General features: G+C 64.7%; 57 protein-coding genes (2 of these 57 only partly in view). 28 read left to right on the top strand and 29 right to left on the bottom strand.

What is annotated here, in order from left to right; all coding sequences use genetic code 11:
* Together R2676_RS15200 and R2676_RS15195 are read left to right on the top strand one after the other, a co-directional pair.
* Nucleotides 1–94: the 3' portion of a PA3715 family protein gene (locus tag R2676_RS15200; protein WP_206273390.1), read on the top strand. 728 nt of this gene lie to the left of the window's left edge; 94 of the gene's 822 nt are visible here — the last part of the coding sequence; its start codon lies beyond the left edge, outside the window; the stop codon is at nt 92–94.
* Between the two features lie 193 nt (nt 95–287).
* The gene (locus R2676_RS15195) at nt 288–593 is read left to right on the top strand and encodes a panthothenate synthetase (RefSeq protein WP_206273389.1); all 306 of its coding nucleotides are present in this window, start codon (nt 288–290) and stop codon (nt 591–593) included.
* 22 nt (nt 594–615) lie between these two features.
* Here R2676_RS15195 and R2676_RS15190 read toward each other — a convergent pair whose 3' ends face one another.
* The 6 genes from R2676_RS15190 to R2676_RS15165 all read right to left on the bottom strand — a co-directional run bounded on the left by R2676_RS15190 (nt 616) and on the right by R2676_RS15165 (nt 9,684).
* On the bottom strand, nt 616–1,788 hold the full coding sequence (locus tag R2676_RS15190; RefSeq protein WP_206273388.1) for a chromate transporter: 1,173 nt from the start codon (nt 1,786–1,788) through the stop codon (nt 616–618).
* 39 nt (nt 1,789–1,827) lie between these two features.
* Nucleotides 1,828–2,790, bottom strand: a complete 963-nt coding sequence (locus tag R2676_RS15185; protein WP_206273483.1) for a chromate resistance protein ChrB domain-containing protein — start codon at nt 2,788–2,790, stop codon at nt 1,828–1,830.
* Between the two features lie 163 nt (nt 2,791–2,953).
* Entirely contained in the window at nt 2,954–5,035 is a 2,082-nt protein-coding gene (locus tag R2676_RS15180) for a TonB-dependent receptor (RefSeq protein ID WP_316857357.1), read from the bottom strand.
* Between the two features lie 186 nt (nt 5,036–5,221).
* On the bottom strand, nt 5,222–6,184 hold the full coding sequence (locus R2676_RS15175) for a mannuronate-specific alginate lyase (protein ID WP_206273386.1): 963 nt from the start codon (nt 6,182–6,184) through the stop codon (nt 5,222–5,224).
* A gap of 191 nt (nt 6,185–6,375) precedes the next feature.
* Complete coding sequence (locus tag R2676_RS15170; protein ID WP_027678797.1) at nt 6,376–7,749, bottom strand: ABC transporter ATP-binding protein; 1,374 nt, start codon at nt 7,747–7,749, stop codon at nt 6,376–6,378.
* A 150-nt stretch (nt 7,750–7,899) separates the two neighbouring features.
* Nucleotides 7,900–9,684: an ABC transporter permease gene (locus R2676_RS15165; RefSeq protein WP_027678798.1), complete on the bottom strand. Its 1,785-nt coding sequence runs from the start codon at nt 9,682–9,684 to the stop codon at nt 7,900–7,902.
* 288 nt (nt 9,685–9,972) lie between these two features.
* Here R2676_RS15165 and R2676_RS15160 point away from each other — a divergent pair, with 288 nt between their 5' ends.
* Together R2676_RS15160 and R2676_RS15155 are read left to right on the top strand one after the other, a co-directional pair.
* Nucleotides 9,973–10,260, top strand: a complete 288-nt coding sequence (locus R2676_RS15160; protein WP_206273385.1) for an acylphosphatase — start codon at nt 9,973–9,975, stop codon at nt 10,258–10,260.
* A 102-nt stretch (nt 10,261–10,362) separates the two neighbouring features.
* A complete protein-coding gene (locus R2676_RS15155; RefSeq protein ID WP_206273384.1) occupies nt 10,363–11,949 on the top strand; it encodes an inorganic phosphate transporter in 1,587 nt (528 codons plus the stop codon).
* Nucleotides 11,950–12,030: 81 nt separating this feature from the next.
* Here the strand turns inward: R2676_RS15155 and ppk2 are convergent, their stop codons facing one another.
* The 6 genes from ppk2 to R2676_RS15125 form a co-directional block, all read right to left on the bottom strand.
* Nucleotides 12,031–12,933 (bottom strand): polyphosphate kinase 2, encoded by a 903-nt coding sequence (ppk2, locus tag R2676_RS15150; protein WP_027678801.1) that lies wholly within the window; start codon nt 12,931–12,933, stop codon nt 12,031–12,033.
* 124 nt (nt 12,934–13,057) lie between these two features.
* Complete coding sequence (locus tag R2676_RS15145; RefSeq protein ID WP_316857313.1) at nt 13,058–13,771, bottom strand: Imm52 family immunity protein; 714 nt, start codon at nt 13,769–13,771, stop codon at nt 13,058–13,060.
* A 109-nt stretch (nt 13,772–13,880) separates the two neighbouring features.
* Nucleotides 13,881–14,438 carry a Tox-REase-5 domain-containing protein gene (locus tag R2676_RS15140; protein WP_206273382.1) on the bottom strand — a complete coding sequence of 186 codons (558 nt, stop codon included), beginning with the start codon at nt 14,436–14,438 and terminating at the stop codon, nt 13,881–13,883.
* 15 nt (nt 14,439–14,453) lie between these two features.
* Nucleotides 14,454–15,851, bottom strand: coding sequence for a phospholipase D-like domain-containing protein (locus R2676_RS15135; protein WP_206273381.1), 1,398 nt, complete (start codon nt 15,849–15,851; stop codon nt 14,454–14,456).
* A 569-nt stretch (nt 15,852–16,420) separates the two neighbouring features.
* Nucleotides 16,421–17,278, bottom strand: coding sequence for a 23S rRNA (adenine(2030)-N(6))-methyltransferase RlmJ (locus R2676_RS15130; RefSeq protein WP_027678802.1), 858 nt, complete (start codon nt 17,276–17,278; stop codon nt 16,421–16,423).
* Between the two features lie 60 nt (nt 17,279–17,338).
* The gene (locus R2676_RS15125; protein ID WP_206273380.1) at nt 17,339–18,772 is read right to left on the bottom strand and encodes a CoA transferase; all 1,434 of its coding nucleotides are present in this window, start codon (nt 18,770–18,772) and stop codon (nt 17,339–17,341) included.
* A 107-nt stretch (nt 18,773–18,879) separates the two neighbouring features.
* Here R2676_RS15125 and R2676_RS15120 point away from each other — a divergent pair, with 107 nt between their 5' ends.
* Complete coding sequence (locus R2676_RS15120) at nt 18,880–20,112, top strand: citrate synthase family protein (RefSeq protein ID WP_206273379.1); 1,233 nt, start codon at nt 18,880–18,882, stop codon at nt 20,110–20,112.
* 15 nt (nt 20,113–20,127) lie between these two features.
* Here the strand turns inward: R2676_RS15120 and minE are convergent, their stop codons facing one another.
* Genes minE through minC form a run of 3 tightly spaced genes read right to left on the bottom strand, consistent with a single transcriptional unit; the run spans nt 20,128 to nt 22,054 of the window.
* Nucleotides 20,128–20,382: a cell division topological specificity factor MinE gene (gene minE, locus R2676_RS15115; protein WP_004628536.1), complete on the bottom strand. Its 255-nt coding sequence runs from the start codon at nt 20,380–20,382 to the stop codon at nt 20,128–20,130.
* A 14-nt stretch (nt 20,383–20,396) separates the two neighbouring features.
* On the bottom strand, nt 20,397–21,215 hold the full coding sequence (gene minD / locus R2676_RS15110; RefSeq protein WP_009239512.1) for a septum site-determining protein MinD: 819 nt from the start codon (nt 21,213–21,215) through the stop codon (nt 20,397–20,399).
* 44 nt (nt 21,216–21,259) lie between these two features.
* Nucleotides 21,260–22,054 carry a septum site-determining protein MinC gene (gene minC / locus R2676_RS15105; protein WP_206273378.1) on the bottom strand — a complete coding sequence of 265 codons (795 nt, stop codon included), beginning with the start codon at nt 22,052–22,054 and terminating at the stop codon, nt 21,260–21,262.
* 359 nt (nt 22,055–22,413) lie between these two features.
* Between minC and R2676_RS15100 the strand changes: the two genes are divergently transcribed.
* The 4 genes from R2676_RS15100 to R2676_RS15085 all read left to right on the top strand — a co-directional run bounded on the left by R2676_RS15100 (nt 22,414) and on the right by R2676_RS15085 (nt 26,896).
* Nucleotides 22,414–24,480 carry a bifunctional 2',3'-cyclic-nucleotide 2'-phosphodiesterase/3'-nucleotidase gene (locus R2676_RS15100; RefSeq protein WP_206273377.1) on the top strand — a complete coding sequence of 689 codons (2,067 nt, stop codon included), beginning with the start codon at nt 22,414–22,416 and terminating at the stop codon, nt 24,478–24,480.
* Between the two features lie 12 nt (nt 24,481–24,492).
* Complete coding sequence (locus R2676_RS15095; RefSeq protein WP_206273376.1) at nt 24,493–25,296, top strand: tetratricopeptide repeat protein; 804 nt, start codon at nt 24,493–24,495, stop codon at nt 25,294–25,296.
* 306 nt (nt 25,297–25,602) lie between these two features.
* The gene (locus R2676_RS15090; protein ID WP_206273375.1) at nt 25,603–25,776 is read left to right on the top strand and encodes a hypothetical protein; all 174 of its coding nucleotides are present in this window, start codon (nt 25,603–25,605) and stop codon (nt 25,774–25,776) included.
* Between the two features lie 139 nt (nt 25,777–25,915).
* Nucleotides 25,916–26,896 (top strand): fimbrial protein, encoded by a 981-nt coding sequence (locus tag R2676_RS15085; protein WP_206273374.1) that lies wholly within the window; start codon nt 25,916–25,918, stop codon nt 26,894–26,896.
* 14 nt (nt 26,897–26,910) lie between these two features.
* On the opposite strand, the gene R2676_RS15080 is transcribed toward R2676_RS15085, so the two are convergent.
* The 4 genes from R2676_RS15080 to R2676_RS15065 form a co-directional block, all read right to left on the bottom strand.
* A complete protein-coding gene (locus R2676_RS15080; RefSeq protein WP_206273373.1) occupies nt 26,911–27,888 on the bottom strand; it encodes a 2-dehydropantoate 2-reductase in 978 nt (325 codons plus the stop codon).
* A 4-nt stretch (nt 27,889–27,892) separates the two neighbouring features.
* Nucleotides 27,893–28,717, bottom strand: coding sequence for a class II aldolase/adducin family protein (locus tag R2676_RS15075; RefSeq protein WP_206273372.1), 825 nt, complete (start codon nt 28,715–28,717; stop codon nt 27,893–27,895).
* A gap of 111 nt (nt 28,718–28,828) precedes the next feature.
* Nucleotides 28,829–29,776: a DUF2272 domain-containing protein gene (locus R2676_RS15070; RefSeq protein WP_206273371.1), complete on the bottom strand. Its 948-nt coding sequence runs from the start codon at nt 29,774–29,776 to the stop codon at nt 28,829–28,831.
* A 145-nt stretch (nt 29,777–29,921) separates the two neighbouring features.
* Nucleotides 29,922–30,200, bottom strand: coding sequence for an HU family DNA-binding protein (locus R2676_RS15065; RefSeq protein WP_004628548.1), 279 nt, complete (start codon nt 30,198–30,200; stop codon nt 29,922–29,924).
* 633 nt (nt 30,201–30,833) lie between these two features.
* Here R2676_RS15065 and R2676_RS15060 point away from each other — a divergent pair.
* On the top strand, nt 30,834–31,373 hold the full coding sequence (locus R2676_RS15060; RefSeq protein ID WP_147214327.1) for an SET domain-containing protein: 540 nt from the start codon (nt 30,834–30,836) through the stop codon (nt 31,371–31,373).
* Between the two features lie 16 nt (nt 31,374–31,389).
* On the opposite strand, the gene R2676_RS15055 is transcribed toward R2676_RS15060, so the two are convergent.
* Both R2676_RS15055 and R2676_RS15050 read right to left on the bottom strand, forming a co-directional pair.
* Nucleotides 31,390–33,066, bottom strand: a complete 1,677-nt coding sequence (locus tag R2676_RS15055) for a sensor histidine kinase (RefSeq protein WP_206273370.1) — start codon at nt 33,064–33,066, stop codon at nt 31,390–31,392.
* Between the two features lie 8 nt (nt 33,067–33,074).
* On the bottom strand, nt 33,075–33,785 hold the full coding sequence (locus tag R2676_RS15050; protein ID WP_206273369.1) for a response regulator transcription factor: 711 nt from the start codon (nt 33,783–33,785) through the stop codon (nt 33,075–33,077).
* 76 nt (nt 33,786–33,861) lie between these two features.
* On the opposite strand from R2676_RS15050, the gene R2676_RS15045 reads away from it, so the two are divergent.
* Nucleotides 33,862–34,089, top strand: coding sequence for a DUF3717 domain-containing protein (locus R2676_RS15045; RefSeq protein WP_024973951.1), 228 nt, complete (start codon nt 33,862–33,864; stop codon nt 34,087–34,089).
* An 18-nt stretch (nt 34,090–34,107) separates the two neighbouring features.
* Here R2676_RS15045 and R2676_RS15040 read toward each other — a convergent pair whose 3' ends face one another.
* Together R2676_RS15040 and phhA are read right to left on the bottom strand one after the other, a co-directional pair.
* The gene (locus tag R2676_RS15040) at nt 34,108–34,422 is read right to left on the bottom strand and encodes a 4a-hydroxytetrahydrobiopterin dehydratase (protein WP_027678815.1); all 315 of its coding nucleotides are present in this window, start codon (nt 34,420–34,422) and stop codon (nt 34,108–34,110) included.
* Between the two features lie 60 nt (nt 34,423–34,482).
* Nucleotides 34,483–35,427, bottom strand: a complete 945-nt coding sequence (phhA, locus tag R2676_RS15035; protein ID WP_027678816.1) for a phenylalanine 4-monooxygenase — start codon at nt 35,425–35,427, stop codon at nt 34,483–34,485.
* A gap of 138 nt (nt 35,428–35,565) precedes the next feature.
* Here phhA and R2676_RS15030 point away from each other — a divergent pair, with 138 nt between their 5' ends.
* From R2676_RS15030 to R2676_RS15015, 4 genes are all read left to right on the top strand, one after another.
* Nucleotides 35,566–36,042, top strand: coding sequence for an Lrp/AsnC family transcriptional regulator (locus tag R2676_RS15030; protein WP_124382480.1), 477 nt, complete (start codon nt 35,566–35,568; stop codon nt 36,040–36,042).
* Between the two features lie 93 nt (nt 36,043–36,135).
* Nucleotides 36,136–36,900: a lysoplasmalogenase gene (locus R2676_RS15025; RefSeq protein WP_206273368.1), complete on the top strand. Its 765-nt coding sequence runs from the start codon at nt 36,136–36,138 to the stop codon at nt 36,898–36,900.
* Between the two features lie 34 nt (nt 36,901–36,934).
* The gene (locus R2676_RS15020; protein ID WP_316857310.1) at nt 36,935–37,936 is read left to right on the top strand and encodes a delta(1)-pyrroline-2-carboxylate reductase family protein; all 1,002 of its coding nucleotides are present in this window, start codon (nt 36,935–36,937) and stop codon (nt 37,934–37,936) included.
* 203 nt (nt 37,937–38,139) lie between these two features.
* A complete protein-coding gene (locus R2676_RS15015; RefSeq protein WP_024977203.1) occupies nt 38,140–38,859 on the top strand; it encodes an OmpW/AlkL family protein in 720 nt (239 codons plus the stop codon).
* A 65-nt stretch (nt 38,860–38,924) separates the two neighbouring features.
* Here R2676_RS15015 and R2676_RS15010 read toward each other — a convergent pair whose 3' ends face one another.
* Nucleotides 38,925–39,137 carry a heavy-metal-associated domain-containing protein gene (locus R2676_RS15010; protein WP_206273366.1) on the bottom strand — a complete coding sequence of 71 codons (213 nt, stop codon included), beginning with the start codon at nt 39,135–39,137 and terminating at the stop codon, nt 38,925–38,927.
* 145 nt (nt 39,138–39,282) lie between these two features.
* On the opposite strand from R2676_RS15010, the gene R2676_RS15005 reads away from it, so the two are divergent.
* From R2676_RS15005 to R2676_RS14965, 9 genes are all read left to right on the top strand, one after another.
* Complete coding sequence (locus R2676_RS15005; protein WP_206273365.1) at nt 39,283–41,505, top strand: heavy metal translocating P-type ATPase; 2,223 nt, start codon at nt 39,283–39,285, stop codon at nt 41,503–41,505.
* Nucleotides 41,502–41,969 carry a Cu(I)-responsive transcriptional regulator gene (gene cueR / locus R2676_RS15000; RefSeq protein ID WP_206273364.1) on the top strand — a complete coding sequence of 156 codons (468 nt, stop codon included), beginning with the start codon at nt 41,502–41,504 and terminating at the stop codon, nt 41,967–41,969. The genes R2676_RS15005 and cueR overlap by 4 nt, the downstream gene beginning before the upstream one ends.
* Before the next feature lie 75 nt (nt 41,970–42,044).
* Nucleotides 42,045–42,914 carry an alpha/beta hydrolase gene (locus R2676_RS14995; RefSeq protein ID WP_206273363.1) on the top strand — a complete coding sequence of 290 codons (870 nt, stop codon included), beginning with the start codon at nt 42,045–42,047 and terminating at the stop codon, nt 42,912–42,914.
* 67 nt (nt 42,915–42,981) lie between these two features.
* Nucleotides 42,982–44,616 carry a GMC family oxidoreductase gene (locus tag R2676_RS14990; protein WP_206273362.1) on the top strand — a complete coding sequence of 545 codons (1,635 nt, stop codon included), beginning with the start codon at nt 42,982–42,984 and terminating at the stop codon, nt 44,614–44,616.
* A gap of 245 nt (nt 44,617–44,861) precedes the next feature.
* A complete protein-coding gene (locus R2676_RS14985; protein ID WP_206273361.1) occupies nt 44,862–45,632 on the top strand; it encodes an ABC transporter ATP-binding protein in 771 nt (256 codons plus the stop codon).
* A gap of 112 nt (nt 45,633–45,744) precedes the next feature.
* Nucleotides 45,745–46,485, top strand: coding sequence for an ABC transporter ATP-binding protein (locus R2676_RS14980; RefSeq protein WP_027678827.1), 741 nt, complete (start codon nt 45,745–45,747; stop codon nt 46,483–46,485).
* Nucleotides 46,486–46,560: 75 nt separating this feature from the next.
* Nucleotides 46,561–47,769 (top strand): ABC transporter substrate-binding protein, encoded by a 1,209-nt coding sequence (locus R2676_RS14975; protein WP_027678828.1) that lies wholly within the window; start codon nt 46,561–46,563, stop codon nt 47,767–47,769.
* Between the two features lie 80 nt (nt 47,770–47,849).
* On the top strand, nt 47,850–48,734 hold the full coding sequence (locus R2676_RS14970) for a branched-chain amino acid ABC transporter permease (RefSeq protein ID WP_009239536.1): 885 nt from the start codon (nt 47,850–47,852) through the stop codon (nt 48,732–48,734).
* A gap of 14 nt (nt 48,735–48,748) precedes the next feature.
* Complete coding sequence (locus R2676_RS14965; RefSeq protein WP_206273360.1) at nt 48,749–49,735, top strand: branched-chain amino acid ABC transporter permease; 987 nt, start codon at nt 48,749–48,751, stop codon at nt 49,733–49,735.
* Nucleotides 49,736–49,968: 233 nt separating this feature from the next.
* Here the strand turns inward: R2676_RS14965 and R2676_RS14960 are convergent, their stop codons facing one another.
* A complete protein-coding gene (locus R2676_RS14960) occupies nt 49,969–50,220 on the bottom strand; it encodes a hypothetical protein (protein ID WP_102064020.1) in 252 nt (83 codons plus the stop codon).
* A 119-nt stretch (nt 50,221–50,339) separates the two neighbouring features.
* Between R2676_RS14960 and R2676_RS14955 the strand changes: the two genes are divergently transcribed.
* Complete coding sequence (locus tag R2676_RS14955; RefSeq protein WP_206273359.1) at nt 50,340–50,777, top strand: hypothetical protein; 438 nt, start codon at nt 50,340–50,342, stop codon at nt 50,775–50,777.
* A gap of 23 nt (nt 50,778–50,800) precedes the next feature.
* Nucleotides 50,801–51,559, top strand: coding sequence for a sulfite exporter TauE/SafE family protein (locus tag R2676_RS14950; RefSeq protein WP_206273358.1), 759 nt, complete (start codon nt 50,801–50,803; stop codon nt 51,557–51,559).
* On the opposite strand, the gene R2676_RS14945 is transcribed toward R2676_RS14950, so the two are convergent.
* Complete coding sequence (locus tag R2676_RS14945) at nt 51,549–51,926, bottom strand: cupin domain-containing protein (RefSeq protein ID WP_027678833.1); 378 nt, start codon at nt 51,924–51,926, stop codon at nt 51,549–51,551. The genes R2676_RS14950 and R2676_RS14945 overlap by 11 nt on opposite strands.
* A 169-nt stretch (nt 51,927–52,095) precedes the next feature.
* On the opposite strand from R2676_RS14945, the gene R2676_RS14940 reads away from it, so the two are divergent.
* Nucleotides 52,096–52,647 carry a phosphonate degradation HD-domain oxygenase gene (locus tag R2676_RS14940; RefSeq protein ID WP_206273357.1) on the top strand — a complete coding sequence of 184 codons (552 nt, stop codon included), beginning with the start codon at nt 52,096–52,098 and terminating at the stop codon, nt 52,645–52,647.
* Here the strand turns inward: R2676_RS14940 and R2676_RS14935 are convergent.
* Nucleotides 52,633–53,601 (bottom strand): SDR family oxidoreductase, encoded by a 969-nt coding sequence (locus R2676_RS14935; RefSeq protein ID WP_206273356.1) that lies wholly within the window; start codon nt 53,599–53,601, stop codon nt 52,633–52,635. The genes R2676_RS14940 and R2676_RS14935 overlap by 15 nt on opposite strands.
* Nucleotides 53,602–53,706: 105 nt before the next feature.
* Here R2676_RS14935 and R2676_RS14930 point away from each other — a divergent pair, with 105 nt between their 5' ends.
* Nucleotides 53,707–54,603: a LysR family transcriptional regulator gene (locus R2676_RS14930; RefSeq protein ID WP_206273355.1), complete on the top strand. Its 897-nt coding sequence runs from the start codon at nt 53,707–53,709 to the stop codon at nt 54,601–54,603.
* A 12-nt stretch (nt 54,604–54,615) separates the two neighbouring features.
* Here the strand turns inward: R2676_RS14930 and R2676_RS14925 are convergent, their stop codons facing one another.
* Both R2676_RS14925 and crgA read right to left on the bottom strand, forming a co-directional pair.
* A complete protein-coding gene (locus tag R2676_RS14925; RefSeq protein WP_027678837.1) occupies nt 54,616–54,831 on the bottom strand; it encodes a DUF3820 family protein in 216 nt (71 codons plus the stop codon).
* A gap of 5 nt (nt 54,832–54,836) precedes the next feature.
* Nucleotides 54,837–54,904: the end of a LysR family transcriptional regulator CrgA gene (crgA, locus tag R2676_RS14920; RefSeq protein ID WP_206273354.1), read on the bottom strand. Its footprint extends 841 nt past the window's final position; 68 of the gene's 909 nt are visible here — the last part of the coding sequence; its start codon lies beyond the right edge, outside the window; it ends in the stop codon at nt 54,837–54,839.

The following is a 54,904-nucleotide window of genomic DNA, read 5'->3' as shown; positions in this document are numbered from 1 at the left end:
AACGCGCGACGCCAAGCCGCAACGCACCACCTACCGCCTTGCCTACGACGGCAAGCAATACGTCGTGCCGAAGGCGCTGGCCCCGCTGGACTGAGCGGCAGGCGCGGCCGGGCGCGCGACGCCCTCATCCTCGCCTCTACGCCATCTCGCCTAACCGACGGCTGATAACGCAAACAGGGCGGCCGTCCTATACCTGTGGTGTTCGGCCATGCGTGGGCGTGGCGGCCGTGGTGGCCGTGGTGACCTTGTCGCGGCGCTTGCCCTGGCCATCATCCAGGAGGCAGATCATGCGCATGCTCGTCAACGTGCGGATTCCGCACGAACCCTTCAACACCTATGTGCGCGACGGCTCCATCGCCGAGCGGATTCCGCGCGTGCTGGCCGAAAGCAAGCCGGAGGCGGTCTACTTCACCGAGCAGAGCGGCCATCGCGGCGCGGTGCTCATCGTGAATGTGGAATCGGCCTCGCACATTCCCGCGTTGGCCGAGCCGTGGTTCCTGCAGTTCAACGCAGACTGCGAGTTCCGCATCGTGATGAGCTCGGAAGATTTGCAGAAGGCGGGGTTGGCGGAAATCGGCGCCCAGTGGAAGTGAAGTCGCCGCTGCTGCCGCGGTGTTACCGATGCAGCAACGGATACAGCGCCAGGCCAAGCAATGCGGCCCCCGCCACGATCACCGGTTCGGGCAGCTTCTTGAACTTCACGAGCAGCAGCACCGTCGCCACGGCCAGCAGCGCCGTCGGGACATCGACGATGGAGCGCTTGGCCAGCACGATCACCGCGCCGGTAATGGCGCCCACGGCGGCCGCCGTCACGCCATCCACAAACGCGAGGATGGAGGGCAGCTTGCCGTATTTCTTGAAGTACGGCGCCGGCAGGATGGTGAACAGGTAGCACGGCAGGAACGTGCCGAGCGCGGCCACGCACGCACCGGGCAGGCCAGCCACCAGGTAGCCGATAAAGCCGACGGTGATGACCACCGGGCCGGGCGTGATCATTGCCACGGCCACCGCGTCGACGAACTGTTTTTCATTGAGCCAGTGGTGCTCCGTGACCACGCCGCCGTAGAGAAACGGCACGATGGCCAGCCCCGAGCCGAAGACGAATGCGCCGGCCTTGGCGAAGAACGCGCCCAGCTGCGAGAGCAGCGGCCAGTCGAACGTGCCCAGCAGGCTGCTGGCCGCCGCGACCGGGGCAGCTGCGATGGCGTTCGTGCGGCCCTGGCGCAGCCACCGGGGCGGCGCGCGCCAGAACCACACCAGCACGCCCGCCGCCAGGAACAGCCACGCGACCTCCGATTCGGTGATGACCGTCACGGCGGCCAGCAGCAGGTAGATGGCCCACAACAGCTTGTCTTTGCCGACGCTCTTGGTGGTGAGCTTGTGCGCACTGATGGCGATGATGCCGATCACCGCCGCGCCCACGCCGTAGAACACGGATTGCATCCACGTCAGGCCGCCAAAGCGCGTATAGGCCCACCCCAGCGCCACCACCATCAGGAACGACGGCAGCACGAATGCAATGCCGACCAGCGTGGCGCCGACGATGCGGTAGTGCACGTAGCCAAGGTAGATGGCCAGTTGCGCGGCCAGCGGCCCCGGTGCGAGCTGGGCCAGCGCGAGGCCTTCCTTGTAGTCGGCTTCGGTAATCCACTGGCGGGCATCGACCAGATCGCGGCGCATGTAGCCGGCCAGCGCTACGGGGCCGCCAAAGCCCAATGCGCCAAGCCGGAGGAAATACAGCAGCAGTTGCCGCAGCGTATAGGTGGGGCGTTCAAGCGCAATGTTCATGGGTGACCTACAAGGGGTCGCTGCAAGGGGTGACAGCCGTCACGGCTTGCGGCTGCCGGAAAAATGCACGTACAACGAATCGAGCACGGAGCCGATCTCTGCGAGGAGGGCATCGTCGTCCGCCACGCGCTTGCGGGCGCCTGCCAGGATGGCTTCGAACCCGCCGGCTTCCGGCGTGGCCGCGCCGCCCACATCGAGCGCATGCACCATGGCGCCCAGGCGCGCGAGGCCGGCATCGTCGTCGAGCCCAAAGCTGGCGACGAGCACCTCGAACGAAACGCGTTCGCCAACATGCGTGAAGGCGGCACCGTCAAAGTCGAAGCCAAGCGCATCGGCGGGGCAATCGGCCGGGCTGTCGAGCCACAGGAAGCGCGCGTGCGGATCGATGAAGCGGTGGATGAGCCAGGCGCTGGCAACACGGTCCACCCACAGGTGCCGGCGGGTGGCCCACAGGCGGCCCTGGTATTGGGTGCGGTCGCGGCGGGGGATGTTGCCCTCGGCGGCGCGCGGTTCGCCCGGCGAGTGTGTGGCTTCGACCGCCGCGGCAAAGTCGCGCCATTGCGCATCGGCACGCACGGTCGCTTCATTGGAGAAGAAGTCGATCTTGCGGACGGCCTCGTAGGCGCGGGCATGGCGGCGCAGCAGCCGGTTGCGCTCGGCGGCGGGCAGGTCGGGGAGCGTCTTGCGCGCTTCGGACAGCTCGGCCAGCCACTCGGCGTAGTCGGGTGACCGATCGAACAGGGCGCGGTAGGCCGCATCTTCCGCCGCGTCGCCGGGCTGCACGCGCAGCACCCAGGCCTGGCCGTCTTCCTGCAATGTCTCGTCTGCTAGGTCGTTGAGCTGGGCGGCATGCTCGGCGCGCGCAGGCAGCAGGTAGACGCCATCGCGCAGCGCCGCACAGCCGATCGCCTTGATGGCGCGCCAGATGCGCATGCGCGCGGTGGCGCGGGCGGTGGGCAGGCTGACGATCAGCAGCAGCCAGGAATCGGCGGAGGCGGTCATGACGGCAGCATAGGTGCACGTCATAACCGCTGCAATCTTGTAGAGGTTCCTACATCAGCGCTCGGGCCTCGGTACGCATCGGCGCGGTGTTGCCGAAGTCGTTGATACGCCGAGGCGGCGACGAGCATTCTTGGCAACGGCAGGCGCAGCCATCTTTGTCGATCTAGAAATTCCACACCACACCGGCGCGCACGGTGCGTGGCTCGGCGGGATGAATGTGGCGGTCATTGATGCCCGTTGCGACGCCATTGGCATCCAGCGGTGACGCCTCGCCCTTGAGCAGGGATGCGTAGTAGTAGTCGATGTCGTTCACTTGCTTGTTGAGCACATTGAGCACCTCGACGAACACGCGCACGTTCTTCTGCAGCCGGTAACCCAGCTTGAGGTTGACCAGGAACGACGATGCCGATCGCACGCTGTTGTCTTCAACGAGCGGGCGCGGGCCGAAGTAGCGCAGCCGTGCGCCAAGCATCCAGCGGTCGTGCACCCACGACACGCCGGCCGATGCGGTGGTCTGGATGGCCTCTGGGATGGTGTCGCCTGCCGGGCTGCTGTCGCGAAAGCGCGCGCGCGAGAAGGCCGCATCCGCATCGAGGATCAGTTCGGGCAGCGGCGTGTAGTAGGCCGCGAGTTCCACGCCCGTGCGGCGGCTCGGGCGGCTGGGCTCGGTGGTGCCGGTGTCGCCCGAGAAGACGAGTTCAGAGCCGATGTCCAATCGCCACAACGATGCGGAAAGCTGCAGGTTGGGGGCAAGCGCCCGCGTGCGCAGGCCGACCTCGTAGCCGGTGGCGGGGACGAGCACCGACACCTTCTGCACCGGGTCTGCGCTCACCGGGTCAACGGTGGTCGTCGCGCCGCGCACGTCATTGCTGTGATAGCCCCGGCCCCAGTTCATGAACACATCGGTACGCGCCGTGGGCGACAGCACGACGCTCAGCTTGGGGCTCACGATGTGGTCCGTTCCATTGCCCGAATTGAGCGGGTTGCTGCTGGCAACGCTGTACCAAAACTGATCGGCCCGCACACCGGCGATGGTGCGCAGCCACGGCAGCCACTGCGTGCTGTTGCGCACGTAGAGCGCGGTGCTGGTTTCGTTCACGGTGTCGCTGCGTACCAGCGCGTACGGTTGCCGCGCCTGCGTGTTGGTGAGGCGGATCGGGTCCAGCCGGTCGAAGCGGGTCTGCGAGCCGACTTCCGTTTCGCTCTCACGCCCGGCAACGCTGCCGAGCCACGTGCGCGATGCATTCACGCCGGTGGTGACGCGGTTCTCGAACTGCTCGAACTGGTCGCCTTGCTCGGGGTTGTTGAGCGCATACGTAAAGTTGGAGAACAGCTGCAGCCGGCTCTTGATGACGTAGGCGTTGGCCTTGAACACGCCATCGGCAAGCGGCCGCAGCCAGTCGGCCGAGAGGCTGTAGCGGGACGCCGCGCCGCCATCGCTCGGGTCGATTGCGCCAAAGCGCGGGATCAGCCCTTCGTTGATGGCGCGCAACGGCACTTGGTCGGTGGATTGCCACGCGTTCTTGTAGGCCATGCCCGTCACGCTGATGCGCTCGCCGCCGCCCAGCGGCACGGTGTAGCGCAGCACGCCATTGAGCTTGTGCACGCCTTCGGGCACGGTCCACGGGCCGTTCTCGCCCAGCCATTCGAAGCCATAGAGCAGCGTGCCGGGGCCGACCGTGCTGGAGTTGGCCAGCAGGGCGCGCCGGTAGTTGTGCTCTCCCAGCTCCAGCTGCGCGATGCCCTGCGGCAGATGGCTCACGTAGTCCATGCGCACCGCACCGGCGGCGGAGAAGTCGCCCTCTTCCGCAAAGCTGGTGCCTTTCTTGTAGGCAATGCCGTCTACCAGTTCGGGGATGACGAAGTTCAGATCGGTGTAGCCCTGGCCGTGCGCGTGCGTACGCATGTTGACCGGCATGCCGGCCACCGTGGTCGCGAGATCCGTTCCGTGGTCGAGGTTGAAGCCGCGCAGGAAGTATTGGTTGGCCTTGCCGTCGCCGCTGTGCTGCGTGACGATCAGGCCGGGCACGCTCTCCAGCAATTCGCCCGGCCGCAGCAGGGGGCGATTCTCCAACTGGGCGCGCGGCACATAGCCTTGGTTGGCGGCCTCGCCCGTGGCGGACGCGGCGCCTGCAGAACCACTGGCCGTGACGGCCTCAAGCTGAAATTCAGGCTGCTGAAGACCGCCTGCATGAGCGATGCCTGAATGGCCCCACGTCCAGCACAGGCCCCACAGTGCCCCCATCGACCACGCGTAACGCGCCTGCATACCACGGCCCCCTTTGCCCCGGATGTTGTTTGCGAAGTGTTATGCAAGCCTCATACCACATGTCGATGGGCACGGGGCTTAAGGGGTGAGGGATGGCCGGTACGGGACAACCGCTGAGCTGTGGCAAAGAACAGCGCGCCCCGCGACCGCGTCGGCCACGGGTCAATGGCCGGGCAGCTCCGCGCCCCACGCCGCCGTCACGTTGCCGCCAAGCCGCCATTCCGAAAACGGGCGGCGCGGCGCAATCAGCGCAGGCAGGCGCGGGTCTCGCACGTGGGCGTAGTAGGGCTCCATCCAGCACAGCTCATCCTGGAAAGTCCACGGAAACAGCTGCTGCTTGATCGGCGTGATTTTTTCGAAGCTCGCCGGGTCGATCACCGCGTTGATCACGAGATTCGCCAGGCGGCCGATCGCGTGGTCGTTCTCGCGGTACAGATCGATATGGCGCCGCTGCACCAGCTCGGCGGCAAACACCAGCGGAATGAGCGCGAACGTGTGGTAGTGCAGCGCACGATCACCGCGCTTGACCTCGCGTGCGAGCGCGCCGTCCGGGCCGATATCGCGGATGCCCTCGCGAACGCGCAGGAGTCCGGAGTTGATCAGGTCGCTGTTGTCGGTTGCGGTGCCGATGGCAATCAGGTTGAGGCCGGCCCAATACACCAGGTTGTTATGCAGATGATTGATCGCCTCGGCGTTGCGTGTGGCGATGGCGATGCGTTCGAGCCATGGTGCGATGGCATCGAGCTGCGCCTGGTTTCGCCTGCGGATGTCGCTCGGCATGCGCAGCAGCACCATGGCGAAATCCGTTCCGGCCCACGATCGCTCGTAGTGGCCCTGATAGCCGGAAATCTTGCCCATCAGCGCGTCGGCATCGGCCCAGCTCCGAAGCTGGCTCAGGGCGCAGGTCCAATCGCCCTTGTCGGCTGAGGCGTTGAGGTGCGCGATGAAATTGCGCATGGGTTTCACGTCGCGCGCATAGCCGGCCGCGTCGTCGTAAAAGCCGGGTGGATCGATCGTCTGGACAGGTGCAGGAATCTCACAGGCGCGGGCTGCATGCACCAGGCCGAAGCCTGCGCCGACGGCCAGCGAAACGGCTAACAACGTTCGAATGTACGCACGACGCATTTCGACCTCCGGGACGGGGCGGCAAAGGACGGCTGGCGGGGGAAGGCTGGAGCGAGCGGGCCTGCGAGAATCGATGCCCGCACACGCAAAACGGCGTGGTTCGCGGCAGCGTTGACGGGCGTTACAAACGGTAGCGACTATGAAAAAGAGCCGCTTCATGCGGCTCTTTTTTCATGATCGACCTCGCGCGCTTACGCCGCGTGATCCCCACCTTCCTGCGCCTCACGCTCTTCGCGTTCCTCGCGCTCTTCACGGGGCAGGGTCAGCATGCCGGTGTTGTAGACGTACTCATACACCTCGCCGTAACGGCCCCATTCGATGCCGATCTTGAGCACGCGCTCGGCTTCTTCGGGCTTGAGGTACGCCTCCAGCTCGCGCAGCACGTGCTCTTCCCGGATCTCGCCGTCTTCGTTGGCTTCCAGCTCGGCGCGGATGTGCGCGGCCAGGGCCACGCGCTCCAGCAGCTTCTGGCCGAACAGCACCTTGCGCTCGGGCGGTTCGGTTTCCATGTAGGTCTTGCCGAACGGCGTGACGATGATGTCACCGCGCTCGATGGTGGCCAGTTGCAGCAGGGACAGCGCTTCACACGCGGGCAGCAGGTCGTCGTCGGTCACGCCGGCTTCTTCTGCCAGGTGCGGGAGGTCGGCGCGGCCGTTGAACGGCGCTTCGACCAGCAAGTCCAGAATGGCCTCCATCTGGCCGATCTCGGCGTCGGGCAGGCGGTAGGCAAGCTGCTCGGCGGCGGGCTCCACGCCCAGATGCACGCCCACGCGCTGAGGCGAGGTCATCAGCCCATAGACCTCGTCGATGAGGTTGCGCACGGCGGCGGAATCACGGTTGCGCGGGCGCGGGAACGGCACGCGCACCTCGGCGCGGATGCGCCCCGGATCGCTCGACAGGATCACGATGCGGTCTGCCATCATCACCGCCTCTTCGATGTTGTGCGAAACGATGAGGATGCTCTTGATGTTGGTGCGGCGGTCTTCCCACAGGTCGAGCATTTCGTCGCGCAGGTTCTCGCCGGTCAGCACGTCGAGCGCGGAGAACGCTTCGTCCATCAGCAGGAGGTCAGGCTCGGTGACGAGCGCGCGCGCAATGCCCACGCGCTGGCGCATGCCGCCCGACAGTTCGCGCGGCAGGGCGCTGTTGAAGCCCGACAGGCCGATCAGGTCGATGGCCTGTTCGGCGCGCTCTTCGCGCTCGGCCTTGGGCACGCCCTGCGCTTCCAGGCCCAGCTCCACGTTCTGCTGCACCGTCAGCCACGGAAACAGCGCGAACGACTGGAACACCATCGCAATGCCCTGCACGGGGCCGGTGTACTCGCGCCCGCGAAACAGGACCTGGCCGCGATCGGCGCGCACGAGGCCGGCCATGATGCGCAGCAACGTCGACTTGCCCGAGCCTGATTTGCCCAGCATGGCGACGATCTCGCCCTGGCGCAGGTTGAGGTCCACGCCTTCGAGCACGGCACGGTCGGTGTGGTCTGCGGTGCGGAAGATCTTCGAGACGCCGCGCAGCTCCATGACGCTTTCAGCGTTCTGGCTATGGGTGCTGGTGGTAACCATGTGTGTTCTCAGCTAAATAAGTCGTCTTAGAACATGCTCAAGATCCGTAGCGAGCGCCCCGAGGTTGGCCCGAGACGCGCAGCCGTACATGAGTACGGCGAGCATCGCAGGGTCAAGATCGGGGTGCGCAGTAGGATCATGAGCATGTTCTTACAGGCGGGTGCGCTCTTGCGCTATGTCGTACAGGCGGTTCCACAGCAGCCGGTTGAAGCCGACCACGAACAGGCTCATCACGGCAATCCCGAGTGCAATGCGCGGGAAGTCGCCCTTGGCCGTCATCTCGGCGATGTAGCTGCCCAGGCCCGTCGCCACGAGCGTGCGGTCGCCCCAGGACACGTATTCGGAAACGATGCTGGCGTTCCACGAGCCGCCGGCGGCCGTCACCAGGCCGGTCAGCAAGTTGGGGAACACGGCGGGGATGAGGAAGCGCTTCCACAGCAGCCAGCCGCGCAGGCCGAAGTTGCGGGCGGCCAGTTTGAGTTCGGTCGGGATGGCCGACGCGCCGGCAATCACGTTGAAGAGGATGTACCACTGCGTGCCGAAAATCATCAGCGGGCTCAACCAGATTTCGGGGTTGAGTGCGAAGCGCGCGATGAGCATCACCGCCAGCGGGAACATCAGGTTGGCCGGGAACGCCGCGAGGAACTGCGCCACTGGCTGCGCGATGCGCGCCACGTTCGGGTTCAGGCCGATGCGGATGCCGATCGGCACCCACACGAGGGCCGCCAGCGCAATCAGCAGGATCACGCGCACCATGGTCAGGAAGCCGAGCCAGAAGACGTGGCCGACCTCGGCCCAGCCCACCTCGGAGCGCACGAACTGCAGCACGTGCGCCACCGCCATCAGCGCGGCCAGGATGATGACGACATCGGCAATGCGGTGCGACCACGGGAAGCGCGGCAGGAATCCGTTGCCGGGGGCCGCGGTGGGCCGCGTACGCTCGGCACCCCAAGACAGCGTGCGTTCGGCCAGGGCGGCGGTGCGCTCCAGCAGCGCCTTGACCCACTCGGAGCGGCGCAGCAAGTCCAGCAGCCACGATTGCGGCTCGCGCTCCGACGACATCGAGTCGAAGCGGAAGCGGTCTGCCCAGGCAATCAGCGGGCGGAACAGCAGTTGGTCGTACAGGATGATGCCGATCAGCATGGCCAGGATGGCCCAGCCGATGGCCGGTAGGTTCTGCTGCTGGATCGCCAGCGAGATGTACGAGCCGATGCCCGGCAGCTTGATGTCGTGGCCCGAGACCGAGATGGCTTCCGACGCCACCACGAAGAACCAGCCGCCCGACATCGACATCATCATGTTCCACAGCAGGCCCGGCATGGCGAACGGCACTTCCAGGCGCCAGAAGCGCTGCCACTTCGACAGGCGGAACACCGTGGCCGCCTCTTCCAGGTCGGTCGGGATGGTGCGGAACGATTGGTACAACGAGAACGCCATGTTCCACGCCTGTGACGTGAAGATGGCGAAGATGGCCGCGCATTCGACGCCAACGAGGTTGCCCGGGAACAGCGCGATGAAGCCCGTCACCGTGATCGACAGGAAACCCAGCACCGGAATCGATTGCAGGATGTCGAGCGCCGGCACCATCACCTTTTCGGCCGTGCGGTTCTTGGACGCAATGGCGGCAAACGCAAACGAGAACGCCAGCGACGCGCCCAGCGCCAGCAGCATGCGGATGCTGGTCCGCAACAGGTAATAGGGCAGTTCAATGACGTCGAGGCTGACGTCCAGATGTTCGCCCGGCGTGTAGGGCACGTTCATCTGCTTGGCGGCGTAGGCCACGAGCACGATGGCGGCCAGGATGATCGGCAGCAGGGCCAGGTCGAACCGGTTGGGCGGCGCCGTCAGCAGGTTGCCGAAGTTGACGCCAAGGTTGGTACCGAAGGTGGTACCCAAGCGGCCCCGGATGGTGGTTTCGTTGTCGTTCTGCTGCATCTTGGATAACCGGGACGGAAACCGCGGACGAAATTCGGGCGCCTCAAGGCCTGGGGCCGAGGCGCAATACATGGCATGGCGTATTACGAGGCTGGGCGCGGTGCTTTGCGCAAGCGTTGCTTGGCACCCGGCGGCAAGCCGCCTAGTTTACCTTGCGTAACGTCAGAGCCCGCCGCGCGGTTGTCAGTCTGACGACGTCACATTCCAGAAATGTGACAGAGATGCGACAGCGCCGGTTTGTCACGTTTTACCCAACACCTCACCTGCCGTTGGCTTCGGAGGCCCGCCATGTCCGCCATTGCACAAGTGATCGTCACCGTACAGGGCCGCGTGCAGGGCGTCGGCTACCGCGCCGCGTGTGCCGACCGCGCCCGCCTGCTCGGCCTGCGCGGCTGGGTGCGCAACCGCCGCGACGGGGCAGTCGAAGCGTTCCTGACCGGCCCCGAGGCCCATGTGCTCCGCATGCGTGAATGGATGTGGGAAGGGCCGGACAGCGCACACGTTACGCAGCTGGACGTCGCCACGGGCGACCATGAGGCGCCGGGGCCCGGCTTCGAGATCCGCCCCACCGTGTAATGTCCGGCAATCAACGGACACGGATTCGACACGAAACCGTCACCTAGCGCACAAGCTCGGCTCCTAGAATCGGTCACCCAGCCCCCTTCCTGGTGACCCGTCATGTCGCATCCCCTCTCCGTCCAGCCCGGGGCCGTGCCCGGGCGCTTCCGCAACCTTGGTATTGCAGCCTTCCTGCTGATGCTGGCGGGTGGCGGCGCCTACGTGGTGAGCCATCTGGTGACCGATCTGGAGGGCGTGTCCACCAGCTCGGCGTTGCCGTTCGTGCTGCTGGGCATTGCGCTGCTGATCGCGCTCGGCTTCGAGTTCGTCAACGGGTTTCATGACACCGCCAATGCGGTGGCCACGGTCATCTACACGCATTCGCTGTCGCCGCACCTGGCGGTGGTGTGGTCGGGCGTGTGGAATTTTGCGGGCGTGATGGTGTCCAGCGGGGCCGTAGCCTTCGGCATCCTGCAACTGCTGCCGGTGGAGCTGATCCTGCAAGTGGGCAGCCACTCGGGCTTTGCGATGGTGTTTGCGCTGCTGATCGCGGCCATCATCTGGAACCTGGCGACGTGGTATCTGGGGCTGCCGTCTTCCAGCTCGCACACGCTCATCGGTTCGATCATCGGCGTGGGCCTGATGAACCAGCTCCTGCACGGCGCGAACGGCACCAGTGGCGTGGACTGGAGCCAGGCGCTGGGCGTGGGCAAGTCGCTGCTGTTTTCGCCCATCATCGGCTTTCTGCTGGCAGGGCTGCTGTTGTGGGTGCTGAAGGCCGCGGTGCGCGTGCCCGCCCTCTATGCCGAGCCCGAGGGCAACCAGCCGCCGCCGTTCTGGATCCGCGCGCTGCTCATCCTCACGTGCACGGGCGTGTCGTTCGCGCACGGCTCCAACGACGGGCAGAAGGGCATGGGCCTGATCATGCTGATCCTGATCGGCACGGTGCCCACCGTCTACGCGCTCAACCGCGCCGTCACCCCGGCCGAGACGCAGACCTTCCTGGCGGTGTCGCATCAGACTGCCGCCACCTTCGGCAAGTACACCAACGGTGTGGCGCCGTCGGCCAATCCGCGCGCCGATGTGGAGGCCTATGTGCAGAAGCGCGTGCTGACGCCGGCCACGCTGCCGGCCGTGCAGGCGTTGACGAACAGCATCGCCGCGCAGGTCGGCGAGACCGGCTCGATTGCCGCCGTGCCGCAGAACGAAGTGGATAACGTGCGCAACAACATGTATCTGGCGTCCGAGGCCATCCGCCTGCTGAAGAAGAGCGGCCAGCCCGCCATTGCCAAGGACGACCAGGCCATCATCGACAACTACAAGCAGCAGCTCGACCACGCCACGAAGTTCATCCCCACGTGGGTGAAGGTGGCCGTGGCGATTGCGCTGGGCCTGGGCACGATGGTGGGCTGGAAGCGCATCGTCATCACCGTGGGCGAGAAGATCGGCAAGCAGCACCTGACGTACGGGCAGGGCGCGTCGGCCGAACTGGTGGCGATGGTGACGATCGGCGCGGCCGATGCATATGGCCTGCCGGTATCGACCACGCATGTGCTGTCGTCGGGCGTGGCGGGCACGATGGCGGCCAACGGCTCGGGGCTGCAGTGGAATACCGTGCGCAGCCTGCTGCTGGCCTGGGTGCTGACGCTGCCCGCATCGATCGTGCTGGCGGGCGGCTTGTACTGGCTGTTCCGCGCGATCTTCTGAATATCTGAACGCGCATTCAACGAAAAAGGGCGACCGCGCAGGCCGCCCTTTTTTTGTTTCTCCGATGGCGTTGCCGCCGGTTCAGTACACGTTCGGCACGATCATGTCTTCGGGCACCGGATGGCGGATGTACTCCGCGTGGTGCACGCGCTCGGGCAGCAGCACCGGCGGATGCGGCACCGGGTGGTAAGGCACCTGGCCCAGCAGATGGTGGATGCAGTTCAGGCGCGCGCGCTTCTTGTCGTCGGCCAGCACGACCCACCACGGCGATTCGGGAATGTGCGAGCGCTCGAGCATCGCCTCCTTGGCCTGCGTATAGGCTTCCCAGCGGCGGCGGCTCTCCAGGTCCATCGGGCTCAGCTTCCACTGCTTGAGCGGATCGTCGATGCGGCTCTGGAACCGCACTTCCTGCTCTTCATCCGTCACCGAGAACCAGTACTTGACGATCTGGATGCCCGAGCGCACGAGCATCTTTTCGAACTCGGGCACGGAGCGGAAGAACTCTTCGTATTCCTCGTCGGTGCAAAAGCCCATCACGCGTTCGACGCCGGCGCGGTTGTACCAGCTGCGATCGAACAGGACGATCTCGCCGGCGGCGGGCAGATGCGCTACGTAGCGCTGGAAATACCACTGCGTGCGTTCGCGGTTGGTGGGCGCCGGCAGCGCGGCCACGCGGCACACGCGCGGGTTCAGCCGCTGCGTGATGCGCTTGATGGCGCCGCCCTTGCCGGCGGCATCGCGCCCTTCGAAGATCACCACCAGCCGGTGGCCGGTCTCGATCACCCAGTCCTGCAGCTTGACGAGTTCGCCTTGCAGGCGGAACAGCTCGCGGAAGTACATGCGCCGCGTTTCGCGCGCTTCCTCGCTGATGCCTTCGCCGCCGCCGAGCAGGTGGTCGTCGATTTCCATCTCCAGCTCCTCGTCCAGCGTGTCGAGGAGGTCTTCCTGCAGGCGCGCCTGCCGGGCTGCGTCGCGTTCGCTCATGGTGTGTTGCTCCTGCCGATCTTGCCGAGAGTGCCGAGAGGGGCGCTGCGCACGGACAGCGCAGTGCAAGTCTAAGCCCGACTAGGTAGCACGGGCATGTGGCAGGGGAGTGACATGTGGGCTCTCAGCCAGCTGGAGGTGGCAGCCAGTTCGCATCCCGCAGCCGCTGCTTTACGGCTTCACTTGTGTCTCGATGCGCAGGGATCGTGCGGTCGTACAGTTCGCGCGTCGTAACGATGTATGTGCCCAGCGAATCAATGGCATGAACCTCAACAGGCGCCGGCAACGAGGGCACGCTCTCCTTTGGCTTGTTGCCATAGAGGAACCAATATACCGGCGGCACCGAAAAATCAGTGTCGTTAATGTCGGTGTGGTCGATCCAGGCCCAATCCGGCTTCCAGCACTTCACGGAGGCGACGAACAGTCGTTCAAGCGTGGAGGCGTTGAGGATTGTTTCGGCGATTGGGCCTTTTTCTGGAAAGTGCATTGCGACGCTATTGAAAGCATCTTCGCCTGCACGACCCAACCCGGCACGGATTGCTGCACAATTATTTTTTGCACTGAATATAAGCGCGCTGAACCCCACCTCCGAATAAACCCTATCCAACGGCACGCCTTTTCTATCCCCATTTACAGGCGAAATTACTTTTTTATTAATCTCCGATACATCATCTGGAAAATCAAAAAACCTCGATCGATAGTCTTCGTAATACCAGCATAGCTCTGGAACGATTTCACGAACAATCCTGACAAAATCCCTCATCTGAGCTGCACACTCGCCAGCGCTTTGCAGGCGATCGCCCCAAAGGCAACCAACCTCATAGTTCCTGAACTTCATCCGTCAACCTATCGATCTATACGCACTTGTGCATGAGTTTCATGTCAACCACCCGGGATCTGCTATCACAAGAGCCCCGGGTAGCCGGCATACCTGAAAAATCAGCTCACTAAAACGAACCGCCCGAACCGCCGCTTTTCAAGGCATCTTCGACATCCTGATTAGGAGAGACGATCTCTACCTCAATTTTGCCACGCAGAACCTTGTCGACAGCCTTTTTCATCGCCTCATTGGGTACGACCCATTTAACCTTCATTCCCGCCGCCTTTGCCGCAGTTAGTTGACGGCCGGCTTGTTTATCAAGCTTCGTTTGCATTTTTTCCGAAACTCGACCGCTTTTCCAATTGCCATTTTTATCAACTTTATACCCAAAGCCTTTCACCTCGGTCAGTTCTCGCTTAGCGTTGTTTACACCATCAAACTTAACGTATCCCGGCCGACTGACCGACTTATCAACCCCCACAGCAGCCGATTGACCTGGCGGCATCCCTGTCACTTGCTTTTGATACATTGAATTCGCTGGCTTCATGCTCTCGCCAGAGGAAATAACTCGCACCTCGCCAATGGCCAATGGTGGCGTGACCGCCAGCACGTTGAACACCGCCAGGAATTGCAATACCGCAGCGGCCAGCCACCGACGCGAACGCGTCAGAATTTGATGTTTCATGTGTCACCTATCGAATCAACGTGCAGCCGAACAGCGCTGCTGGTCTTTGGCAGCAGAGCGCTTCAAGGATGAGGAGGGGCCATACACCATGCTCTGGTGCAGTCGATCCATCTCTTGTTTGAATTCCGCAGCCACGGCCGGTGAATCGATCACCAGAAGGTTCTCGTCGTTGGTTCGATTGGCCGACGCTGACCAGTTATGCGAACCCGTGATTACGGTACGGCTGTCGATGACAGCGATCTTGTGATGGAGCTTGTCGCCTTCGGACAACCGGGAGTAACCAACATGTGTCGCCACTTTTTCCCACGGATGGGTCTGGGGCTTCGGTGCACAGTTGGTATCGAATCGTCCGATGCCCCACATATCGAGCGTGGCGCTATTTGCGCGGTAGACGAAGCTTCGATCGATTGCGCCGCGCAGGGTGATATTGCGATTGGTATAAACCTGCCGCAGCGCTTCAGCGATCCATGCATCGGTAAATACATAGGTCGCGATGTCGACGCTGGAAGATGCGGCAGACAACGTCCTGGCAATCAGCCCAGAGGATGTCTCCTCATTCGGATGGGTTCTTGAGAAGGGTGAAAACTGAACCTGTAACGTGCCATCAGGAGTTTGGACCGTGCGTGCCGCCCTATAAGGTTTGCGTACGCCGAACTTGCTGCGTCCGACAATGCCTGGGCCATTGCCCCACAAATAGGCGAATTCGGCCTGATACAACTGCGCCAGGTCGGCGCTCCTCACAACAACGAGATTTTCAGCGTTGCCTCTGCTGTTAGGCAAACCGACATCCCCAAAGAACCCGCTGTGCGTGAAGTTAGACGAACTGCTCACCACAACCGCACCGTCAATCACCAGAAATTTATGGTGCATCAGGCCGGAGCCCTTGCTGCCGTCCGCCGTATCGTCGATCACAGGAATGTTCGCTTGCGCAAACAGCGTGGGCACATCGCGGGCCGAGCGTTCTTCGTCCGAGATTTCGCCGTCGCCGTTGATGTCAACAAGCGTATCGATTTCGGCCCAAATCTCTTGTTCCTCGTCGCTCAGATCAGCGACCTCGTCAATCGAGAGATTGATCCAGTTGCGGTTGTAATCGTTGTCCATCACGACTCTGATCATCACGCCGCGCTGTTTGGCATCCACCAGTGCGCGCGCAATATTCGGCAGCGTCAGCACCATCACGGCCACGTCAATACTGCTTCGTGCCCGTGCGATTTGCTCGATGATCACGCGCTCGAAGTCATCTCCGTTGCGGCTAATACCTCGATACGGTTCGGTGAATTGCTGATTGGCACGCTGATTGAAATACGCGGTAATCGCTCTTTCCGTGGCGGGATTGGACTGTGCATGCGGCGCTTGAGGCGGGAAACTCAAGGCAAAAATAAGCCCCGCCTTGATTAACAAGGTTGTTTTCATAAAGACGAATTTGTGTGGGCTGAATCCGGCGAAATGCTCGGAAACGAAGAATCAAAGATGACTTACATCTTGAGGAATATTGGATCCGGTCTCCTATCGTTTTATTTACAGGATCCAACGTTAGGTCTTATGCAGCCGGCTTTCCGTCAAACGTTGTCAATTCACGCGGAAATGCGCGCGTCACAGCGCGCCGCCACCGGCAGATGCAAACGCGGCCACACGTGGCGATAGGGCGTTTGGGTTCTCCCGTTCGCCCATGGTGAGGTCGTTCTCTCCACGCGGGTCTTCTCCAGCGAGTTTGCGCGACGTGTCAGCTGAGAGATTCGCGAGGTAGCAGCCAGACGCAGCAGGCGGCAAAACGGAAGGGCGCTGGATGGTGCGGTTGCGTGGGGAGATTCACGCGACGCAAACCACGCGGACGGTGCACTCCAGTGGTGTGCGGGGTCACGCAGGCGGCCACATGCATCGCCCCGGGTGGCGGTGGATTTGGAGAACTGCGCTGGCGTCGCACCCGCGCAGACGGCGCTTGAGGATGGCTAGGGACGCGGGGCGTCACGCCGCCCGAAGGCTCAACTGGATTCGCCTTCCAGCATGAACTTGGCGCCGTCGTCCTGGCCGAGCAGGCGCACCAGCGTGGGCATGGCTTCCTGCAGTTGCGCCTTGAGCGTCCACGGCGGGTTGACGATGAACATGCCGCTGCCGTGCAGGCCCAGGCCACCCTCCACCGGATGCTTGACCGTGAGCGTGACGTGCAGCCAGTCCGCCGGTCGCAACTGCTTCAGGCGGGAGGGAAACTGCGCAGCTTCGCGCCGCTGCACGAGCGGATACCAGATCGCATACATGCCGGTGGCAAAGCGCTGCAGGCTGTCTTGCAGGGCCTGCACGGTGCGGGCGTAGTCCTGCTTGTCTTCGAAGGACGGATCGATCAGCACCAGCGCACGGCGCGGCGGCGGCGGCAGGATCGCCTTGATGCCGGCAAAGCCGTCGCCGTCGTACAGCATGACCTTGCGGCCTGCACCGCGGAAGTTGTTGGACAGCACCTTGATTTCGGAGCTGTGCAGTTCGAACAGGCGCAGACGATCGGCGTCGCGCAGCATTTGCCACGCCAGCCACGGCGAGCCGGGGTAGTGCCGGAGTTCGCCGTTCGGGTTCAGTTCGCGCACCTGGTCGAGGTACGCATCGAGCAACGGCGGCAGCGTTTCACCGCCTTCGGCCGCACGCCACAAGGGGCCGATGCCGGTATCGAATTCGGCCTTCTTCTGCGCCCATTCGTGATCCAGCGCGTAGAGGCCGGCACCGGCGTGCGTGTCGATGTACCAGAACGGCTTGTCCTTCTGCGTGAGGTAATCGAGCATCTGCACAAGCACGGCGTGCTTGAGGACATCGGCGTGATTGCCGGCGTGGAAGGCGTGACGGTAACTAAGCATCGGCGGGCCATGTGCGCCCGGAGTATCAGACGCGGGCAGAGAAAACGGTAGGCGCGAATCCTACCACCGCGCGGGATGCGTCCCCAGCGGCACGCTGGGCAGCGCCCAGTGCGGCGGCGTGTCGGAAAGCTGTCCCGCGTGGCGCAGCGCCGTGAGCGCGCCAAAACCAGACGGCGACGTTTCCAGATACGCACCGATCTCTTCATAGCGCGGGTCGGCCGCATCGAAGCCGTTGGCCATGCGGCCGAAGCTGCGCAGCCAATGCGCCGTCTGCGCGAGCGACACACGCACGTGCCAGCTGCCGCCCTCCGTCATCCGCCGTGCGAGCGCCGTCATCGCGCCAGCCGCCATCAGGTAGCCGGCGCCGTGGTCCAGCGCCTGTGCGGGCAGCGGACGCGGCTTGGCCTCACCGGCGGCTTGCGCTTCGGCCCAGTTGAAACCGCTCGCGGTCTGCACGAGCGAGTCGAAGCCTCGGCGATTGGCCCACGGGCCGTCATAGCCGTATGCACACAGGCTGACGTAGACGATTCCGGGGCGCAGCGCGGCAACCTGCTCGGGGCCAAACTGCAGCGCCGCCAGGCCACCCGGTCGATAGCCCTGCACGAAGATATCGGCGTCGCGCAGCAGCGTGCGGAGTTGCTGGGCAGCGGCTGCATCGCGCAAGTCGAGTTGCGCGGAGCGCTTGCCGCGCCCGGTGTCGATCACCAGCGGAGGGATGGCGGGCAGATGCGGCCCCGTGACGAGCAGCACATCGGCCCCATGCGCGGCGAGCGTCCGCCCGCAGACCGGCCCGGCAATCACGCGCGTGAGATCGAGCACGCGCACGCCCGAGAGCGGTCGGCCATCGGCGTGCGCCGCCAGCGGCTGCGGTGGCGCATCGCCAATCCGTTCGATCGTCATCAGCGGCTGGCTTGCGACGGCGATGCCTTGCGGGTGCGCGTCCCACTCTTCAAACGTGCGCGCGGCGGTGACGACCATGCCCGCTTGCGCGGCCGCCTCCTCAAACGCCTCGGCGTTCCATTGGTTCAGCGCGGCGGCCACGGCGGCCCGGTCATACGCGCAGCCGAGCAACTTCAGCACACCGTCACGGTGATGCGCAAAGTTGGTGTGCAGGCGCACCCAGCGGCCATCGCCGCAACGGTAGAGCCCCGCGATCTTGTCCCACGGTTCAGGCGGCAACTGGCCTTCGACGCGGAAGTAGCGCTCGGAGCGGAATTCCAGCGCCGCGTGGGGCATGTCGACCGATACGGTTTGCTGCCGCCCGCTGCGCAACGTGTCGACCTGCGCGGCAGCGAGGGCGGCAGCAGCAATAGTGCTCTGCGCCAGCGTGCCCACCGCAAACGACGACGGCAGCGCCGGCTCAGCACCCGTGAGTGTGGCGCGCGACAGCACATCGGCCGGCTGGCCGAGCACCGTCCACAACTGGTTGAGTGCGTCGGTAGAACTGACAGTCTGCATGGAAGGATCAACCACATCAGCAACGGGTGACGGCATGGCGGGGCTCCGCAGGCAAGGTGCGCCCATTACAGTCCCGCGCGGCCGACAGCGTCAACATTGACTAGACTGATCAACCTCGATTGCCGTCCACTTCATCCGGCCCGATGACCGCCTACCTCAATGCCGCCGAAGCCGCCGAGCGCCTGCGCATCTCGCGCCCCACGCTGTACGCCTATGTGAGCCGCGGGCTGCTCGCGGCGTACCCGTCGCCCGACGGACGCGGCAGCCGCTACCGCGAAGCCGATGTGGCGCGGCTCGCCGATCAGCGTTCCGGCGGACGGCGCCCGCGCCAGGTGGTGCGCCATGCGCTGGATTGGGGGCTGCCCGTGATGGAATCGGCCATCACGCTGATCGATCATGGGCAGTTGTTCTACCGTGGCGTGCCGGCGCTGGAACTGGCCGAACACGCCACGCTGGAAACCGTGTCGGCGCGGCTGTGGCAGTGCGAAGAAGCGGCCGCCTTCAACACGCCTGCGCCGGTATTGCCGAAAAGTTGGTACGCGGCGCTCACGTCGCTGGCAGAGGCGGACATCCGCCAACGTTGCATGGCGCTGTGCGCGCTTGCCTTGCCGGGGCTGGACGAAGCCGCGTGGCGGCAGGACGCTGCGCGCACGGCGCGCGATGCCGGTGCGCTGCTGCGCGTCGTGTTTGCCGCCATGCTGGGCCGCAAGCCCGATGCCGCGCCCGTGCACCTGCAATGCCAGCAGGCATGGAACGTTGATGCGCACGCCGCCGAAGCCATCCGCGTCGCATTGGTGCTATGCGCCGATCACGAACTCAATGCCTCGAGCTTTGCAGCACGCGTGGTGGCATCGACCGGCGCCAGCCTGGGCGCGGTGGTCAACGCAGGATTGGCTGCGCTCTCCGGTGGCCGGCATGGCGGCACCACGGCGCGTGTGGAGGCCTTGCTGAGCGAGCTGGAAAGCGAGCGCTCCGTGGCAGCGGCACTGCGCCGCCGGCTGGATCGCGGCGATGCGCTGCCGGGCTTTGGCCATCCGCTGTATCGCCAGGCCGACCCACGCGCGCAAGCCATCCTGGCGCACTTGCCGAAGAGGGGCGCGGTGCGCAAGCGGCTGCAGACAGTGATGGACGCCGTGGCCGGATTGACCGGCGATGGGCCATCGGTGGATTTCGCGCTGGTGGCCATCCGCCGCGTACTGGGGCTACCGGAAGGTTCAGGCTTTGGCCTGTTTGCCGCGGGGCGAACGGCGGGTTGGATTGCACACGCGCTGGAGCAGCGCGCGGCGGGGCAGTTGATCCGCCCGAGAGCCGCCTATGTGGGGCCGATGCCGGCCGCGCCGGAGGCACCGGCGGGCCGCATCATTCGCGTCAGGTAACGACGCAGGCCGAGGTCAGGCCTGCGGAATCTCGATCTTCACCTCAAGCACTTCCAGGTTGTCCTGGCGCTCGAGGTTGACCTTGATGTCGTCGTTGCCGATCTTCACGTACTTCGAGATCACGGCCACCAGCTCGCGTTGCAGCGCGGGCAGGTAGTCGGCGGGCGCACCGCTGGCGGTACGTTCATGGGCGAGGATGATCTGCAGGCGCTCTTTGGCAACGCTTGCAGTCTTCTTCTTCTCGCCGAGCAGGAAAGACAGAATCGACATGGATGTGCGTCTCCTTATTTTCCGCCGCCGAACAGGCGCTGCAGGAAGCCCGGCTTGTTGTATTCGACGTAGCGCAGTTCCTTCTCCTTGCCGAGGAAGCGGTCGATCACATCGTGGTACGCGTTGGCCACGTCGGAACCTTCCAGATGGATGGCGGGCAGGCCCTGGTTGGATGCCTGCAGCACGGCTTCGGATTCCGGAATCACGCCGATCAGCTTGATGCGCAGGATTTCCTGAATGTCGGTCAGCGACAGCATCTCGCCTTCGGACACGCGCTTCGGGTTGTAGCGCGTCAGCAGCAGGTGCTCCTTGATCGGCTCCTTGCCTTCCACCGCGCGGCGCGACTTGGACGACAGGATGCCCAGGATGCGATCGGAGTCACGCACGGAAGAGACTTCCGGGTTCGTCACCACGATGGCCTCGTCGGCAAAGTACATCGCCATCAGCGCGCCCGATTCGATACCGGCCGGCGAATCGCAGACGATGTATTCGAAGCCCATTTCCTTCAGGCCTTCGATCACCTTCTCGACGCCTTCACGCGTGAGCGCATCCTTGTCGCGCGTTTGCGAGGCGGGGAGGATGAAGAGGTTTTCGCACTTCTTGTCCTTGATGAGGGCCTGGTTCAGGTTGGCCTCACCGTGGATCACGTTGATCAGGTCATACACCACGCGGCGCTCGCAGCCCATGATGAGGTCGAGGTTGCGCAGGCCGACGTCGAAGTCGATGACAGCGGTCTTGTGGCCGCGCAGCGCAAGGCCGGCGGAAAACGCCGCACTGGTGGTCGTCTTGCCGACGCCGCCCTTGCCGGAGGTGACTACGATGATCTTGGTCATGGCTCGTAACTCTGTAAGTTAAATCGCTCGGCGCACGGGGTGCGTCACTTCATCCGCAACGGTTCGAAAACCAGCGTGTTGTCCGCGAGCCGGACCTGCGCAGGCTTGCTGGCGTAGGCGTCGGGCCACGGGGTTTCGCCGGTGCGGTAGATGCCGGCGATGGAAATCAGTTGAGGCTCCAGGCACGTGCAGAAGATGCGCGCGTCCAGGTTGCCCTTCACGCCTGCCAGCGCGCGGCCGCGCAGCGAGGCATACACGTAGATGTTGCCCTCCGCGATCACCTCGGCGCCGTCGCTCACCAGGTCGAGCACGACGAGGTCGCCGCGCGCATAGATGCGCTGGCCGGAACGCAGGGGGCGGTCGACGATCATCGTGCCGGGCTGCATGGCCACGGCCTCGGCGGCAGGAACGGCAGGGGTGGAGGCAGGGGCGTCAGCGGCTTGGGCGTGCTCGGGCGCATCCGGTGCGTCCTGCGCGTCCTTGCTGTCTGCATCTTTGGCGTCATTTCCGCCGCGCGGGCGGCGGCCGTGGCTGTCGAGCAGCGGCAGGCCGAAAGCCTGGGCCCACTCGGCCTGTTCGGGGCTGGCGACCACGCCGATCGCGCGGGCACGCAGCGCGGTCAGGGTCTCAACCAAACGGTCGATGGGCAGGCGCTCGTCTGCGGCCAGGCGGCGCACATCGATGGCGATCACGTCGTTGGAGAAAAACTCCGGCGTGTCGGCAAAGCGTCGCGTGAGTTCGGCGGCCAGGGCGTCCATGTCGGCGGTGCGCGGCGACAGCAGCAGGGCATCGACGGTGCCGCTGCGGATCTCGAACAGCGGCGCTTTCTTCTGGGACATAGAACGGCTACGCGGAAAAATGGGCCCATTCTAACGTTGTTGACGAAACGCCTTGAATTTTTTGGCCCCGCCGATCCCCCATTCGGCTAAGACGCGCAACCGGCGCTGGTCTCCACATGGCGGGCGCCACGCGCAAATGTCATCCGACGGTCACGGCATCGTCACGCGCGCTTTCGATACTTCTCCGCTTCTGAACCCCCCGGTCCAGTCTGTTGTTCTCTCGCGTTGCGCAAACGGTTCCCCCGATCCTGCGTGCGCGTCTGCGTGTCATCCGCTTCATTCGCTTCATCTGCCATTCGCAGTTTGCATTCAGCAGTTCGTAGTTCGCATACCAAAAAATAGACTTCAGGGAGAAGTTCATGCGAGTCCGACCATTGCGTTCGGCGGCGTTGCCGCTTGCTGTTTTCCTGTCGATGTCGCTGGCTGCGTGCGGCGGCAGCGACGACACCCCGTCGAACGGCAGCACCACGCCTGCTGCCAGCGCCGCCCCGGCCGGCACCAAAGCCACGCTGGCCGTGCTGGAGACGACCGACCTGCACACGAACGTGCTGTCGTACGACTACTTCAAGCTCGCGGCCGACAACTCGCTCGGCTTCGAGCGCGTGGCGACGCTCATCAACCAGGCGCGTGCGCAATTCCCGAACACGCTGCTGCTGGATAACGGCGACACCATCCAGGGCACCGCGCTGTCGGACTACCAGGCCATGGTGAGCCCCGTCACGTGCGACCAGACGCTGGCGATCTACAAGGTGATGAACGCCGCCAAGTACGACGGCGGCGGCATCGGCAACCACGAGTTCAACTACGGCCTGCCGTATCTGTCGCAGGTCACGGGCAATACGTTCAACGTGGATGGCCTGCCCGATCCGGCCACGCAGAAGAAATGCGCGGGCCCGGCCTTCCCGCAGGTGCTGGCCAACGTGATGAGCGCGAAGACCAACGCGCCGCTGTTCCAGCCGTACACGATCATCACCAAGACGGTGACGGCCACGGCGCCGGACGGCAGCACGATCAGCGCGCCGGTCAAGGTCGGCATCATCAGCTTTACGCCGCCCACCATCACGAGCTGGGACAAGCGCTGGCTCGACGGCAAGGTCTACACCGTCGGCATCAAGGAAACGGCGGCCAAGTACATCCCGGAAATGCGTGCGAAGGGCGCCGACCTGGTGGTGGCGATTTCGCACGGCGGGCTGGACAACTCGACGTATTCGCCGACGATGGAAAACGGCAGCTGGTGGCTGTCCACGGTGCCGGGCATCGACGCCATGTTGATCGGCCATTCGCACCAGCTCTTCCCGGATGCGAAGAGCACGGTCAGCCAGTTCAACCTGCCGGGTGTGGACAAGGTGGCCGGCACCGTGAACGGCGTGCCGACCGTGATGGCGAACTACTGGGGCAAGCACCTCGGTGTGATCAAGCTTGGCCTGACGTTCAACGGCACGAACTGGGCTGTGGACAAGACGCAAACCACGGTGGAAGCGCGCTCGATCCAGAACGCCGACAAGACCTACGTGGCCGCTGATCCGACGGTCTCGGCCGCCATCGCCACCGAACACCAGGCGACGATCAACTACGTGAAGACGCCGGTGGGCAACACCGACTTCAACATGAGCACGTACTTTGCCGACGTGGGCGACCCGGGCGCGATCGAGATCGTGAACCAGGCGCAGGCCGATTACGTGTCGGCGTACATCCAGGCGAACCTGCCGCAGTACGCGTCGCTGCCGGTGCTGTCGGTGAGCGCGCCGTTCAAGAGCGGCTTTGGTGGCGGTACGGATTTCACCGACGTGGCGGCCGGCCCGCTGGCGATCAACAACGCAGCCGACCTGTATCTGTATCCGAACACGGTCTACGCGGTGAAGGTGGCGGGCTCCGACATCAAGAACTGGCTGGAGACGGCTGCCAAGCGCTTCAACACCATCGACCCGACGCAAGCGACGGTGCAGAAGCTGGTGAGCACGTTCCCGGGCTACAACTTCGACATGTTCACGACGCCGGACCTGACGTATGAGATTGACGTCACGCAACCGGTGGGCAGCCGCATCAAGAACCTGATGTACAAGGGTGCGGCGCTCGACCCGGCGGCGCAGTTCATCGTGGCGACCAACAACTACCGTGCGAGCGGCGGCGGCAACTTCCCAGGCCTGGACGGCAGCAAGACGATCTATGCGTCGCCGGATGCCAACCGTGACGTGCTGATCAGCTACATCAAGAAGATCGGCAGCGTGAAGCGTGCCACCAACGGCTCGCAACGCAGCTGGCGCTTCACGAAGCTGGCCAGCTCGGTGGCGCAGGTGCAGTTCACGTCAGCGCCCAACAAGTTGGCCAGTGCCACGGCCGCCGGCATCACCAACGTCACGCAGGTGGCCGCGGACGACGGCTCGGGCAAGGGCTTGGCGGTGTACCAGATCGACCTGACGCAGTAAGAGGACCACGCCATGCCTTCTCTTCGTTCCGCATGGGCCGGCGCGCCGGCGATGGAATCGCCGCGCCAGTCGGTGCCGATGCTGACGGTGGCTGCGGCGCTGGCGATCATCGTGACAGCCGGCGGTTGGCTGTCGCATGCGCGCCAGGCGCCCGCCGTGGATGCCACGCAGTTGGAATCGTGGCGCGCCATGGTCGTGCAGGCGATGGAGCCGGAGGCGCTGCAGCAGCTGCGTCAACGCGCCCGCAGCGGCTCGGTGCCGGCGCAATCCGCGTTGGGCGAAGCCTTGCTCAGTGCGCACGACGGCACCTTGCGAAACGAAGGGATGCGCTGGCTGGAAACCGCTGCGTCGAGCGATGCGCGTGCGCAGCTATCGCTGGGCAAGGCGCTGCTGCTTGGCACCGGCGGGGTGGAGCGCGACTATCCGCGCGCGCTGCGCCTGCTGCGTCAATCCGCTGACAAGGGCGACGCAGCCGCCGCGTATTACCTGGGCGTGATGTATCGCAGCGGCTACGGCACGGCCATCGATACGACGCAGGCTGCGCACTGGTTTGATCGTGCCGCGCGCCACGAGATTCCGGCCGCAATGTTCATGCTGGCCAATGCGTATCGCGACGGTGATGGCGTGCCCCGCGACGAAGCCCGCGCGCTGGCGCTCTACCAGGACGCCGCCGAGCACGAATTGCCCGAGGCCGTGCAGGCCTTGGCGATGGCATATCAGAACGGCGAACTGGGCCTCAAGCGCGACGATGCTGCGTACCACCAGCAGTGGATCGAAACGGCGCACGCGCTGAAACATCCTGCGCTCGCGCCGTAAGCTGCGCCGCGCTGTTCTCCTTCCTGCTTTTCCTGCTCGACACGATCCTCGCCGGCATGGCGACGGATCGTGCTCGTCCTTCTGCAGACGGCTCTGCGGTCATAGCAGAGAACGCCAACCATCACATCCACTGCGTTGCGAACGGGCCGTTCAACCAGCCCATGAAGGCCAAGGCATTGAGCAATTTTTGCAAGACAACTTCGACCGGCGGTACTGGGTTCCTGGCATACATGCGAAGCCAAGATCAGCATCGGTTCATTTGACATCAGCGCGCTGTCCGGCACGCTTGGCAGCGCCGCGATTAACGTGAAGATGGGCGACGTGCCGGTTGGCGCGTTCAAGGGCGTGGGCACCTCGCCCGACACCACCTGGACGAAGGCGTTCGACATTCCGCTCAAGGCGCGTTACGTCCAGACGGACAACGGCATCACGCCCGGCGCCGCCAATAGCGCCGCGACCTTTACGCTTACGTATCAATAACGCCGTGTTAAGAGGAGCAAAACGCGCGGTACCAGATTATTCCTAGCTCAAAAATTGAGTTCGTATGGTTTGATGCTCTTTTCGATAGCGGAGGTTTTCGGATATGCGTGCGTCGTCCGCCAAGCTTGGAGCAGGGCTCATGCTGATCGCGGCACCAGGGGCATTTGCTTACACCTGCGAGACCGTTGCGAGCAGCACCACGGTTCAACCGAAAAACTTGACCATTCAGCGTGATCTGCCGGTGGGCTCGGTCATTGCTGAGGTGGCTTCGGACCTGGTGAGTACCTTCAAATGCTCCAATACGGTACCCATGCTGCCTTGGCAGGAGGTCGGCATCAAGGCGTATGGGACACACGTTGCAGACTTCGATGGCAAGCGCATCTACAAGACGAACGTCGAAGGAATCGGTTATGCGGTTGGCATAACAGTAGGATCGGCAGATACATGGCAGGGATGTGCAAACGTGACGCGCTGGGTTGACGGATCCGACACGGAGAATCCAAACCAAAACATGTACTGCGCAATCAACGGAATGTTCAGCGCGCTCCCAAGACAAGGCAAAGCGCTGATCCGCTTCTACAAGACAGCCCAAAGCGTCAGCGCTGGGTCGGTGTCGGGAAAACAGGTGGGTTCTTTCATCCTGCGAAACAACAAGACCTTGTGGCACACACCTGAGTCCACCATCAATATCGGCACATTCAAGGTCGATGTCATGTCGTGCACGGTGAGCAGCACGTTGATTCCGGTGAAACTCGGCGATGTGCCTATCAGTGCGTTCAAAGGGCCGGGCACTTCGCCGCCTTCGAGGACGCAGGCCTTCAGCATTCCGCTGAACTGCGCAAAAGGTACAAGCATCAACGTGCAACTGGACGGGGCGGCACATGACGCCGCGCAGGGCATGCTGAAACTGGACGCGGGCTCGACCAGTGCCACGGGTGTGGCCATCCAGCTGCTCTACGACGACAAACCGGTCGAACTGGCCAAACGCTTCAAGTGGCAGGTGGCCGATGCGGATGGGGATTATGCGATTCCGCTGAAAGCGCGCTACGTGCAAACCGCCAACAGCGTTACGACGGGCGTCGCCAACGGCAGCGCGACCTTCACGCTCACGTATCAATAACGCGGCCTGGCCGCTCAATAAAGCCCGCGGGTCTGGGCATGCAGTCGCACCAGACCCAGCAGCGCATCAATCTGCGGCGTCGGCACGCCGACGTGCTGACCGATCTCTCGCACCGATGCCACCAACGCATCAATCTCCAGCGGGCCGCGCCCGGCTTCCGCATCCTGCAGCATCGACGTCTTGAACGCGCCAAGCTGCCGCGTGACGGCGCTGCGTTCTTCGCCGCTCTGTTCGATCGGGCAGCCAATGCGCGCGCCGATCGCTTTCGCTTCTTCCATGATGGCCAGGCAAAACGCGCTGACCTGCGGGTCGTCGAGAATGCGGTCACACGTCGCGCCGGTCAGCACCGACACCGGGTTCATCGTCATGTTGCCCCACAGCTTGAACCAGATGTCGCGCTGGATGGCTTCGCTGCGTTCGATCTGCAAACCGGCGCGTTCAAGCAGCGCCCCGATTGCATCGAGGCGCGGTGAGGTGCCGCCCGCAGGTTCGCCGATGATCAATCGCTTGCCGAACCCGTGGCGCACGTGGCCAGGCGCAGCCGTCGAGCAGGTCAGATGCACCACGCAGCCGAGCACGTTCTTCGTTGGAATGGCCTGCGCGATGCGGCCGTGCGGATCGACCGATTGCAGGCGCAGACCTTCAAGCGGACCAGGTCGATCAAAGAACCACCACGGCACGCCGTTCATCGCCACCACCACGGTAGTGTCCGGGCCGATGAGCGGGCCGATGGTTTGCGCCACGCTTTCCATGGCCGGCGCCTTCACGGCCACGACCACGACATCCTGCACACCGAGCGCATGCGCATCGTCACTCGCGTGCACCGGCACAGAGCGTGTATTGCCGTCTTCGGTCAGTTGCAGCCCTTCGGCTTGCAGTGCTTGAAGCGTCGCGCCCCGTGCCAACACGTTGACGGATTGATCGGCCAGCGCGAGCTTCGCGCCAAGATAGCCGCCGACCGCGCCGGCGCCCACGATGCAAAAGCGTGTCATGTGATCAGGTTCGGTAGGAAGGGTCGATGCGGTCGATGGTGCGGGTGAGCGCCGCAAACACATCTTCGCCTGCGCCAAAGTTCGGGTTGAACTGCAACGAATCGCGCGTGCAGTTGCGCGCAATCGCTTCGGGGATCTCCAGCACGGGGCCCATTGATGTGGAAGCCAGCTGGATCTCGCACGCGCGGTTGAGCAGCCACAACACCGCAAAGGCCCGCGCAATCGAATCGCCCCAGGCCAGCAGCCCGTGGTTGCGCAGGATCACCGCAGGCTTGTCGCCGATGTTCTTGACCAGGCGCGGGCCTTCATCGGCATGCACGGTAATACCTTCAAAGTCGTGGTACGCCACCTTGCCGTGCAGCTGCGCCGCATAGAAGTTGCTGATCGACAGACCATCGCGCGCGCAGGCCACGGCCATGCCGGCGGTCGTGTGGGTGTGCATCACGCAATGCGCACCCGGAATGCCGGCGTGAATGGCGGCATGCACGGTAAAGCCGGCGGGGTTGACGGGCCAGTCCGGCTGACCCGGCGCGCGCTGCGCATTGCCCTGCAGGTCAATCTTCACGAGGTTCGACGCGCAAACCTCGGCATAGGTCAGGCCGAACGGGTTGATGAGGAAATGCGGGCCGCCATCGTCGGCGCGGCCATCTTCGGGTGGCAGGCGCAGCGTGATGTGGTTGTAGATCAGCTCCGTCCAGCCGAGCTGCGCAAAGATGCGGTAGCACGCCGCCAGCTTCACGCGCGCGGCCCATTCATGTGGGCCGCACCAGTCCGGGCGATGGGCCTGGATGCTCGATCCGGCGTCGGGTGAAAGCGAAAGCACCGTCATGACCTGTCTCCTGATCGCAGGGGCCATGCGCCGGTCGGGTTGCCGGCGCTTAAGTGATTCACATGTTAATGAATTTGCGCCGGGCGTCAAACAACGTTACATCTGCCGCTGCTAGGGCAACTGGTTGCGCAGGATCACCAACCACTGCATGACCGAGTTCGTGTACGGATCGAGCTGGTTGGCGTCATTCAACTCGGTGATGCTCATCGACGCGGATTGCTGCACGTTGCCGCCAATCGATTTCACTTCATGGCGCACCGGGTCCACCTCGACGACGAGGTCGCAGTGCATGGGTGTTCTGCCGGCCTGGATCTCGGCCGGGTCCGTCATGAAACGATCGGCGCCGCGCGCGGTGCAGATGAGGTCACCAGGGCGCGGCACGGCCGGCGTGCGTTCGAGCACAAAGGCGGGATGCTTGAGCAGGTGGTCGCGTGCATCGGTCACGTATTCCGCATGCGTGGCGCCCGTCAGGAATTGATCGTTCTGCAGGCCGGCCTTGCGCATGATCCACGAGATGAACACCGCAGACCACGCCCAGCCGCCCGTCGTGAGCTGCTGGCACGTCGGCGTCTTGCCGACGATGGCCCAGTAGCGCTTGGCCAGCACGCAGCCGCGCGCGGTGGCTTCACCGCCCGTGCCGTCGGGATAGCGCAGGCAAGGTGCGGGGGCAGGAGCAGCGGGCGTCGCAACCGCTTTGGGCAGCGGCATGTCGGTACCGCTTTCTTCATCGGACGGGGCGGGCGTCGGGTCGTCGGGTGTCAGCCAGCGGCCTTGCGGCTGGTCAGGAAAACCACCGCCGGCCACGCAATACGTGTCGTCACGCCCCACACGCACGACCTGGCGGCCCCATCGGTCCCATTCGGTCAGGGCAATCTCGATCATCTTTTCGCGCGGTGTCGCGCCTGGGCGCGTCTGCACGACTTCGTTGTCGGGCAGCGGTTCGGCTTGCGGGCGCGCAGGCGGCGTCGCGCAACCGGCAAACCAAAGGATCGGTGCGATCAGGACGATCGGCAGGGCAATACGCAGCACGAGCGAATTGCGCAGAAGAGGGCGGGACATGGAAGAGAAGGGAAGGGATGGCCTGACGGGGAGACAGGCCTTCCGACGTGGTACGCCAATGCTGCGGTCGATTCACGCATGCAATGGCATGCCACGTCGTTGGCGCTCACCAGACGGGCTGGCTGCGCCGAGGGCTGTCATTGCATCAGGCGTTGACAGCGTCCTTGAACTTCTGGCCGGCCTTGAACTTGACCGTCTTGGCTGCTTCGACCTTGATTTCTTCGCCGGTGCGCGGGTTGCGGGCCATGCGCTCGGCACGCTCACCTTGGCTGAAGGTACCAAAGCCGATGAGGCTGACCGCATCGCCCTTGCCAACGGATTCCATGATGGCTTGCAGCGTCACGTTCAGTGCCTGCTCGGCCTTGGCCTTGGTCAGACCGTCTACGCCGCTGGCGATGGCGTCGATCAGTTCGGTTTTCGTCATTGCTTGACTCCCTTCAAGAGTAGATAAAACACACAACAGAGCGTCCGGGGGATGGCTCCAAGGGCGACATGATACCGGCATGCGAACAGCGCCGGCACGTGAGCTTTGTAACGGCGCGTGGCATGTGGGTTCCGTAAACCCGCATGGGGCCTACGTTGCGAGGCGATCCCATCACATCAATATTGACGCGTGGTGTTCTGGTTTGCGGTTGGCTTGTTGGTTCGCTGATCGGTTCGACGCAAGTCGATTGACGGGTTTACCTTTTTTCTTATGTATACAGATAGTAGTAGTAGATAACGGTGGATAGTTTCTGTGGATAAGTACAAAAACCGCTTTATGTTCAAGCACTTGCCGCAAGCAAAACAGGGGGTACCGCGTGTGCCCTCAGGTGGATAGCTCGCTGTTTTTTCCGATCGCCCGGCAGGCAACCCCGTCACTTGTGCCCACACCGTCGACAGGGCAGCCACAGACAGCCAACAGCCTTTGCCGGTAGTTATCCACAGCTGCAGGCCGGGTTATCCACATTGGCAGGGCGGCATGGGGTTGCGGCACGTGTCGAGATGCCATGCTTTTGGTGTAGGCTCACGGCTTCGTTGATCGACGTTTTTGTTTCGCTTTACTGCGCCATTTCCCATGACACGCACGTCCCCTGATGCCACGCCGGCTCTGGCTGAGTCCTCGCCCGCGACGGAAGCGCCGGCCAAACTGCGCCGCCGCGATCGCATCGAGGTGCGCGAATCGGGTGTGCACGGACGCGGCGTGTATGCCGTGGTCGCCATCGCACGCGGCAAGAAGATCATCGAGTACAAGGGCGAGCACATCACGTGGAAGGAGGCGCTGCGCCGCCATCCGCATGATCCGTCGGACCCGAATCACACGTTCTATTTCAGCCTGGAAGACGGCAGCGTGATCGACGCCAAGTACGGCGGCAACCGCGCGCGCTGGATCAACCACGCCTGCAAGCCGAACTGCGAGGCGCGCGAAGCGGATGGCCGCGTGTTCATTCACGCGCTGCGCGACATCGAACCTGGCGAAGAACTGTTCTACGACTACGGCCTCGTCATCGAAGGCCGTCAGACCAAGGCATTGAAGGAACAGTTTGCGTGCCGCTGCGGCGCGAAGAAATGCCGCGGCACGATGCTGGCGCCGCCCGCGAAGAAAAAGAAGAAGTAGGTCGAACGTCCGTCGTTCAGACGGCGTCGTCGGCCAGCGGCAGGCGCAACACGAAGCGCATCACGCGGCTGCCATCGCGCGCGGTCGCATCATCGATGGCGACGGTGCCGCCGTGCAGACGCACGATGTCGTGCACGATGGCCAGGCCCAGGCCGCTGCCTTGCGGTTGCCCCGGGCGGTGGTCCGCATCCCCACGGAAGAAGCGCTGGAAGACTTCACCGCGCCGCTCGAGCGGAATGCCCGGGCCGTTGTCTTCCACGCTCACCACACCCCACCACTGAGACGCCGCGTCGGCCTCCATGCCGGCGCGCAAGGTCACGCGTCCGCCGGCCGGCACGTATTTGATGGCGTTGTCGAGCAGGTTGTTGACGGCCTCGCGCAGCAGCACCACGTTGGCCAGCACCGGCGCCTGCAACGAACCCGGCGACGCTGCCTCCTGCGGCCAGGCCTCGAAGCCGAGATCCAGCCCACGCGCGAGTGCACGCGGCACCCACTCGGCGCCGGTATCGAACGCGAGCGAAACCAGATCGACCCGCATCGGCGGGCCCAGCTGATCGAGCGTCATGCCGGGCTCGGCACGCGCCAGCGTCAGCAACTGGTTGGAGAGGCGCACCGCGCGGTTGGCACCCGATTGCAGTTCCAGCAGTGCGGGCCGGGCATCGTCCAATGTCTTGGCATCGACGGCGCGATCGGCATGCAGCTTCAACGCGGTGAGCGGTGTGCGCAGCTGATGTGCAGCGTCTGCGATGAAGGTGCGCTGCGCTTCGAGTGCGTCGCGCAACCGGGCCAGCAGCGCGTTCATCGCGTTGATGAGCGGTTGCAGTTCGGCGGGCACGCGTTCCGCAGATTCCGCCGGCAGCGGCGTCACCGAACGCGCGCTCTGCTTGTTGAGCGTGTCGGCCAGCGTCTGCAACGGCTGCAGCTCTTCCTTGAGCACCAGCGAGAGAATCAGCCCGCCGATGGCCAGCAGCACGATCAACGGAATCGACACCGACAGCAGCACTTCCTTGGCGGCCGTATCGCGATGGTCCAGCAGCTCCGCCACTTCCACGACGATGCCGCCTTCGGCCTGCATGGCATCGGGCGGGTTGGATGGGTTGAACGCGGGTGCCGTCTGCGACTGCGTGGGCGCCAGCGCGGGGCGGGTGACGTCATCTTCGGGATCGGGCTGCACAGGCTGACGCGGCGAGCGCGGCTTGGGCACCTCCGCACTCACGCCCGGCACGAGCAAATGCACCGCGCGCACCTGTTTGCCGTCGATCCAGCTGTAGAACACGCGCGCATCGCCAATACGGACCTGGCCGGAGCCGTAGCCCAATGGCGTGTCGCGCCCGACGAGCGTGCCCGTGGGCCCGGAAATGCGCCAGTAAATGCGGTCTTCACCGCTGTTCTGAACGAGCGTCTGCGCAGTGAGAGCAATGTCGTAGAGCTTGGCCGCCGGCACATGCGGACCGGCGATGCGCAATTGCTCCGCCAACGTGTTCGCCACACCCACCAATGCGCGATCGAACACCTGTGCGGTGTAGTGCGCCGCCAGCCAGTACGACAGCGCGCCGGTTCCCACGATGAGGCCAAACAGCGGCGTCGCCAGCGCACGCAACAGATGCAGGCGCAGGCTGATCGCACCGTTGCCAGCGCCCTTGGCCGGAGCCGATGAAGCCGACGACGAGGCAGGGCGGTGGCGTTTAAACATGGCGAGAACTACGCCGCGGCGCGTGCCTGCAACAGATAGCCGAAGCCGCGCACCGTGACGATCTCCGCCTCGGAATGTTCGATCTTGCGGCGCACGCGGTGCACATAGACTTCGATAGCCGTGTCGCCCACCACGTCGTGGCTGGCTTCACCGATGGCGTGGCCGAAGCTTGCAAGGTGATCCTGCAACTGCACCTTGCTGACGACGCGGCCCTGGCGCAGCATCAGCAACTCCAGCACGGCAAATTCGCGCGGCGACAGTTCAAGCGGGGCAGCGTCGACAAAGATGCGCCGCTCCACGCCGCTCATGCGCAGTCGTCCAACAAGGATGTCAGGCCGCGCGGCGGGCTCAGTCGAGTCATTGCGACGGCGCAGCAGTGCGCCCACGCGCGCCACGAGTTCGAGCATCTCGAACGGCTTGAGGAGGTAATCATCGGCGCCGGCGTTCAGGCCATTCACCTTGTCGAGCAGGCCGTCGCGGGCGGTCAGGATCAGCACGGGCGTGGCGCGATCGCGCGCCCGAAACTGCGACAGCAGCGTCATGCCGTCGATGCCGGGCAGCCCGAGATCGAGGATCACCAAATCGTGGGTCTGCCGGGTGAGCTGTTCAGTGGCGAAGACACCGTCGTGCACGACATGCACGCGATGCCCGGCTTGCGTGAGTCCGGCATGGATGCCGCTGGCGATGGCACGGTCGTCTTCAATCAGCAGGATGCGCATTGACTCGATCCAGAATGCGGGCGGAAAGGGGCAAAAAGGGACAATCGGCGAGATTGGGCAGCGCTACAATGCGCGGATGACCGATGCCCTGCTCACCATCACCGATCTGGAGGCCGCCATCAATTTCTGGCGTGCCCGTTCGCCCGCCGAAGGCGAGGAACTGCGGCTGTGTGCCGAGGCGTCGGCGCTGGCCAAGCCGTATGCGCTGATGATTGTACAAGGCGCCACCCGCATCGCCCCTGAGCAATTGGGCGACAAGGCGCGGGCGGCGTATGAGGCGTGGCGCGCAGCCACACAGGGCTGAGCGCCAGCATTGCGGTGATTACTTCGCGCCGGTGGCGCCTGCGCTTTTCGCGGCCTGCTCGATAAAGCGCGCGAGATCGGCGTCACGGTGCGTGAGCCCATTCGCATCGTGTGTGGACAGGGTGATGTCCACGCGATTCCACACATTGAACCACTCGGGGTGGTGATTCATCTGCTCGGCTTTGATCGCCACGCGCGTCATGAAGCCGAACGCGGCGTTGAAGTCGGCAAAGGTGAAAGTTTTCTGGATGGCGTCGCGGTCGCTCTGCAGCGTCCAGCCGGGCACTTCGGCAAAGAGGGCCTTGCGTTGGTCGTCGTTCAGGGTCGGCATCATGATGGGGGCGAAGTTCTGTCTTGAATGCGCGCAGTATAGTCAGCGCGCCACGCTCTGCGCTCAGATGTCCGCCGTGTCTGCCCAACCTTCGCGGTTGCCCACGTTCAATACCAGATCGCCATCCACCACGTCGCCCGCACCGATGGTCGGCAGCGCGGCGAGTTCTTCATACAGCGGCGTGAAATCCGGACGCGTGGCGTCGAACAGCTGCTCGAAGCTGTCGATCGTGAAGTAGGTCTTCTGGAACGTGTCGATGCGGTAGCGCGTGCGCATGATGCGGCGCACGTCGAAGCCGATGCGGTTCGGGCTGGCGGAATCCAGCGCGTACACCGATTCACTTTTGCTCGACACGATGCCAGCGCCGTAGATGCGCAGGCCGGCCGGCGTGCGGATCAGGCCGAATTCCACCGTGTACCAGTACAGGCGCGCGAGCATGTCGAGCTGGCCCAGGCGCGCGGCCTTCAGGCCACCCTTGCCGTAGGCTTCCATGTAGTCGGCAAAGATCGGATTAATCAGCAGCGGCACGTGGCCAAAGATGTCGTGGAAGCAGTCCGGCTCTTGCAGGTAATCGAGCTGATCGGGGCGACGCATCCACCAGCTTGCGGGAAAGCGGCGATTGGCGAGGTGATCGAAGAACACTTCGTCGGGCACCAGGCCCGGCACGGCGACGATCTGCCACCCGGTGGCGCGCATCAGGGTTTCGTTGAGTTCGTCGAAAGACGGCACGGCGTCGCGGCTCATGCCCAGCGTCGAGAGGCCTTGCAGGAATTCATCGCACACGCGGCCCGGCAACAGCGCTTCCTGGCGGTCGTACAGCGTGCGCCACGTTGCATGGTCGGCGGCGGTGTAGCGGTGCACCGGCTGCTGCATGGTGAAATCGGCACGCAGCGTCTGGCCGTCCAGGCCTTCGGCGAATTGCTCGCGCAGCTTGTCGGTCAGGGTGCCGTTGAAGCCAGCCGGAGCGGCGTTTTGCGCTGCGTCGGGGGCGGTGGTTGCGATGTCCATTGGTAATGTCGATCTCGTGCAATCAGAGTCCGGCCAGTGTAGGGGCGGGGCCACGCGGGTTGGCCGCAAAACGGTGGTCCATTGCGCCTCGTCTGCGGAAATCATGCAAAATACCGCCTGTGAACGCTGGAGATGTGCATGATTTCGCTTGATAACTTCGATCTGGCCCTGCTGGCGGCCCTTCAGCGCGATGGCCGCGCGACGCATCAGCAGCTCTCGGAGCAAGTCCACCTATCGGCCAGCCAAGTCGGACGGCGGCTGGCGCGGCTTGAATCGGAAGGCGTGATCGAGGGCTACCGGGTGGTGCTCTCGCCAACCGGGCTGGGGCTGGGCGTGACGGTGTTCGCGAGCGTCAAGCTGGCGCACCACGGCGACGCCATCGTCGAACGCTTTCGCGAAGAGATCAGCCTGCTCGACGCGGTGCAGGAGTGCTATTCCGTGGCCGGCGACGCCGACTACATGCTGCGCGTGGTGGTGCCCGATCTGCCCGCGCTGTCGGAATTCGTCATGCGCAAGCTGATGCGTGTGCCGGGCGTGGACAATGTCCGTTCCAATATCGTATTGACGGCCTTGAAGCGGGATGGCGCGTTGCCGCTATCCCACCTTGGTGGGTAAATGCGCGCCTTGCGCCAGGGTGCGCGGCGTGTCACGCTGCAAGCCGACATCACTTTGCTGATATGAATCGCCTCTGTTTGGCGGGAGACCACGATGGTTGAAGGACACACCACGCATCCGGCGCACGCGCCGGCGCATCTGTCAGGCGGCTACGGCATGCCGGCACGGGTTCGCGCGTGGTGGGTGGCTGCTGCCGTGGCAGGCGTCACCTACGGCGGCATGCTGACCATGGTGGCCGTTGAAGTTCCGCCGGGCACGCCGCTGGTCGGTCGCATCGTCGCGCAGCCGCTGTGGAAAATGCTGATGGCGTTGCTGCTTGCGCGCGCCGCCTCGCTGCACGAGATTCCGCGTGAGCGGCGCTGGCTGATCGGCGCCATGGTGTTTTCCGCGTTTGGGGATCTGTGGCTCGCCCTGCCGGGTTTCGCGTTCTCGTTCATGGCCGGGCTGGGCTGTTTCCTGCTGGCGCATGTGTGCTATCTGCGGGTGCTGGTGGGGTTGCGCGGCGTGTCGTCGGCCATCCGCATGATCGGTGTCGGCGTGATGATCGGCGTGGCCATCGGCATGCTGCTGTGGTACTGGCCGGGACTGGGTGAGCTGAAGGGGCCGGTGATCGCCTACATGGTCGTGCTGTCGGCGATGGTGTGCGCGGCATTGCTGGCGCGCCTGCCGGGGCCGCTGACGGCGTGGGGCGCACTCGCCTTCGCAGCTTCCGATGCGATGATCGGCATCAGCGTGTTCGTCTTTCCGTTCACCGACCACGAGCTGGCGATCTGGTGGAGCTACGCCGCTGCGCAGTTGCTCATCAGCGCGGGATTGCTCACGCGCCGCACACCGCCGCCGCGCCGCGCCGCTGCATAAGTCCGTCTGACGTTTCTTCCGCTGCGGGAGCCCGATGCTGGAGACCCTCGACGCTGCCACCACGGCAGCCCGCCTGCCTTACGCTGCGTTGGCCGATGCCATCGCCCAGGTGTTACGCGACGCACGCGCCGGCCGCGCCCAGGCACCGGCGCGTCTTGTGATGCCTGTGGCGGGCGGCGGCAGTCTGCTGCTGATGCCGGCGTCCAATGCCGACATCGCCATCACCAAGATGATCACCGTGCACCCGCACAACCCTGGCCAAGGCTTGCCAGCCATTCACGGCGAGGTTGTGGTGATGGACGCCCGCACCGGCGAGCGCCGGCTGATGCTGGATGGCCCGACCGTGACCGCGCACCGCACCGCCGCCGTGTCGTTGCTGGCAGCGCGTCTGCTCGCACCTGAGCCGGCGGGAGATCTGCTGCTGATCGGGGCCGGGGCCCAGGCGCGTGCGCACCTGGAAGCCTTCCGCTTCGGGCTGGGCACGCGACGCGTCACCATCGTCGCGCGCACGGCTGGCAGCGCCGATGGGCTGGCGTACTACGCACGCGCCCTGGGCATGGACGCCACCGCGCTGGCGGGCGGTGATGCGGCCGGCGTGGCGGACGCGGCCCGCGCGGCATTGCCGCAGACCTCGCTCGTAATTACTGCCACACCGTCATCGCAACCAGTGCTTCCTGACTTGGGCGATGCAGGTCAACCTGCGGGCTATGCGTGGGGACCCCATCACTTCATCGCGGCTGTGGGCGCCTTTCGGCCCGACATGGCCGAGCTGCCGCCACGCTTGTGCGTGCATGCCGCCGCCGTCGATCGGCTGTACGCCGACACCCTCGTCGACCTGGAAGCGGAGGCCGGCGACCTGCTGCAGGCTGGCGTGCCGTGGTCGCGTGTGCGGCCGTTACAACAGTGTGTCGACGCGCCGCCGGACACACTTACGCAGGCCGCGCCGGTGTCGCCGGTGGTATTCAAAAGCGTCGGCAGTGCCCTGTGGGATCTGGCCGCGTGCGTGCTCGCGCTGTCCAAGTCCAAAGCTGTTTAAAAACTGGGCATGTGCTGGAAAAGCCCGTCGCAGGCCGATCGAGCGCACACGCTGTAACAGGAAACCTCTAGAAAAAGGGTTCTAGTCAAGGCAATCACACGGGATAATGGCCATCCCTTCCGCCTGGGAGGAGACTTAGAACGCACCGCAAACGTGTCAACACGGTTGCAACGGATGCGTCTGACACAGGAGCACATACAGAGATGGCCTATAAAAAAGCACTGGCGGCCGCCGCCGGGATGATCCTCGCCACCGCCGCACACGCACAGGCTGCCGGCAGCAACATCGTCAGCCTCGGCTGGTTCCGCGTGATGCCGAACAGCTCGAGCGACCCGCTGTTGGTCAAGAGCATCGGCGGCATGCCGGTGAACCAGTCGCAATCTGGCACGGGCGCCAAGATCCAGGAAGCCGATACCGTTGGTCTCGCCTTCACGCACTTCTTTACCGACAACATTGCCGTTGAGCTAGTAGGTGGCATTCCTCCGCGCCACAAAATCGAAGGGACGGGCGCACTGTCGGGTTACGGCGAAATCGGCTCGGCCAAGCAGTGGAGCCCGGCCGTGCTGGCGAAGTGGTACTTCTTCAACGCCGACACTAAGTTCCGCCCGTACGTTGGTCTGGGCCTGAACTACACGTGGTTCTCCGACGAGAAGATCACGAACAGCGCCTTCCAGACGAAGCTGGCTGGCCCGGGCAGCAAGAGCAACGTGTCGACCGACGGTTCGTTGAACCCGGTGCTGAACGTGGGTGCCACGTACGCCATCACCAAGGACTGGTTCGTTGGCCTGTCGGTGTCGTACCTCCCGCTGAAGACCACGGCAACGATCGATAGCACGACGGCGACCGGCGTCCACGTTGTGAGCGAAGCGAAGATCAAGATCAACCCGGTCGTGACCTTCCTGAACGTCGGCTACCGCTTCTAAGCGGCTTCCGCGCAAACAAAAAGGCGTGCCACAGCGGCACGCCTTTTTTGTTGCCCACACCGGGCTCAGGCGGAAGCTTTGACCGGGTAGCCGGCTTGCTCGATGGCGGCCTTGACCGCATCGGCGCTGGCACCGCTGGTGACGGCCACGGTCTGCTTGTCGAGGTCGACCTGCACATTGGCGCCGGCATCGACCTGCTGCACCGCACGCGTGACGGCCGATACGCAGTGGCCGCAGCTCATGCCCGTCACGGAAAAGGTCGTGGAAGACGTCGTCATGGTTGGCTCCTGAAAGAGGGAAGGGTGAATCACGGCAGCAGTATGAACCTTCCCATCGTGGGAAGCGCAAGCGTAAAATGGCGCTTGACCTTACCAAGATGGGAAGGTCTAGGCTGATGCCATCTTCTTCAAAACGGACGCTTCCATGACTGCCGCCAGCCTTCCCGACGTGACTTCCACCGATCTCGATATCAGTGGGATGACCTGCGCTGCCTGTGCGGGCCGCGTCGAGCGTGCCCTGCGCGCCGTGCCGGGTGTGACCGATGCGAGCGTGAACCTCGCGACCGAGCGCGCCCGCGTGCAGGGCGGTGCGGCCAGCGATGCGCTCGTCGCTGCCGTCACCGCGGCTGGCTATGAGGCGCGCGTCGCTTCCGACGAAACCGCCGCGCCTGCTGCTGTCGAACCCGATTTCTGGGACGGTGCCGGCCCCGTGTGGATTGCCACCGCGCTGTCTGTGCCGCTGGTGTTGCCGATGATTGCCGGCTGGTTCGGCGGCGACTGGATGCTGCCGGCCTGGGTGCAATGGCTGCTGGCGACGCCGGTGCAGTTTGTCATTGGTGCGCGCTTCTACAAGGCGGGCTGGAAGGCGCTCCGTGCGGGCGCCGGCAATATGGATCTGCTGGTGGCGCTCGGCACGTCGGCGGCGTATGGGCTGTCGCTGTGGCTGTGGTGGCGCGCCGGGGCGGACGGGATGCACCACGCGCCGCACCTGTACTTCGAGAGCGCCGCCGTGGTCATCACGCTGGTGCGGCTTGGCAAGTGGCTGGAAGTGCGTGCCAAGCGCCAGACCGCGCAGGCCATCCGTGCCCTGCAGGCGCTGCGCCCCGACACCGCTCGCGTGCGCGGTGCCGACGGTACGCTGCGAGATACCCCTGTCGCCCAGGTGCGTGTGGGTGATGTGGTGTCCGTGCGCGCCGGTGAGCGTATCCCCGTGGATGCGGTGGTGCTGGAAGGCGCGAGCCACGTCGATGAATCCATGCTGACCGGCGAAAGCCTGCCCGTGCCCAAGCGCGAAGGTGACCGCGTGACCGCCGGTGCCATCGCCACCGACGGCGTGCTGCTCGTGCGCACCACGGCCATCGGCGCAGACACGATGCTCTCGCGCATCATCCGCCTCGTAGAAGACGCGCAGGCCGCCAAGCCGCCGATCCAGCAACTGGTCGACCGCGTGAGCGCCATCTTTGTGCCGGCGGTGCTGGTGGCGGCGTTGCTGACGCTGGCCGGTTGGTTCATCGCTGGTGCGGGGTGGGAGACGGCCATCGTCAACGCCGTGGCGGTGCTGGTGATTGCTTGCCCGTGCGCGCTCGGCCTTGCCACGCCGTCCGCCATCATGGCTGGCACGGGTGCGGGCGCGCGGCGCGGCATTCTCATTGCCGACGCGCAGGCGCTGGAGCGCGCCCAACAAGTCGATTTCGTTGTCTTCGACAAGACGGGCACGCTTACCGTCGGCCAGCCGCGCGTCACGGCGGTGGAAGCGGCATCCGGCATTGACGCCGACACGCTGCTCGACCAGCTTGCCGCGCTGCAGGCCGAGAACACGCACCCGCTGGCACAGGCCACGCGCGACTATGCCAAGGCGCGCGGTCGCGCCGTCATGCCCGCGCAATCGCCCGAAGTGCTGGCCGGACGCGGCACGCGAGGCATCGTGAATGGCGCATCGCTGCAACTCGGCAATGCGCGGTGGATGGATGAACTGGGGCTCGACCGCAGCGCATTGCAAGCGCGCGCCGATGCGCTGGAGGCGCAAGGCAACACCGTCTCGTGGCTTGCGCAGCGTGACGAAAGCGGCGTGCAGCTGCGCGGGCTGATTGCCTTTGGCGATGCGCTCAAGCCCGGCGCGAAGGAGGCCGTGTCCGCGCTGCAGGCGCGCGGCGTGCGCACCGCGCTCGTGACCGGCGACAACGCTGGTGCAGCGCGCAGCGTGGCCCAGGCACTTGGCATCGATGAAGTAGCCGCGCAAGTGCTGCCGCAAGACAAGGCCGCGCGTGTGATGGCATGGCAGCAGGGCGGCCATGTGGTGGCGATGGTGGGCGACGGCATCAACGACGCGCCGGCGTTGGCGGCGGCCGATGTCGGCATCGCCATGGCCACCGGCACCGATGTGGCGATGCAGGCCGCCGGCATCACGCTCATGCGCGGCGAGCCGCGTCTGGTGAGTGACGCGCTGGACCTCTCGCGCCGCACCGTCGCAAAGATCCGCCAGAACTTGTTTTGGGCGTTCATCTATAACGTGGTGGGCATTCCGCTGGCGGCATTCGGCTTGCTGAACCCGACATTTGCCGGCGCGGCCATGGCGTTCTCCAGTGTGAGCGTGGTCACCAATGCGCTGATGCTGCGCCGCTGGCGCGCCACCGGAGACAACGCATGACGCGCACCCATCTCATCGACAAAGGACCGGTCAACATTGGCGAGGCCGCGAAGGCCAGCGGCGTATCGGCCAAGATGATCCGTTACTACGAAAGCATCGGCCTGCTGCCGCCCAGCCCGCGCACCGAAGGCAACTACCGCATGTACGACGCGCGGGCGCTGCATGTGCTGCGGTTTATCCACAGGTCGCGCTCGCTGGGTTTCGCGCTGGAGGAAATCCGCACGCTGCTGTCGTTGTGGAACGATCGCGAACGCGCCAGCGCCGATGTGAAGGCGGTCACCCTGCGCCACGTGGCGGATCTCGATGCGCGCATCAGCGAGCTGCAAAGCATGCGCGACACGCTGATGACGCTTGCCAACGCCTGTCACGGCGATGACCGCCCCGATTGCCCGATCCTTCAGAGCGTGGCCGGCGAGGGCGGTGAAGGCGGCCCCGAGTCCGACCTCGACGCCTGCTGCCACTGACGGGCCGCTCTATTGGCGCAGATTGCGACAGGCGGCGTCTATGCCACAATCTGGCAACCCAAGGAGGAGACGCCGATGACGCAAGCCCCCGCTCAGGTCACCGCCCATCCAGCGCTGGAAACCCGCCAGCGCATGAAGGACGGCACTGAACTGCTGGTCCGCACCTGGTTGCCCGCGCCCGACACCGGCGAGCCGCGTGGCACCGTCATCCTCGTTCACGGCATGGCCGAACACAGCGGCCGCTATCCGCATGTGGCCAAGGTGCTCACCGACCTTGGCCTGCGCGTACGGGCCTTCGACCTGCGCGGCCACGGCAAGAGCGGCGGCCCGCGCATGGCGCTCGACGCGCAAGACAACTACCTCACCGATCTCGCAGAAATCGTCGATGCCGTCGTCGCCGAATGGCATGAGATGCCGTTCGTGCTCGGCCACAGCATGGGCGGATTGATCGTCGCGCGCTTCACCACCGCGCGTATCCGCCCCGTGCGTGGCGTGCTGCTGTCGTCGCCCGCGCTGCGCGTGAAGTTGCCGCCCGGAACGGGCATCGTGCGGGGGATTCTCTCCGCCATCGCGCCGCGGTTGCCGGTGCCCAATCCCGTTGATCCGGCCAAGCTTTCGCACGATCCGAGCGTCGCTGCCGCCTATCGCGCAGACCCGCTGGTGCAGGGCACGATCAGCGCATCATTGCTGGAGTTCATGCTCAATGCGATCACGCAGGCACAGCAGGATGCGCCGCGCCTGGAAGCGCCGATGCTGCTGATGGCCGGCGGCGCGGATGCGATTGTCGATCCCTCCGGCAGCCGCGATTTCTATGCGAATGCGCCGGAAGATTTGCGGACCTTGGCGTGGTTCGACAACGGGTATCACGAGATCTTTAACGAAGCCGAGCCGCTGCGTAGCGAGGTATTTGGAAAGATGACGGAGTGGCTGGCTTCGCGGATTTGATTTGAAGTGAATTGGTTGCACCACAAAAATAAAAACCAATAACACCAAGGAAAAGAAGCACGGAGACATGGACACCTACGACTACATCATCATCGGCGCAGGCTCCGCAGGCTGCGTCCTCGCCAACCGGCTGACCCGCGACCCCGACGTTTCCGTCCTGCTGCTCGAAGCGGGCGGCAAGGACGATTACCACTGGATCCACATCCCCGTCGGTTATCTGTATTGCATCGGCAACCCGCGCACCGACTGGCTGTATCGCACGCGCGAAGAGCCCGGGCTGAACGGTCGCTCGCTGGGCTATCCGCGCGGCCGGGTGCTCGGTGGCTGCTCGTCGATCAACGGCATGATCTACATGCGGGGCCAGCGCGAAGACTACGACGGCTGGGCCGCCATCACCGGTGATGATTCCTGGAAGTGGGATGCGGTGCTGCCGCTGTTCAAGGCCAGTGAAAACCATCACGGCGGCGCGAATGCGTGGCACGGTGCAAACGGCGAATGGCGCGTCGAGCCGCAACGCCTGCACTGGCAGGTGCTCGAGACCTTCATCGAAGCGGCCGTGCAGGCGGGCATCCCGCGCACGAGCGACTTCAATCGCGGCGACAACTTCGGCGTCGGCTATTTCGAGGTCAACCAGAAGCGCGGCATCCGCTGGAACACGGCCAAGGGGTTTCTGCGCCCGGCATCGCAGCGGCCGAACCTGACCATCGTGACGGGCGCGCAGGTGCGGGCGCTGACGTTTGATGGCAAGCGCTGCACCGGCGTGACGTATCGCGGCGCAGGGCAGGACTACACCGTGGCCGCGCGCGAAGAGGTCATCCTGTCGGCGGGTGCGATCAACTCGCCGCAATTGCTGGAGCTGGCCGGCATTGGGCAGCCGGAGCGTCTGCAGGCGCTCGGTATTCCGGTGCGCCAGGCGTTGCCGGGCGTCGGAGAAAACCTGCAGGACCACCTGCAGCTGCGCAGCGTGGTGAAGGTGAACGGTGTGCCGACGCTCAACACGCGCGCCTCCAACTGGTGGGGCAAGGCGCTCATCGGCATGCAATACGCGTTCAATCAGAGCGGGCCGATGAGCATGGCGCCTTCGCAGCTGGGCGTGTTCGCGCGCTCGAATCCGCATGTGTCGCGGCCCGATGTGGAATACCACGTGCAGCCGCTGTCGCTCGACAAGTTCGGCGATCCGCTGCACGCGTTCAATGCGTTTACCGCGAGCGTGTGCAACCTGCGGCCCACCTCGCGCGGCACGGTGCATGTCACATCGGCCGATCCGTTTGCGGCGCCGACCATCGCGCCGAACTACTTGTCCACAGAGGAAGACCGCAAGGTGGCGGCCGATTCGCTGCGGCTCACGCGCCGCATCGTCGCGCAGCCGGCCTTGGCGCAATACCGGCCCGAGGAGTATCTGCCCGGCGCCGCGTTCCAGACCGACGAGGAACTCGCCCGCGCGGCCGGAGAAATCGGCACGACCATCTTCCACCCGGTCGGCACGTGCCGCATGGGCCGCGCCGACGATGCAAACGCCGTGGTCGATGCGCAGCTGCGGGTGCGCGGCATCGACGGCCTGCGGGTGGTAGACGCGTCCGTCATGCCGACGATTACCTCGGGCAACACCAACTCGCCGACGATCATGATTGCGGAGAAGGCGAGCGAGATGATTCGCGCGGCGCGCAAGGCCCGGGCGCGCGGTGAGGCGGTGCCCGCCTGACGCGGGTTCAGGGACCGATGACACGGGCATGACACACCGCCCGTGTCCTATGAATAAGCAATCGGCATTGCCCCGATACGTAACTCTACGTAACCCTTGCGCGCGAGCCGGAAAGCCAATGCCGGTGCGGGTTTCCGGGGCGTAAGCAGGGTGTAATCGTCTCGGTAAAAACCCCGATGTTTTGCAACGCAACAGCCGTTGACAATCATCCGCACCATAAAAAGGGCGGGAGACAAGAGGGAATCATGGCGCAGGACATCATTCTCGAAACGCGCGGACTGACCAAGGCCTTCAAGGGCTTTACCGCCGTGTCCGACGTCAACCTGCGCGTGCAGCGTGGGTCGATCCACGCGCTCATCGGCCCGAACGGTGCCGGCAAGACGACCTGCTTCAACCTGCTGACCAAATTCCTGGTGCCCACGCGCGGCACGATTCTGTTCAACGGCATCGATATCACGCCGGAGAAGCCGGCACAGATCGCGCGTCGTGGCGTGATCCGCTCGTTCCAGATCTCCGCTGTGTTTCCGCATCTGACGGTGATGGAAAACGTTCGCGTCGGGCTGCAACGGCAACTCGGTACGGCGTATGCGTTCTGGCGCAGCGAGCAATCGCTCAACACGTTGAACGCGCGCGCGATGGAGCTGCTCGAACAGGTGGGGCTGACGGAGTTTGCCCACACCGTGACGGTGGAGCTGCCCTACGGCCGCAAGCGCGCGCTGGAGATTGCGACCACGCTGGCGATGGAGCCCGAGCTGATGCTGCTCGATGAGCCCACGCAGGGCATGGGCCACGAAGACGTGGACCGCGTGACGGAGTTGATCAAGCGCGTCGCGCAGGGCCGCACGATCCTGATGGTCGAACACAACATGAACGTGGTCTCGTCCATCGCCGACAAGATCACGGTGCTGCAGCGCGGCCAGATCCTGGCCGAAGGCCCGTACGAAGACGTCTCGAAGAACCCGCAGGTGATGGAAGCCTATATGGGCACCGCCGATGCGGCGCTGGAAGGCCATTGAGGCCGTTGACGCTGTTGAGGCCCCTGATCGACGCTGATCGATCACGCGACGCGGCTGCACGCCGCGTATCAAACGTAAGCGAACGCTAGACCCGAACACACGAGAACACTGCATGAGCACGCCCGCGCTCCAGATCAAGGACCTGCACGCCTGGTACGGCGAATCGCACATCCTGCATGGTGTCGACCTGACCGTGAACCGCGGCGAGGTGGTCACGCTGCTCGGCCGCAACGGCGCGGGCCGCACCACCACGCTGCGCGCCATCATGGGCCTGGTGGGCACGCGCAAGGGCTCCATCGTCGTGCACGACGCAAGCGGCCAAGGCGTGGAAACGATCGACCTGCCGACGCACAAGATCGCCCACTGCGGCATCGGCTACTGCCCCGAAGAGCGCGGCATCTTCTCGAGCCTCTCGTGCGAAGAAAACCTGATGCTGCCGCCGGTACTGAAGGGGCAAGTCGCCAAGACCGGCAATGCCGGCATGAGCATCGAAGAAATCTACGAGATGTTCCCGAACCTGGCCGAGCGCCGCCAGAGCCAGGGCACGCGCCTGTCGGGCGGCGAGCAGCAGATGCTGGCGGTCGGGCGCATCCTGCGCACGGGCGCGAACCTGCTGCTGCTCGACGAGATTTCCGAGGGCCTTGCGCCGGTGATCGTGCAGGCGCTGGCCCGCATGATCTTGATGCTCAAGAAGCGCGGCTACACGGTGGTGATGGTGGAGCAGAACTTCCGCTTTGCCGCGCCGCTGGCAGATCGCTTTTATGTGATGGAACACGGCCGCATCGTCGAGCGTTTCGAGGCGGCGCAACTGCAGGACAAGATGCCGGTGCTGCACGAACTGCTCGGCGTGTAAGACGTTTTCCCGATCGACTTGCAAGACCCATGCGCCAGCGTGATCCGCGGCGCGCACGACACAGGAGACAAGACCATGACACTCAAGAAGCTGGCTGGTGCATTGATGGCGGTAGGGCTGGGCGCGGCTGCATTCGGCGCGCATGCGCAGGTGAGCGGCGACAAGGTGAAGATCGGCTACATCACCGATCTCTCGGGTCTGTATGCCGACATCGACGGGCAGGGCGGTGTCGAGGCGGTCAAGATGGCGATTGAGGATGCGGGCGGCAAGGTGCTGGGCAAGCCGATCGAACTCGTGACGGCCGATCACCAGAACAAAGCCGACATTGCCGCATCGAAGGCGCGTGAATGGATGGACCAGCAAGGCCTGGACATGCTGCTGGGCGGCACGAACTCCGCCACGGGCCTGGCGATGAACAAGGTGGCCTCTGAGAAGAAGCGCGTGTTCATCGACATCGGTGCGGGCACGGCGCGCCTGACCAACGAAGAGTGCACGCCGTACACGATCCACTATGCATACGACACCGTGGCGCTGGCCAAGGGCACGGGCAGCGCGGTGGTCAAGCAGGGCGGCAAGTCGTGGTTCTTCCTGACCGCCGATTACGCCTTCGGCCACTCGCTGGAGAACGACACCACGGCCGTGGTCAAGGCCAACGGCGGCACGGTGGTGGGTTCGGTCAAGCACCCGCTGTCGGCGTCGGACTTCTCGTCGTACCTGCTGCAGGCGCAGTCGTCCAAGGCGCAGATCCTGGGCCTGGCCAACGCCGGCGGCGACACGATCAACTCGATCAAGGCCGCCAAGGAATTCGGCATCACCAAGTCGATGAAGATCGCCGGCCTGCTGATGTTCATCAACGACGTGCATAGCCTGGGTCTGCAGACGGCCGAAGGCCTGTTGATGACCGACAGCTGGTACTGGGACATGAACGACGCCACGCGCAAGTTCGCCAACCGCTACTTCATGAAGATGAAGAAAATGCCGAGCAGCCTGCAGGCGGCGGATTACTCGGCGGTGTCGAACTACATCAAGGCCGTGGCCGCTGCCGGCACGGACGATCCGGACAAGGTCATCGCGCAGCTCAAGAAGACCAAGATCGACGACTTCTACACGAAGGGCACCATCCGCCAGGACGGCCGTGCCATCCACGACATGTACCTGCTGCAGGTGAAGTCGCCGGCCGAATCGAAGAAGCCGTGGGACTACCTGAAGGTCGTGGCGACGATCCCGGGCGAGCAGGCTTTCACCACGCCGGCCGAGTCGAAGTGCTCGCTGATGAAGAAGTAAAAGCGTAGGCAATCCGGCGCCGCCGTCCGTGTGGAGGGCGGCGCCATCAACGTTGTGTTGGCGTTCTTCTCCTGACCGCGATGGAAATTTTCGGCGTTCCGCTACCGGCCATGCTCAGCCAGCTGCTGCTGGGTCTGGTCAACGGTTCCTTCTATGCGATGTTGAGCCTGGGCCTTGCGGTCATCTTCGGGCTGCTCAACGTCATCAATTTTGCGCACGGGGCGCTGTTCATGCTGGGCGCGGTGCTCACGTGGATGGGCTTCTCGTACCTGGGCGTGCCGTACTGGGCGATGCTGGTGCTGTCGCCGCTGGTGATCGGCCTGCTGGGCGTGGTGATCGAACGCACGCTGCTGCGGTTCATCTACAAGCTCGATCACCTCTATGGCTTGCTGCTCACGCTGGGCGTGACGCTCGTCATCGAAGGCGTGTTCCGCGCCATCTACGGCGTCTCGGGCCTGCCGTACGACACGCCCCAGCTGCTGCAGGGCGCCACCGACCTCGGCTTCATGATGCTGCCCAACTATCGCGCGTGGGTGGTGGTGGCGTCGCTGGCGGTGTGCTTCGCCACGTGGTTCATGATCGAGAAGACCAAGCTGGGCGCGTACCTGCGCGCCGGCACCGAGAACCCGAAGCTGGTCGAAGCCTTTGGCGTGAACGTGCCGCTGATGGTCACGCTCACCTACGGTTTTGGCGTGGCGCTGGCGGCGTTTGCGGGCGTGCTGGCGGCACCGGTCATCCAGATCTCGCCGCTGATGGGGCAGAGCATGATCATCACCGTGTTTGCGGTGGTGGTGATCGGCGGCATGGGGTCGATTCTCGGTTCGATCGTCACCGGCCTGGGCCTGGGCGTGATCGAGGGGCTGACCAAGGTGTTTTATCCACAGGCGTCGGCGACCGTGGTGTTCGTGATCATGGTGCTGGTGCTGCTGGTGCGTCCGGCGGGCCTGTTCGGTAAAGAGAAATGAGCGGCGCGGCCAACATGACCAACTCTTCCTCCTTCAAATACGTCCTGTACGGCGTGCTGCTGGTGGCGCTGATTGCCGCGCCGCTGGTGGGCGCCTATCCGGTGTTCGTCGCCAAGCTGCTGTGCTTTGCGCTGTTTGCCTCTGCCTTCAACCTGCTGCTCGGCTACACGGGTCTGCTGTCGTTCGGGCATGCGGCGTTCTTTGGCGGCGCGGGCTACGTGGCCGGCTACATGATGCGCGACTTGCACGTCACGCCGGAGCTTGGCCTGCTGGCCGGGACAGCGGCGGGCGCGTTCATCGGCCTGATCGTCGGCCTGCTCGCCATCCGCCGTCAGGGCATCTACTTCGCGATGATCACGCTGGCGCTGGCGCAGATGCTGTACTTCTTCTGCCTGCAGGTGCCGTTCACCGGCGGCGAAGACGGCCTGCAGGGCGTGCCGCGCGGCAAGCTGTTCGGCGTGCTCGACCTGTCGTTGGACATGACGCTGTACTACGTGGTGCTCGTGATCGTGGTCGCGGCGTTCCTGCTGATCGTGCGCACGATCCACTCGCCGTTCGGGCAGATTCTCAAGGCGATCAAGGAGAACGAGCCGCGCGCCACGTCCCTCGGCTACGACACCGATCGCTTCAAGCTGCTGGCGTTCGTGCTGTCGGCGGCGCTCACGGGCCTGGCCGGTGCGCTGAAGACGCTGGTGCTCGGCTTCGAGACGCTCACCGATGTGCACTGGTCGATGTCCGGCTCGGTCATCCTGATGACGCTGGTGGGCGGCCTCGGTATCCTGTCCGGCCCGCTGCTGGGCGCCGCGCTGGTGATTGCGCTGGAAAACAAGCTCGGCGACATCGGCAGCTTCCTGGCCGGCGCCACCGGCATCGAGGGCTTCAACATCCTCGGCGAATCGGTCACCACGGTCACGGGCGCGATCTTCGTGATCTGCGTGCTGACGTTCCGCCGCGGCATCATGGGCGAAATTGCGGCGCGCGTGCCTTGGTTGCGACGTTGACGCCACAATGCACGAAGATGCCGGCAAATTTCACCCGAACGGCTGATCTTGGTGCCTGATGCACCGTAAGGGTTTGCTCTAGTTGCTGCATTGCGGTGCATCTTTTACAGTCGCGTTACGGTTTTCGCACGAGATAAATGAGGCGGGAGCGAGGAGACGACAGCACACACCGCACGTACGGTGGAGATGCAAAATAGATGAAGGCCCTGCCAGGCGATCCCCGGCAGGGCCTTTTAGTTTGTGCGCTCGCCTTCCGCGAGGGCGCCGGCCAGCAGCGCACGGCCCCGGGCGCTGACCGTCACCAACTGCAGCCCCGGCGCGGAGTCGGGCACGCAGTCCACCAGCCCGTCGATGCAGGCATCCTCCCAGATCGACAAACGCGGGCACGACGTCCGCCACGTTTCCAGCACTTCAGCGTAGGGCCGCGGCCGCTCGGCCAGCGACTGCAGCAATTGCAAGGTGAGGGCGCGGGTCGGATCGGCCATGGCGGGCTCCGTGGAATGACGCAACCATTCTGGTTCGCGCTTATTCACAAGAGAAATGCATTCGGTGTCGACGCCTATGCGCGCGCTGCATGACAATGGCGCCTTCGCCCGAGCCGCCCATGACTTTGTCCACTCGCCTTGCCACGCTCGAAGACCGGCCGCGCCTGCTGGCCGCCGTCGCGTCGACCCCCTCGCCGCTGCAGGTGGCGCATGCCGTCGATACGCTGCTCGCCCATCCGAGCGTGCATCCGTGCTTCCTCGTTGAAATGGGTGAAGCGCTGGCCGGCGTGGCGCCGATCACGCTCGTGCCGCATCTGGCGCTGGGCGGTTTGGTGGCGTGGTTGCCCGTCGGCGTGACGGTGCTTTCCGGTGACACGGCCACGCGCGATGCGGCCCTGGCGGCCGTCAATGAGTACGCCAGGGCACATGGCATACTCCACGTCCTGTTGCCGCCCGCGGCGCTTTCGGCTCAAGACGCCGCAGCGCTCGGCTTTGCGCCCGACGCATCGGGCTGCTGGCGGCGCAGCGCACGTCCGTCGCCCAAGTCGCTGGGCTAATCCTTCCCGTTTCGTTTCTCCTGATGGAATTCGCTTTGCTCGCCGTGGCCGGCTTTCTGGCCGGCCTGATCGATGCCGTGGCCGGTGGCGGCGGCCTGGTGCAGATCCCCGCGCTGTTCTCGGCGTATCCGAACGTCGCGCCCGCCACGCTCATCGGCACCAATAAAGTCGCGTCGATGTCGGGCACGGCGACGGCGGCGGTGCGCTACGGCCGCACGGTGCGCATCTACTGGGGCGCGACGGCGCCGGCGGTGGTCACGGCGTTTGTGTTTTCGCTGCTCGGCGCGTGGGCGCTGACGCATATTCCGGCCGAGCCGCTGCGCCGTGCGCTGCCGTTCGTGCTGGCGGTGCTGCTCGTCTACACGGTGGCCAAGAAGAACCTGGGCGCCGATCACGCCCCGAGCCTCAAGGGCTGGCGCGAGCGCGCGGCGGCATTGCTGGCCGGCGCGGCCATCGGTTTCTACGACGGCGTGTTTGGCCCGGGCACCGGCAGCTTTCTGATGATCGTGTTCGTGCGCGTGTTTGGGTACGACTTCCTGCATGCGTCGGCGTCTACCAAGATCGTCAACCTCGCGACCAACGTGGCTGCGCTGTTGCTGCTGGCCGCCAAGGGGCACGTCTGGTGGCAGCTCGGCCTGGTGATGGCGGTTGCCAACGTCGCCGGCAATCAGGTCGGCAGCCACCTCGCGCTGCGGCACGGCAGCCGCTTCGTGCGCAAGGTGTTCATCGTGGTGGTGCTGGCGTTGATTTTGAAGACGGCTTACGACGCCTTCATCCGTTGAGTTGCTTCTCGAGCGCGACGCTGCGCTCGGTAACGACATCGCCCGTGTGCTGCGTGGTTACGGTTTCGATCAGCATGATTCCGCATTCTTCGTCGGCAACGGGAAAGTGACGCACGCCGCGCGGCACGACGCAGAATTCGCCGGGGCCGAGGTGGACATCGGCACGGTCTTCGAAAGCGATTTTCAGGTGGCCGTAGACCACGAAGAACAGCTCGTCTTCATTCGGGTGGTCATGCCAGACGAACTCGCCTTTGAGCTTGGCGACCTTGATGTATTGGTCGTTGACCTGGCCGACGACGCGCGGCGACCAATAGTCCGTGACCTGTTCCAGCGCCTGCGTGACCTGTACGGCGTGTCCTGCGAGCATGATGCGCTCCGATGTGTGGGAAGGCACTGAAGATAAGGGCGGGCGCCGTGCATTCCCAACCAAACTTTCTAATCGCGCCGATCACGCGGGCTAATGCGCGGTGCGTTGTCACCGTGTTGCCGCACGAGCGCGCTACGCTGCAGGGTTCCGCTTTTACCCACGCAGCATCATGGCCCTGAGTCTCGACGACATCCGCACGCTGTTCGACCGCCACGGCAACATTGCCTACAGCGGCGAGCCCGTCACGCAACTCGAACATGCCCTGCAGACGGCGGCGTTGGCCGAGGCGGCCGGCGCGTCGGATGCGCTGATCACCGCGGCGCTGCTGCACGACCTCGGTCATTTGTTGAACCTGCAGGGCGAGACGCCGACCGCCCACGGCATCGACGATCAGCACCAGTACTTTGCGCTGCCGTTTCTGCGTGCGACGTTTCCCGATGCCGTGCTCGAGCCGATCCGCCTGCATGTGGATGCCAAGCGCTGCCTGTGCGCGATGGATGCGCATTACTACGCGCGCCTGTCAGCCGATTCCGTGCGGAGCTTGGCATTGCAGGGTGGTGTGTTTTCGGCGCAGGAAGCCGAGGCCTTCATGCAGCGTCCGTACGCCGCCGATGCGCTGCAGCTGCGCCAGTGGGACGACCTCGCCAAGGTGGCCGGGCAGCGCACGCCTGATCTTGCGCACTTCCTGGCGACAGCGGCGCGGGTTTCAGCGGCAGCCTAGGCTGCGCAGCGTCGCGCCCACGGCTTCGTCCCACGGCGTGTGCGGTTCGGCGCCGAGTGCCTGCACGAGCTTGGCGTTGTCCATGCGCACCGGGTGCTGCCACAGGTATCGCATCTCGCGCATCTCGCGCAGCATCTCCGAGAACGGCGCCAGCGCGGGCATCAGCCACCACGGGAAGGCGCGCGTCTTGACGGGGCGGCCCACCGCGCGGCCAATTGCTGCGGCCATCTGCGTGCCGTCGGCATCCCAGTGACCGCGCATGTGGTAGACGGCAAAGTCCGGCAGACGGTCGCCTTGCTCGACAAGACGCAGCATCGTTTCGGCCACGTCCGGCAGGTATGCCCATTGATGGCCGATGCCCGCGGCGCCCGGCTGCGTGACGGTGCGGACGGGCTTGCCCGGCTTGACCAGCGCGCCGGCAAACCACGTGTTGCCGGTCTGGGGCCCGAAGAAATCGCCGGCGCGCACGATCAGGCTGCGCACGCCGTCTGCGCTGGCGGCCTGCATGCGACGCTCCAGCTCTGCGCGGATCTTGCCCTTGCGCGTGAGCGGTGCCTGCGCGGTCGTTTCGCGCAGCACGGGAAACGTGTCCGGCGCAAAGTTGTACACCGTGCCCGGCAGCACGATGCGCGCGCCTGAAGCACGAGCGGCGGCGATGGTGTTGTCGATCATCGGCAGCACCAGCCCGGCCCAGTTCTGGTAGCCCGGCGGGTTGACGGCGTGGACGATCAGTTCCGCGCCCTGGGCCGCGCCAACCACGTCTTCGCGCACCATCGCGTCGCCGCGGATCCATTCGAACGCGGTGTTGCGGTTCGTCAGCGCATCCGGATTGCGCTGCAGCGCCCGCACATGCCAGCCGCGTGCCACCAGCCGACGGGCCACTTCACCGCCGATGCCGCCGGTGGCGCCCAGTACCAATGCGATGCGTTTTGCCTGTTGGGTTGCCTGTTCCATGACCGTGCTCCTGAGGTATGTGAGAGCGTTGCGATGGACGCATTCTGGGCGCGACTGTGCTTCAATGGAATTGTTGATGATGAGCGTGCAGCTATACGAATTTGTATGAGCGGAACTGAGCCCGGCTGGGAGCTGTATCGGACGTTTCTTGCCGTCGTGCGAGAAGGATCGCTGTCGGGCGCCGCCCGCGCGCTGGGGCTGACGCAGCCCACGGCAGGGCGGCATGTCGATGCGCTCGAACGGGCGCTGGGCATGTCGCTCTTCATCCGAACGCAGCAGGGGCTGAGCCCCACAGAAGCGGCGCTATCGCTGCGGCCGTTTGCGGAATCGCTCGAAGCCACGAGCGCCGCCTTGCTGCGCGCCGCGTCGAGCCAGGGCGAGGGCGTGCGCGGCACCGTGCGCATCACCGCCAGCGAGGTCGTGGCGGTGGAGGTGCTGCCGCCCATCCTCGCCGATCTGCACGCCGCCTATCCGGAGCTGACGCTCGAGCTGGTGCCTTCGAACCGGATGGAAGACCTGCTGCGCCGCGAGGCGGACATCGCCGTGCGCATGCAGCCACCGAGCCAAGGCGTGCTCGTCGCGCGGCACTTGGGGGAGATTGAATTGGGGCTGTTTGCGCACCAGCGCTATCTGGCACAGCGCGGCACGCCAACCACGGTGGAAGAACTCGCTGGCCACACGTTGATCGGCTACGACAAGGAGAACGCATTCCTGCGCAGCGTGCGAGCGCAGTTCCCGTGGATCCAACGTAACCGCTTCGCACTGCGCACCGACAGTGACCTGGCTGCGATTGCCGCGCTGCGCGCCGGCTTTGGCATCGGCTTCTGCCAGGTCGGCCTGGTGCGGCACAACGCAGACCTGGTTCGGCTGTTCGGCGATCAGGTTTCCATCACGCTCGACACCTGGCTCGCCATGCACGAAGACCTGCGTGACAGCCCGCGCTGCCGCGTCGTGTTTGATGCGTTGGCGACGGGGCTGCTGCGTTACATCAACGGCGATTGATCGATCGCGTTGTCAGCGGCCCTGGCGCAATGGGTCGAGCAGACCCTTCAGGCCGTTGTGATCCAGCTCCTGCATCAGCGCGAGCAAGCGGCCGATCTGCCCCGGCGGAAAGCCCTCGCGCGCAAACCAGTTGAGGTAATGGCCCGGCAGGTCGGCAATCAGGCGGCCCTTGTACTTGCCGAAGGGCATTTGCGTGGTGACGAGGCGTTGGAGGTCTTCGGGGTTCATGGGCGCTATTGTGCCCCCGATGCGGGGACGAACTTAGGTGCGTGCGCCAGCAAATGTTCCACAAAGCTGGAGA

Source organism: Ralstonia flatus, assembly GCF_958439105.1.
Taxonomy (GTDB): Bacteria; Pseudomonadota; Gammaproteobacteria; order Burkholderiales; family Burkholderiaceae; genus Ralstonia; species Ralstonia flatus.
Note: the sequence above shows the minus strand (reverse complement) of the source record. Positions and strands in the feature narration are given on the sequence as shown.

Coding starts and splice junctions, on each gene's coding strand:
- R2676_RS15025 (WP_206273368.1), top strand. CDS start 36,136: ATGGTTGAAGGACACACCACGCATCCGGCGCACGCGCCGGCGCATCTG.
- R2676_RS15030 (WP_124382480.1), top strand. CDS start 35,566: ATGATTTCGCTTGATAACTTCGATCTGGCCCTGCTGGCGGCCCTTCAG.
- R2676_RS15195 (WP_206273389.1), top strand. CDS start 288: ATGCGCATGCTCGTCAACGTGCGGATTCCGCACGAACCCTTCAACACC.
- R2676_RS15065 (WP_004628548.1), bottom strand. CDS start 30,200: ATGACGAAAACCGAACTGATCGACGCCATCGCCAGCGGCGTAGACGGT.
- R2676_RS15140 (WP_206273382.1), bottom strand. CDS start 14,438: ATGAAACATCAAATTCTGACGCGTTCGCGTCGGTGGCTGGCCGCTGCG.
- R2676_RS15085 (WP_206273374.1), top strand. CDS start 25,916: ATGCTGATCGCGGCACCAGGGGCATTTGCTTACACCTGCGAGACCGTT.
- R2676_RS14960 (WP_102064020.1), bottom strand. CDS start 50,220: ATGGCCGATCCGACCCGCGCCCTCACCTTGCAATTGCTGCAGTCGCTG.
- R2676_RS14945 (WP_027678833.1), bottom strand. CDS start 51,926: ATGCTCGCAGGACACGCCGTACAGGTCACGCAGGCGCTGGAACAGGTC.
- R2676_RS15050 (WP_206273369.1), bottom strand. CDS start 33,785: ATGCGCATCCTGCTGATTGAAGACGACCGTGCCATCGCCAGCGGCATC.
- phhA (WP_027678816.1), bottom strand. CDS start 35,427: ATGGACATCGCAACCACCGCCCCCGACGCAGCGCAAAACGCCGCTCCG.
- minC (WP_206273378.1), bottom strand. CDS start 22,054: ATGTCCCAGAAGAAAGCGCCGCTGTTCGAGATCCGCAGCGGCACCGTC.
- R2676_RS15160 (WP_206273385.1), top strand. CDS start 9,973: ATGTCCGCCATTGCACAAGTGATCGTCACCGTACAGGGCCGCGTGCAG.
- R2676_RS14975 (WP_027678828.1), top strand. CDS start 46,561: ATGACACTCAAGAAGCTGGCTGGTGCATTGATGGCGGTAGGGCTGGGC.
- R2676_RS15015 (WP_024977203.1), top strand. CDS start 38,140: ATGGCCTATAAAAAAGCACTGGCGGCCGCCGCCGGGATGATCCTCGCC.
- R2676_RS15100 (WP_206273377.1), top strand. CDS start 22,414: ATGCGAGTCCGACCATTGCGTTCGGCGGCGTTGCCGCTTGCTGTTTTC.
- R2676_RS14935 (WP_206273356.1), bottom strand. CDS start 53,601: ATGGAACAGGCAACCCAACAGGCAAAACGCATCGCATTGGTACTGGGC.
- R2676_RS15075 (WP_206273372.1), bottom strand. CDS start 28,717: ATGACGGTGCTTTCGCTTTCACCCGACGCCGGATCGAGCATCCAGGCC.
- R2676_RS14950 (WP_206273358.1), top strand. CDS start 50,801: ATGGAATTCGCTTTGCTCGCCGTGGCCGGCTTTCTGGCCGGCCTGATC.
- R2676_RS15055 (WP_206273370.1), bottom strand. CDS start 33,066: ATGTTTAAACGCCACCGCCCTGCCTCGTCGTCGGCTTCATCGGCTCCG.
- R2676_RS14940 (WP_206273357.1), top strand. CDS start 52,096: ATGGCCCTGAGTCTCGACGACATCCGCACGCTGTTCGACCGCCACGGC.
- R2676_RS15020 (WP_316857310.1), top strand. CDS start 36,935: ATGCTGGAGACCCTCGACGCTGCCACCACGGCAGCCCGCCTGCCTTAC.
- R2676_RS14985 (WP_206273361.1), top strand. CDS start 44,862: ATGGCGCAGGACATCATTCTCGAAACGCGCGGACTGACCAAGGCCTTC.
- cueR (WP_206273364.1), top strand. CDS start 41,502: ATGACGCGCACCCATCTCATCGACAAAGGACCGGTCAACATTGGCGAG.
- R2676_RS15010 (WP_206273366.1), bottom strand. CDS start 39,137: ATGACGACGTCTTCCACGACCTTTTCCGTGACGGGCATGAGCTGCGGC.
- R2676_RS15095 (WP_206273376.1), top strand. CDS start 24,493: ATGCCTTCTCTTCGTTCCGCATGGGCCGGCGCGCCGGCGATGGAATCG.
- R2676_RS15120 (WP_206273379.1), top strand. CDS start 18,880: ATGACCGCCTACCTCAATGCCGCCGAAGCCGCCGAGCGCCTGCGCATC.
- R2676_RS14980 (WP_027678827.1), top strand. CDS start 45,745: ATGAGCACGCCCGCGCTCCAGATCAAGGACCTGCACGCCTGGTACGGC.
- ppk2 (WP_027678801.1), bottom strand. CDS start 12,933: ATGAGCGAACGCGACGCAGCCCGGCAGGCGCGCCTGCAGGAAGACCTC.
- R2676_RS14955 (WP_206273359.1), top strand. CDS start 50,340: ATGACTTTGTCCACTCGCCTTGCCACGCTCGAAGACCGGCCGCGCCTG.
- R2676_RS15170 (WP_027678797.1), bottom strand. CDS start 7,749: ATGGTTACCACCAGCACCCATAGCCAGAACGCTGAAAGCGTCATGGAG.
- R2676_RS15165 (WP_027678798.1), bottom strand. CDS start 9,684: ATGCAGCAGAACGACAACGAAACCACCATCCGGGGCCGCTTGGGTACC.
- R2676_RS15070 (WP_206273371.1), bottom strand. CDS start 29,776: ATGTCCCGCCCTCTTCTGCGCAATTCGCTCGTGCTGCGTATTGCCCTG.
- minD (WP_009239512.1), bottom strand. CDS start 21,215: ATGACCAAGATCATCGTAGTCACCTCCGGCAAGGGCGGCGTCGGCAAG.
- R2676_RS15135 (WP_206273381.1), bottom strand. CDS start 15,851: ATGAAAACAACCTTGTTAATCAAGGCGGGGCTTATTTTTGCCTTGAGT.
- R2676_RS14990 (WP_206273362.1), top strand. CDS start 42,982: ATGGACACCTACGACTACATCATCATCGGCGCAGGCTCCGCAGGCTGC.
- R2676_RS14965 (WP_206273360.1), top strand. CDS start 48,749: ATGACCAACTCTTCCTCCTTCAAATACGTCCTGTACGGCGTGCTGCTG.
- R2676_RS15145 (WP_316857313.1), bottom strand. CDS start 13,771: ATGAAGTTCAGGAACTATGAGGTTGGTTGCCTTTGGGGCGATCGCCTG.
- R2676_RS15130 (WP_027678802.1), bottom strand. CDS start 17,278: ATGCTTAGTTACCGTCACGCCTTCCACGCCGGCAATCACGCCGATGTC.
- R2676_RS15180 (WP_316857357.1), bottom strand. CDS start 5,035: ATGGGGGCACTGTGGGGCCTGTGCTGGACGTGGGGCCATTCAGGCATC.
- R2676_RS15005 (WP_206273365.1), top strand. CDS start 39,283: ATGACTGCCGCCAGCCTTCCCGACGTGACTTCCACCGATCTCGATATC.
- R2676_RS15040 (WP_027678815.1), bottom strand. CDS start 34,422: ATGATGCCGACCCTGAACGACGACCAACGCAAGGCCCTCTTTGCCGAA.
- R2676_RS14995 (WP_206273363.1), top strand. CDS start 42,045: ATGACGCAAGCCCCCGCTCAGGTCACCGCCCATCCAGCGCTGGAAACC.
- R2676_RS15175 (WP_206273386.1), bottom strand. CDS start 6,184: ATGCGTCGTGCGTACATTCGAACGTTGTTAGCCGTTTCGCTGGCCGTC.
- R2676_RS15125 (WP_206273380.1), bottom strand. CDS start 18,772: ATGCCGTCACCCGTTGCTGATGTGGTTGATCCTTCCATGCAGACTGTC.
- R2676_RS14930 (WP_206273355.1), top strand. CDS start 53,707: ATGAGCGGAACTGAGCCCGGCTGGGAGCTGTATCGGACGTTTCTTGCC.
- R2676_RS15060 (WP_147214327.1), top strand. CDS start 30,834: ATGACACGCACGTCCCCTGATGCCACGCCGGCTCTGGCTGAGTCCTCG.
- R2676_RS15185 (WP_206273483.1), bottom strand. CDS start 2,790: ATGACCGCCTCCGCCGATTCCTGGCTGCTGCTGATCGTCAGCCTGCCC.
- R2676_RS15045 (WP_024973951.1), top strand. CDS start 33,862: ATGACCGATGCCCTGCTCACCATCACCGATCTGGAGGCCGCCATCAAT.
- R2676_RS15080 (WP_206273373.1), bottom strand. CDS start 27,888: ATGACACGCTTTTGCATCGTGGGCGCCGGCGCGGTCGGCGGCTATCTT.
- minE (WP_004628536.1), bottom strand. CDS start 20,382: ATGTCGATTCTGTCTTTCCTGCTCGGCGAGAAGAAGAAGACTGCAAGC.
- R2676_RS14925 (WP_027678837.1), bottom strand. CDS start 54,831: ATGAACCCCGAAGACCTCCAACGCCTCGTCACCACGCAAATGCCCTTC.
- R2676_RS14970 (WP_009239536.1), top strand. CDS start 47,850: ATGGAAATTTTCGGCGTTCCGCTACCGGCCATGCTCAGCCAGCTGCTG.
- R2676_RS15155 (WP_206273384.1), top strand. CDS start 10,363: ATGTCGCATCCCCTCTCCGTCCAGCCCGGGGCCGTGCCCGGGCGCTTC.
- R2676_RS15190 (WP_206273388.1), bottom strand. CDS start 1,788: ATGAACATTGCGCTTGAACGCCCCACCTATACGCTGCGGCAACTGCTG.